The sequence below is a fragment of the Xanthomonas sp. JL1 genome (assembly GCF_038405005.1).
In genome coordinates this window covers 1-46,943 of record NZ_JBBYGR010000013.1, presented here as the reverse complement: position 1 = coordinate 46,943, position 46,943 = coordinate 1, and the positions used below count along the sequence as shown (strand labels likewise).

The window sequence follows — 46,943 nt, the reverse complement described above, 5'->3', positions numbered from 1 at the left end:
GCCATCGGCGCGTAGTCGGCGAATACCGCTTCCACGATCTGCACCAGCGTGCGTTCCTGGAATACCCGGCTGTGCCGGCCCTGCGACAACCACCACGTCCACGGCACCAAGCCTACCCGGTAGCGCGCCAGCCCGCCGTCGCTGCCCAGTGCGTACGCGTCGTGGATCAGCCCCGTGCGCGGGCTTTCATCGCCATCGGCCAGCCGGCTGTACAGCGTCGCGCGCCGCCCCAGCCACGCCTCCAGCGGCAAGCCCGCCTGCGTGCTCAGCACGTCCACCCACCACTCAAAACCGCCGCTCAGCCGTTCCGACCCGCTCCAGCGCTCCACCACCTGGACATCCCCGCCAGGCAGCTGCAAGCGGTATAGGCGACCGCTGTCGGACAGCAAGGCCCCCTGAAACATCAATGCATTCAGTGCTTCCATCACACTACCTCTGTCCTCGGGCCATCGCGCCCCGGGCAACATCGTTTCCTGGCCCTGGACGGCGAATTTAACAGACGAATACTGCGGCGGGCATGACGGTCCCCCGTCTGCGGCACACCCTCAGTTCGGTGCTGCTTGGGCAATCCTGGCGGCTCGGCCGACGTACCGGCATTGCTGCGCCTGTTCTTTCGCGCAGACGCCTTTTGCGCGCAGAGACGGCGTCGCGTTGCACAAACCGACGGTCAGCAGCGACAGCGCGGCGGCGACTGAACACCCGGCCTCTCCATGGTGGATCGCCGTCACGCCGATGCCGTCGACGCGATCGCGCACGCTCTTCATGTACCGATACCGCCGCGAATACGCCGAACAGCAGCAGCGCCACCCACAACGCGCCGACGAAGGCCACGGACGAATAGTTGGCAATACGCGTTCGCATGATCACTCTCCTTGGAAAAATGAAGAAGTCCGCTTCCTTGACACACTTGCGCCGTCTGCATTGTCAGCATTTGCAATTCGAAAACGCCCCGTGGCATCCGTCGGGTCGCGCTGTGGGAATTCCCCCCGGTATACGGCAGCGCAAAGTCGCCGGACGGCACGAACAATAGACCAGGATGGCAGCGTGGTCCACGCGTGCTTGCCGGCCCGGGGATCTTCGATGACAGGGTCAGCGCTGGCACCGGCGCGTCGCTCCTTGCGCAAAGGCAATATAGACCAAGGGTTTGCGCCCACGCCGCCGGCAAGCGGACTCGCCCCCCTCCCCCCCTAGGGACGACGACGTGGCGGCGCCAACCGCATGTGTCACGCCGGAACCGACGGCAGGCCGCTGCACAGCGCGCGCCGCAGGTAGCGCGACAGCTCCATCGCCGCCAGGTTTTTCAGGGAAATCTGACCCGCCGCCCCAATCAAGGCACGCTAGAATCTCCAACGCCCCTTACCGACGAGAACTGCCATGCTGGATCTGGATGCCCTGCTGGCGCCGATTTCCGACCATCAGCCGGCCGGCGAAGACCTGTCTTTCTCCATCGAGTTCGATCGCATCCAGGAAGCCAGACGCTCGGACGATCCGACCCTGGACCAGGGCGAGTGGCAGACCGATATCAAGTATGCGGACTGGTCCAGCGTCGCCCGCCAGTGCGGCGATCTGCTGCAGACGCGTACCAAGGACCTACGCCTGGCCGGCTGGATGACCGAGGCGACCACCCAGATCGACGGCTTCGCCGGGCTGGCGCTGGGTTACCGGCTGATCGCCGGGCTATGCGACCGGTACTGGGACGAGGTGCACCCGCTGGTCGTCGATGGCGACCACGAAGAGCGCATCGGCAACCTGAGCTGGCTGCTGACCAATTCGCTGCATTGGTTGCGCGCGGTGCCGATCGCCTCGGGACCGCAGGGCCGTTTCGGTCTCAACGCTTTCGAGGCCGCGCATACCCGCAGCGCCAATGCCGGATCCGGCGACGACGAAGGCCAGCCCAGCCTGGACCTGCTCGAGGCCGTACGGCGCGATACGCCTCACGATTTCTACCGGCAGTTGGTCGATGCGCTACTCAATTGCGCCGAAGCGCTGCAGTCGCTACAGGCGGCGGTGGACGATCGCCTAGGCATCGACGGACCCAGCTTCAGCGCGGTGCGCGAGCAGGTGGAACACCTGCAGCGCACCGTGGCGCGGTTCGCCCGCGATGCTGGGCTACTGCTGGATGGCGAGGCCGAAGCCGGCCCGCACGACATGCCGGGCATCGGGTTCGGCCCGGCCGCGAACAAGGACGCGCCGTCGGCGCCGCCGCCGGCGCCACGCGAGCCGGGCGGCGCACCGACCACCCGCAAGGAAGCGTTGGCGCAGCTGCGTCAGGTCGCCGAATTCTTCCGGCGTACCGAACCGCACAGCCCCGTCGCCTACTTGGCCGAAAAAGCCGCGCGCTGGGGCGAGATGCCGCTGCACGTGTGGTTGAAGCGGGTTATCAAAGACGGCAGCGTCCTCAACCAGATGGAAGAGATGCTGGACGTCAACCAGAACCTGGAGCAGTAGGTTACGAACCCGCCCCGTCCCCGCGCGTCGCGCGGGACGGCCTCACAGGCGCCTACTGGATCTTGAACTGGATACGCCGGTTGCGCGCACGCCCGTCCGGGCTGGCGTTATCGGCCACCGGTTGGTCGGGGCCCTTGCCCTGCACGTTCATGCGCGCACCGTCGATGCCCTTCTGCACTATGTAGTCCTTCACCGCCTGCGCGCGCGCCTGGCTCAGCGCGAGGTTGCTCTCGCGTTGGCCGACATTGTCGGTGTGGCCGATGATCAGGAAGCGCGCGTCCTTCATCTGCGACATCTTTTCCACCATCTCGTCGAGGATGCGCATGCCCAGCGGCGTCAGCCGCGAGCTGCCACTCTGGAACTCGATGATGCGGTTGCCCAGCGTCTGGTCCAGCACGCCCTGTTCCGAGCCGCCGAGCTTGAGGCTGTTGGTCACCGTGTAGGAGGTGTTGCTGGCCAGGCTAAGGTCACTGGCGACCTGTTGCCGCTGCGCTTCGTTGACTACCTGCCCGCTGATCCGCACCGCCTGGCCGTTGACCTCGAGCTTGCCTGCAGCCACGCGCTTGAGTCCTGGCGACACCATCTTGGCGACGTACTCGCCCCAGTTCGGCGGCGAGGGAATCGACTCGACCTGCACCCGATCGACGATGCGGGCACTGCCGTAGGTGTCACGCAGGTTATTCAGGATGCGGGCCTTGGTGGCCTGATCCGGCACCACGCCCTCCACGATCACCGGGCGTTCGCCGACACCGCCCGTGGCAGGCGTGGCGGCAGGCGCGGCGACCTGGGCGGAGGCGGCGAACGCGGTTATCAGGCCACTCAGGGCGAGGGTTTTGGCACTCAGGTGTCGCATATTCATGTCCCCAGGAAAGTCTCGCCGAACAACTTGCGGGCCGTCTTCAACGCCAGGTCGTCCCGATCCAGATAGCTGGCTAGCTTGTTGAGGTTGTAATCGCTGTGCATGTAGTCCTCGACCCAATCGGCGTCCTGGACGCGGATCAGGAAATCACCGGCCTCGCGTGGGTCCAGCGCTGCGCGCAGCGCCTGGTGGTCGGCACCGTTGAAGCCGATCAGCATGCGCGGTGCAGCATCGTTGCGGATCAGCACCGCCAGTTCGAAATCGCCGCGCGCAACGAAGCAGGCGACGATGTCCAGCCAGAACGCGGCCAGCAGCGGCCGGTACAGCGCGTCCTGCACCAGCGGAAGCTCCAGCGCCTTGTCCACCGACACGTTGCCGCCGGCGAGGATCGGCTGCAGCAGCAGGCCCAGTGCCGGCAGCAGTTTCTTCAACGACACGTCGGGATGGCCGGCCGTGCGCAGCAAAGCCTCGATCGAGCCGACCGTCTGGATATCGAGGAAGTCGTTGAAGGTGGCGTTGTACGCCGACGCGTCGGTGCTCAGCGTGTAGCGGGTGTCGGCGAGCGCGGTGAGCGCCGGGCCGGCATCGTCCGCGACCATCGCCTGCTTGGCCATCCGCGACAGCCCGGACCAGACCTTGGACATCGCAAGCGGACTGCGGGCGATGAACGACAGCGGCTCGCTGGCCTCCAGACGGACCGCCGACAGCAACGGGAAGCGGCGCTGCGACGCATCGCGACTGGGCTGGAAATGCCCGCACAGCACCATCTTGCTGCGCGAGCCCAGGAACGCGTAGTGGATGTCGGGCGCTTCGTCGTAGAGCCGCTTCCAGTCCGGGTTCTGGCTCAGCAGATCCACGCTCAGACCCGCCCAGCGGTCGAGCCAGCCGAGCAGTTGATGGTTGTCGGCCGCGCGCACGAAATCGCCGCGGGAAGGTACCTTGCCGAAGTAGGAGACGCCTACACTGACTTCGCGACTCATTGGCCACCTTCTTGTGCGGACGCACCCGCCGGAACCGAACCGGGCGGCGCAGCGGCCGCTGGCGCATCGGCACCGACGGTTGTCGGGCTACCGGCCACCGTCGCCGGAAGTTGCAGGCCACGCTGCCAGTCCCCCCCCCCGGTAGCCTTGCCGGCACTCTGCACGATGCGCATCTGCACGCTGATGGACACGCCTTGGTCGCTCCAGGTGAAGCGACGGGTGGCATCGTCCACGGGTTCCTGGGCGGCTGCCTTGATCAAGCGGCCAAGGCCATTGTCGCCAGGCGCATTGAACATCTCGACGCTGCGCCCGTCGCTGGTGACCGCGGTGATCTTGGCACCGGGCACCGCACCGGCGTTCGGCCACTGCATGGTCATCCACTGCGGCGGGGTGTTGCGGTAGCGCAGCGTCTGGCCAGAGATGTCGATGGTGTATTCGATCGCGCCTACCGCCGGCGTCGGCAGGAGCTCGAAGATGCTGACGTCCTTGGCCACCGCGCCGGACTGGCCGCTGACCCAGTTGCCGTAGTTGGCCACCAGTTCGCTGGACAAGGTGATGCCGATGCCCGCCCAACGCCGCGATTCGAGCAGGTTGCCGCGCTGGATCACCAAGGTGCCGAGTGCGTCCTTGTTGAACGCGGCGATCGCGCCGCTGGCGCCGAAGATCGCAGCCACGTCGCCGGGGGCGGCATCCACGTCCGTGTTGAGGTTGAACGGATAGCGCTGGCCGATGCCGTTACGGAACGGTTCGTAGACCTGCGCCGCCCACACCCGGTTGATCTCGTTCTCAGTCGGCGGCACCAGCGCGGCGAAGGTCTGGGTCAACGGACGCAGCAACAGCGGACGCATCGCGTCGCGCTGGGTTTCATCCAGCCCGGTCAGCATCTGCTCGTCCACCAGGGTCAGCGCGGCGCTGAGTTCGGAGCCTTCGTTGCTGAAGGTGTCCTGCATCAGCTTGCGCGCGCCGACGCCGATCTGGCCCTGGTTCTTGATCGCGTTCATGCGCGTGCGCAACTTGGCCAACTTGTCGAAGTAGGCATCAATGACCGCCGGCTGGTCCGTGCGCTTGGTCATCAGCCGCGCCAGGCCCTCGAAGGTCTTGCCGATCGGGCCGACCGGCTGCTGCTCAGCTTTGCCGGCTTCGGCCGGATCGCGGCGCAGGATCACCCGCTGGAACCAGGCGACGACCCCGCCGGACGCCTTCTTCGATAAGGCGTCGGCCATCGGGTTGTCCCAGATGGTCTGCTCGTCGATCTTTTCCAGCAGCTTGCGCAACGGCGAGTTGGCCGGATCGCCGATGCGATTCATCCGCGACAGCGCCTGGTCGAAGCCATGGAACGGCGCCACGCTGATCCCCTGGATGAACTTGCGCCACTCCTTGGCGTATTCCTGCTTGTACGCCGTCACCAGTTCGCGCGCGACGTGCTCAGGGCTGCCGGCCAGCGACAGGTCGCTCTGCTCGCTCGTGTCCAGGACCCAGTCGGTGGTGCTGAGCTGCGTATTGGCCGCTTCCTTGATCGCGTCCTTGACGTATTCTTCCCACGCCTCGCGCGAGAACGCCCCGGAAATGGCATAGCTGCCGGTGATCGCGCCGCTGTTGGCTTCCTCGCCGATCAGCGCGTTGACCGTCACCGTGGGGAAGCGCGCCGCCGCGCGCGCCTTGATCTGCGCGAACACGCGTTGCATCGCCGGCTGGCCCTTCATCACCCGGGTCAGCGCCTCGCGGCTGTCGTTGACCAGGGTGACCTTGGTCTGCACCTGCGGCCACTGCGGATCTTCGGCCTGGGCGACGTAGAACGTCATCAGCTTCTCGGCCGCGCGGGTCATCTCCTCGCGGGTCATCTGGCCGCGATTGGCGTCCAGCCAGCCGCGCCAGAACAGGGTCAGCTGCTGCGTCAGGTGCGCGCTCTCCACGTGCTTGCGGTTGCCCAGCATCAGGTAGGTCTTCAGCGCGTTGTAGGCGTCGTTGGTATCGGTCGGCGACGCGTCCTGATACAGCACGCTGTCTTGCTGCGCGGCCTGCTGCGGGCCGGCCGCCTTGCCGAGCCTGTCGCGCTCGCTGACCACTTGCCCCAGGAACGACTCCAGATTGGCGGTGGTCGGCTCAAGCATCACCTGGCGCATGCCGTTGTAGTACTCGGCCAGCAGCTTCTTGCGGATGTTGCCGCCCTGGTACAGGCCCAGCCCGGAGGTGATGCCGCCCTTTTGCTTGTAGCGGTCCAGCTGCTCGAGCCGATCCTGCAACAGCAGCAGCGCGTCGATGCGCGATTGCAAGTCGACCCGGTTGGCCTGCACGCGCACGGCCTGATCCAGATCCTTGGTGGCGTTGTTCACCAGTTGCACGTTGGTGGTGTACGACCAGGTCCACAGACCCAGCGCCAACGCCAGCACGGCGACGCCACCGAGGAAGACGCCGTAGCGCAGGCGGTTCTGGTGCGGGCTGGAGTACTGCCGGACGAGCTGTTTGTCGGTGAAGATGACCTTGCGGAACAGGTCTTTCAGGAAGTAAGCGGTCTGTCCCGACGGCACCGCTTCGCCGGATTGCGCACGCGCCTGCAGCGCGAACTGGCGGCTCACCCGCTCGGAGGCGTGGTGCACGGAATGGCCTTCCTGCAACGCGCTGCTGAAGTAGAAACCGCGGAACACCGGCTTGAACTGATAGGGGTTTTCTTCGAACAGCGTGGCGATGAAGGTGCGCAGCGCCGGTTTGATGCCGACGAACTCCAGCGGCAGTGTCAGCAGGCCCGGCGACACCTGACGCCCACGCTGCATCGCCATGTGCGCCAGGCTCATTTCCTTGAGGCCTTCGGCCAGTTCGTCGAAATGAGTGTCGAAGGCGGCCAGCGCATCGGTATTGGCGGTCGGATCGTAGGGCAGGGTCGCACCCCACACGTTCTCGCGCTCGGACGGATCCAGATTGTGGAAGAATTCGGAGAAGCCGGCGATCAGGTCGGCCTTGGTAAACACCACGTACACCGGCGCGAACACTTCCAGGCGCTGGGTGATTTCCTGCACGCGCTGGCGCAGGTTCTTGGCCAGCTCGATCGCGAACTCGGGCTTGCTACCGGACAGTTCGGCGATGCTGGCGGCGATGATGATGCCGTTGATCGGCGCGCGCGGCCGGTGCTTTTTCAGCAGCGCGAGAAAGGTGAGCCATTCCAGGCGGTCTTCGACACTGACCGAATACCGACCGGCGGTATCAAGCACGATACCGGTCATGGTGAAGTACCAATCGCAATTGCGCGTGCCACCGATGCCCTGGATCACGTTGCCGCGATTGTCCTCGAACGGGAACTGCAACCCGGAATTGAGGATCGCGGTGCTCTTGCCAGCCGCAGGATTGCCAATGATCACGTACCACGGCAGTTCGTACAGCGCCGCCTTGCCCTTGAGCACGCCCAGGCGCGAGGACTTGATCGCCTTGACCGCCTCTAACATGCGCGAGCGCAGCGCTTCGGTGTCGGCGCGGTTGGCCGGCTGCGCGGCGGCGACCGCGCGATCGGCTTCGCCTTGCACCATCGCATCCAGGCTGCGCGCAGCGCGGCGCGCGATGATCCGGCGCACGATCCACACCAGCAGCCATATCGTCAGACAGACCACCAGCACCGCCGCCGCCCACAGGCCAATTTCGCGCAAGCCCTCGGTGCCGAAGTAGGCGACTGCGGCGGCGGCGAGCAAGCCGAGAATCATCCAGAGACGGTAATCGCGAAGGTAATACCTGAGATTGCTGAACATCGGGTGCTGTTCCGGTTAGGCGGCGGACGCAGGCAAGGCGCCGACGTCGGTATCTGGCTGGGGGGAAACACGGGGACTGATGAGTGTAGCGATGCGCAGACCTGCCTGATCCACACTCAGCATCAGTGCCGCATGTTGCTCGGCGGCGACATGGGCATGGGCAAGCGCGAGCATCGCCAGCGGTTGCACCGCGGCCAGATCGCCGGTGGCGGTGGCCAGCGGCAGGCACTGCAAGGCGGTATCCAGATCGGGGCAGACCAGCGCGGCAGCGGCGGCGACCTCGGCCGCCAGGACGGCGCGGTGGTCGGCGTCGCTGAGCACCAAGTCCACGTGGGTGGGCGCGAGCGCGGCGCGCTGCAGGGTCTGCGCCGCCAGTTCGCCGCTCAGCCGCGCACTGGCCTTGACGCTGCCGTCCAGCGGCACCCGGGCGCGCTGCAGCGGATGCAGCACCACGTCGCCGGAAGCGCCCGGTCCGCTGGCCAGCAAGACCCCACTGGCGCCCTCGCCAGGTACGCGTCCATCAGGCGAACGGCGCGTCATCAGCCGCCCGCTTTCGAGCATGTGCTCGAGCTGTGTCTGGTCGATCGCCGAATGGCAGGCCATGACCAGCTGCCAGCCATCCACCGGCGACTGCGCGCCGCGCGCCAGGTGTTGCAGCCGCGACCATGCATCGTCGGCACCCGCCATCGGGATCACCTCCACGGCGAAACGTCGCGGATCCAGGCCATGTTCGCTGGCGGACGCCAGCACCCAGTCGCCCACTGCCTTGTGCAGCGAAGCGGGCCAGTCCGCGGGCAACCACAGCTCGATGCGCAGCACGTTCTGCACCTGCGCCTCGACCCGGTGACGCAGCCCGGCCACCACGCGGTCCTGGGGCTCGGACAGCGGCGGCAGCGCCTGCGCAGCCTCCAGCAACAGCGCCTCGGCGACCGGTTCGAGCAGAGCGATGGCACGCTTGTGATGCTCCAACGGGCCTTCGTTGGCGTCGGCGCCCGCTGCGACCGAGGCGAGCATCGCCGCGGTCGCAGCGGGCGCATCCAGTTCCGGCACCTGCACGACGAAGACCGGCAGCCCGTCCCGGTCGCGGAACTGCTTGTGCAACCCAGGCCACGGCAGATTGCCGCGCAGCGCGAGGATGGCTTGCGGTTGCTGGCCCAAGGCCAGGTTCAGCGCACCGGCAAGCACTGCCGGCGCGGCGCCGGCAGTCGGCGCCAGCGCCTCAGGCGCCGAAGACGAACTCACCGCGGCCGCCTTGGAATCGTTGGGTTCGGTGGCCTTGGCCGCAGCGCTGTCGCCGGCGCGCGCCAGCGCGCGCCACCCCATATCGCGCAGCAGCCAGCTGCCGCCCAGCAGGCCGGCTGGCAGGATGCCCAGATACATCAGCATCTGCATGCCGTTGGGCGCGGTGCCGCTGCTGCGCCAATAGAAGATCGAACCGCCCCACGCCACACCGAAAAACGCGGCGGCCGACAACAGGTTCCGAAAAATTCCGGACATTAGCATCCTCGTTCCATGAGTGGATTAGGCATCGACGGGAGCCGAATTACCTCGCGTCGTCATCCGATGCCAGTCGTTCCCTGAGTGGAGATAAGTATACCCCCGCAGGCGGTCTTGTCGCCGTGCCGAGCCACCGGCTTGCCGTCGATCATCACCGTGGCGTCCCCGCTGGCGATCTCGGTCTGACCGTGCACGTTGCACACCACCTTGTCGCCGATACGCGCCACCGGCTTGCCGTCCACATCGGTTTCGGCCGAACCTGTGACCACGCGCCCGCCATGATCGAGCTGATCGCCTACAACAATAAAAGGTCGTGACATAAGTATTGCCTCCATGGTCTTTGTGCCGGGGCCGGTCCGTCGCCGCCATCCCCCCCGTGGGACGCGATCGCCGCCACGCAGGAGAAGATAGCAGGAGTTCAGCCACGGCTCACCCTTGGGCCAATTCAGCGCGCTTGGCGGCGCGGGCGCTGCGGCAGGCGTCCAGCTTCTCCAGATGCACGTAGTCCTTGATACTGCGCCAGCTGCCGCCCCACTCCAGCCCGGCCTGCTGCGCAAGCTCGCCGTAGAGGAAGTAGGCGCGTCTGGTCCACGGATCGCCCATGTCCCACTGCAGCTTGCCGTCGCGCAGCGGCGCGCTGTCCACCGCCAGGCCATACTGGTGGCAGCTCTGCCAAGAGCCGGCGCGGGTGGCACGGCCGCCGCCCATCAACTCGGCCTGGCGCTCCGGGCTGCGATAGCCCTCCACTAGCACCATTTCGTAGCCGTACTGGCGACGCATGACCTCGTAGATCGCGAGCACGCGCTGTTGCAGGTCGGCGTCGATGCTTTCCCAGCGCCGGTCCGCGGTGACGATCTCCGGGCGGGTGCGGCGGATCTCCTCGGTGGTGAATACCTCCGGCGGCGGCGCCAGCGGCGGCACCAAGCGTTCGCCGCGCAGCAGTTGCGCCACCATGCTGCTGGATTCATTCATGTCGTCGGCACGGAAATCCTCCAGCACCACGTTCTGCCGGACCAGCAGGATCACGCTCGGCGGCAACAGCAAGAGCAGCGTCGCGCACAGGATGACCCAGCGATGGCGCCGAAAGAAATCCGTCACCCCGCCGATCCCGCCGCGCACCCCCTCGCCGACTCCGCCAGCGCTGCGGCCCACGCGCTGGCCGACCCGCCCGGCGCCTTGCCGAAGGCCGCGCAGGCGCTCGCCTAACCAGGCCTGCACCCGCTCCAGCGCCTCCGGAAACAACAGCAGCCAGCAGGCGATAGACACCACCAGCAGGAAGATCACCACGCCCGCAACGACGACTGCCACTACATCCTCCTGATTATGCTGATGATTCCTGTGCGGTTGACGGGCCGGCGCCAAGCACTAGAATGAAGATAGACAAATCCCCGGCGCTCGCCGAACAAGGGCTGGATTGCACTTGAATAATGGCCGATTAAATCGACCGAGTCTTCTTTCGGGCCGGGGACAGACCCAGCCACTCGGCTCCGGGCGCATTTTGGCCGATATGGAAGGCCGCGCAACCAGCGCGCCATCCAGCGTCCGTGTCAACAAGGCGCCGCGGACCCACCGCACCCGCTTGGTGCTGATCGCCGTCCTCGGAGTGGCGCTGCTGGGCGCGGCGTTCACGGCGCTGCGCTGGAATGCCGGACGTGCCGAGGCCGACGCCGAGTTCGACGCCTACACCACCGTACCGGCAACCGACACCGTCTCTCCGGCCAATCCCGCAACGGCCGCCGGCACCGGCACCACCGCCACAACACCGGCGCCGGGCGGCGCAATGATCGTAGACGACAACGCCGTCAGCGATCCGACCCACGCCGTCGACGGATTGCCCCGCGCCGCATCCGCCAGCACCACCAGCGCCGCGACTGCGCCAGCCAAGCCGGCTGCGGCCGCCTCGCAGCGCAAACCACGCGCTGCGCCGGCCAGCGGCAAGCACGTACAGGACGACAGCAGCGACCTGCTGGCCACACTGATGGGCATCATCAAGCGCGACGAAAAGCCGACGGCAAAACAAGACTCGATTGATTCGCTGATCGCGAAGATCCAGGCCAATGACAGTAAGAACGCGACCGAGACCGACGCGGCATTCGACGCAATCGGCTCGCGCTCGGCGTCGACCAGCTCCAACGTGCAGAGCCAACTGCGTCAATGTCCCGACGCCAACACGATGGCTGGCCTGGAGTGCCGCAAAAATATCTGCGCAGCGCTCACCGGCAAAGATCCGGCCTGCCCGGCGCACTGACGCGGCGCATCGCAAGCGATTCCTCGCCATTGCGGCCATGGGCGCCACGTCGCTGCACTATCTGGCGCCGCCACGCGAAGTAGTATGGGTCGGGTTGCGCTTGAACACGCGCCGGCCCAGCGCGTCGCGCTCGATGGCGATGGGCGCGTCGTCGTTGATCGTCACCTCGACCACCTGGTCGCGCAGGTCTTAGCGGTACTCCACCGTGTGCCCGACGTCCGCCCGAGTTTGAGTAGCACCTCAGTTTGGAGTCCAATTCCCTATCCCGAGGAGATTGGACGTGAAGAAGCGTTTTTCCGAAGAGCAGATCATCGGCTTCCTGCGCGAAGCCGAGGCCGGCATGCCGATCAAGGATCTCTGCCATCGGCATGGCTTCAGTGAGGCCTCGTACTCCCTGTGGCGCAGCAAGTTCGGCGGCATGCGCGTACACGATGTCAGCGGCGCGATCGTGCATGACAGGCGGCACTTCGAGCGGTTGCTGGATGCGGGTAATACCGCCCGCACGATTCGTGTCGATGGCGCTTATGCCGATCGAGACCCTAAAGCTCGCTTGAAGGAAGAGGGATATCGCGTGGATATCCAGCACAACGGTACACGCGGCAACCCATTGAGCCGGGCGCAGCAGCGTCGCAATCAGCGCATCGCCAAAGATCGGGTGTTTGTCGAGCACGCGTTCGCGCGACTGATGCACCAAGGTGGCAAGTGCCTACGCACGCTCGGCTTGGCACGTGCGAAGGGGGTGATCGGGTTGAAGGTTGCCGGCCATCACCTGCTGCGTCTGGCGCGATTGCAGCAGGCCGGGATGCGGCCGGGATGAATGCCGCAAACCGGAAGAGCGCATCGCGCGTTGCATCGGCAAGCTGAGAGCATGGCCGAACATGGCAGATTGCTGATATTTCGAAAGCTATAGTCAGCGCCATGCATGCGCTGCATCGGCTCCGACCTGGTTCTTCGAGGTGCCCTAAATGGTCAATGCAGCAATCCTGCCGCTGCACCAGTGCGAGTCGGCCGCAAGCTCAGGCAGTCAGTTGTATCCCCAGCGCAGCCGCCGCCACACGCGCCTTCTCGCGCGCAGCATCGATGCTGTCCGCGCGCGCCAGGGTGACACCGACGCGGCGATGACCATCCACGCGGGGTTTACCGAACAGGCGCAATGCGGTGTTCGGATCGCGTAGCGCGTCGGCCACGTTGTCGAACACCGGCACGCCATTGCCGTGCGCCAGCAACGCGCAGGATGCGGAGGGGCCGCTCTGACCGATCACGCCGCCGTCTTCTGCGCCCACCGGCAGGCCAAGAATGGCGCGGGCGTGCAGCGCGAATTCGCTCAGTTCCTGCGAGACCAGCGTGACCAGACCGGTGTCGTGCGGGCGCGGCGACACTTCGCTGAACCACACTTCGTCGCCCTTGACGAACAATTCCACGCCGAACAGGCCCCAGCCGCCGAGATCGTCGGTGATGGCCTTGGCGATCTCCTGCGAGCGGCGCAATGCAGCGGCCGACATCGGCTGCGGCTGCCAGCTTTCGCGATAGTCGCCGTCCTGCTGCCAATGTCCGATGGGATCGCAGTACGAGGTGCCACCGGCATGGCGCACGGTGAGCAAGGTGATTTCGTAATCGAAATCGATAAAGCCTTCGACGATGCAGCGGCCGGCGCCGGCACGCCCTCCGGTCTGCGCGTACTCCCACGCCGCATCGATATCGGCTTCGCTGCGCAAGGTGCTCTGGCCCTTGCCCGAGGACGACATCACCGGCTTGACCACGCATGGCAGGCCCACTGCCGCAATCGCCTCGCGGTAGTCGGCAGCGGTGTCGACGAAGCGATACGGCGAGGTCGGCAGGCCCAGCGTTTCGGCAGCCAGCCGACGGATGCCTTCGCGGTCCATGGTCAGGCGTGCGGCACGCGCAGCGGGGATGACTTTCTGGCCCTGCTCGCGTTCCAGTGCCACCAGTGTTTCGGTATGGATCGCTTCGATCTCCGGCACGATCACATGCGGCCGCTCGCTGGCGATCAGCACGCGCAGCGCTGCGGGGTCGAGCATATCCAGCACGTGCGAGCGATGCGCCACCTGCATCGCCGGCGCATTGGCGTAGCGGTCGGCCGCGATCACTTCCACGCCGAAACGCTGCAGTTCAATCGCCACTTCCTTGCCCAGCTCACCAGAGCCCAGCAGCAGCACGCGGGTGGCGGAAGGCGACAGCGGGGTGCCAAGGGTGGTCATGGGCGCAGTCCAGAACGAAGGGGGGCGCCATTCTAACGGCTGCCAAGGCCGACGCCGGACGAACGACTGCTGCTTGCCTGATATCATATTGATATGGTTTTCCAACTCCACAAGGACTCGCCCTCACGAATAGAGAAGACGATCGGTTCGTTACCCGGCATTCCCGTCGTTCTCGTCGCAGGCGCCGGCCTTGGCGACGCTGCGCGCGATGGCGGCCAGCTATCCGTACGACCAGCACGAGGACGACCAGATCTCGCTGCGCAGTCATCCGGCCGAGATCAGCGAGCAGCTCAAACGCCATCTGGACGAGCGCCTCACTCAGGCAGGCGTGGACGTGATCGAAGCGCGCATCAGCCACCTTGCCTACGCACCGGAAATCGCCCAGGCCATGCTGCAGCGTCAGCAAGCCAATGCCGTGATTGCCGCACGCTCGCGCATCGTTGCTGGCGCCGTGGGCATGGTCGAAATGGCGCTATCGGAACTGCAGAAGAACGGCGTGGTGCAGTTGGACCAAGAGCGCAAGGCGCATATGGTCAGCAACCTGCTCACCGTGTTGTGTTCTGATCGTGGGACCCAACCGGTGGTCAACGCCGGCTCGCTGTATTGAGGCAAATCGATGAATGTCATGGTGCCCCTGGTGGTTGCGCTTTCCGGCGTGCCCGCGCTGGTGATCGCCGCGTCTATCGGCGCGGACGATGACGACCGCGCACGCGGCCTGGGCCTGCGCTGGGCGCTGATCAGCCTAGTGATCCTGGTCGGCGCCGCGTGCCTGTATTGGGCTGGCGACAATCGCGCCGGCATCTATGCGGTGGTGATCGGCATGATCATCGGCGTCAACGTGCTGATCGTGTCGATGGTGATGCACCTGCGCCGGCACGGCAGCGGCAGAGACGGCGAATGAGCGAAAAAAAGGCCTACCCGCTGCGTATCAACGCCGATGTGTTGGCCGCCGTGCAGCGCTGGGCCGACGATGAATTGCGCAGCCTCAATGCACAGATCGCGTACGTGCTGCGGGATGCACTGCGCAAGGCCGGGCGACTGCCGAAGCCGCAGGCTGAGAAAGACTCCGGCCCTTGAATGCGTTCAAGCGTGATTGATGGCGAAAGGGCGACTGCTCCAGTCTCGGTCGAACTCTCCGTGGACGCATGCAAGCGCTCACCGCACTGCGCACTGGCAGCCCTCACCCAGCACCGGCTAAGCTGGGCGGATGCGCAATTGCCCACGTCTGCTCCTCAATACCAGCACGATCGAACTGTGGCCGGCCGATCTGTTGCGCGCGCGCGGCAACGCGGATGCGCGCGTGCTGGCGCAGGCCGATTGGCTATTGCGACGTAAGCGCGATGGGCGCTATCTGGCGGCGCATCTGCCACAAGGCATGATGCCGTTGATCCCGCGGCTGGCACGCGAGCCGGGCCTGGATGACGCGTTGGACCGTCTGCAGACCGCCAGTGGCCGCGCCGGCCAAGTCCTCGACGACGTGCTTGCGATCGACGGATTGCAGCGCCGACTGAGCCAACTGGGACTCGCTGCAAACGACTATGCTGAGCAGACCGGTCTGCAACTGATCGCCGAACCGGTTGCCCTGCAGTTTGGCGGGCGCGATCGCTTCGGTCGTCCGCTGTGGCTCAGTGCCGGCGCTGCGCGTGCATGGCGACAGCTGCGCGCGGCTGCGCTGCGCGCGGACATCGTGCTCGATGCGATCTCCGGCTACCGCAGCCACGACTACCAACTGGGCATCTTCGAGCGCAAGCGCGCGCGCGGGCTCACCCTTGAGCAGATTCTGGCGGTCAACGCCGCGCCAGGTTTCAGCGAACATCACAGCGGCGACGCCCTGGACATCGGCACACCGGGCGAACCGCCGGCCGAGGAATCCTTCGCAACCACGCCTGCATTCGCCTGGTTGCGCAACAACGCGAACGCGTTCGGCTACCGCCTGAGTTATCCACGCGACAACCCGCATGGCATCGTCTACGAGCCGTGGCACTGGCGTTGGTCGGCAGCGTAAGTCGGCGGCACCTCATGCGACGCGACACAACCGACCGTCGCGTCGGCCCCGCGTGCGAGCGCGCTACTCCTGCGAACGCGGTGTCGGCACGTTCGTCGCCACGCTGAAGTCGGCGATTTTCCACAGATAGAACGCGGCGTAGGTGCGGTATGGGCCCCAGCGTTCGCCACGAACGGCCAGCTCCTTGGGGGTGGGCATATGCTCCTGCTTGTCCACGCGCTGCGCACCTTTGCGCACGCCCAGGTCGTCGATGGGCAGCAGATCCGGGCGGCCCAGGCGGAACATCAGCATCATCTCCACCGTCCAGCGGCCGATGCCGCGCACCGGCACCAGCGCGTCGACGATGGCGTTGTCCTCCATGAAAGCGAGCCTGCGTAGCGACGGTATCTCACCTGCGCTTTCGCGCCGCACCAGATCGCGCAGGGCCAGCGCCTTGTTACCGGAAACGCCGCAGGCACGCAGTGCTGCATCGTCGATGCGACCGAGCGTATCGGCATGCAGCCGCTGCGCGCCGATCGCCACTTTCACCCGCGCCACGATGGTCGAAGCCGCCTTGCCGCTGAGCTGCTGAAACAGAATCGCGCGCGCCAGCGCATCCACCGGATCAAACGGTTTGCGCCACCCCGGCTGCGGGGCGATCGCGCCGATGCGCTTCATCCACGCGCCCAACGCGCGGTCACGCCGAGCAAGATGCGCGAACGCAGCCTCCACATCGAATCCGCGGGCGTGGCGCGGCATGCTCAGTGTCTCAAGGCGCCGATGGCCAGCACCACCCAGCCCAGCATCAGGCCACTCCCGCCAATCGGCGCCAGGCTGGTCGGCCAATGCAGCAACGCACCGCCAACCAGGCTACCGGCGAACAGCAAGGTGCCGAGCAATAGCAAGTACAAGCCTACCTGGCCAAGCGCGCGCGTTTCGGTAGCACCCAGCACGGTGAGCACCGCGCCATGGCCAAATGCATACAGCGCCGCCAGTTGCAGTCGCGACTGCACCAGTGCATCAGCCACGCCGTGCGAGGCGTAGGCCGACAGACCGACGGCAGTCGCAGCCAACAGGCCGCCGCAGAACGCCAGCAGCGAAGCGTGTTTCTTACGACGATCGAGCAACGACATGCAGGCAACTTCCATGGCAGCGCCGTAGCGCAAAAAAAACGCGCCGCAGGGCTGCGGCGCGTTTTCGGTCTGGATCAGGTCATCGTGCTGAGACGATTACTTGATGGCCCAATAGACGTCGTACGTGCCGTCCTGTGTGAACGACTTGTCCACACCACCCTTCCAGGCTTCGTACGGACGATCGGTCACATCCATGCCGCTGGTGACAGCCCATGCACGCAGCGAGTTACGCACTGCATCCAGACCGGCCATGTGACCTGCATAGGTCGCAAATGCCGAACGGTGCGCCGGAACGCGCTGGTACTTCACCGGTGCTTCAGAGGGGATGTTGAGCTTCAGCTCGTCGCCCGTTGCAGCCACTGGCGTTGCATCGACCGGTGCAGCGGCAGCAGCGCCGTCCTTCTTGGCGTCGGCCTTGGCGGTGTCTGCCTTGGCGTCGGTCTTCGGAGCGCCACCAGCGCGCTTGCGCACCGGCTGCACGACGTCGAACGCGTACTTGTCGGAGGCAAAGTCAGTGGTCACGATGCGCACCGGACCAGCCGCCTCAAGGCCGTTGGAATCCATGACGCGCTTGATCCACTCCTGGTTGTCCTTGATCGACTTCTTGATCGTCTCATTGTCACGATCGATGTTGCCCGCGGTGACGACCAACAGGTCCTCGGTTGGCACATCGACGATCTTGAGGTCGCTCAACACCGGCTTGCCGTCGAGCTCAGCGCGGTAGTCGAAGTTCGGAACAGTGGCCAGTACGGTCGCAAGCCGCGACAGACCCAGCTTCAGGTCGTCGCCCACGTGGCGACTGACGTACAGGCCGGCATAACGCCCGAACAGGTTCCAGCCGTACTTGACGCTGTAGTCCTGGGTGATCTTGACGTTCTTGTTGTTCTTGCCGGTCGGCACCAGGGTGAAATTGGTGACCTTGTCGTAGCCCTTGGTGGGATCTTCGATCGCGATCTCAACACGCTCGTTCTTGACGCTGTTGGTGATCTCCCAGCTGCCGTTACCGATATAGCCCTCGGTGGAGCTGTATTCGACGCGTGCACCCTTGCCCTCTTCCGGGCCGGCCAGCTTCAGCTGGATCTTCGGGTCACGCAGCACGAGCGGGTTCCAATCCTTGAAACGACGGAAGCTGTTCACTGTGTCGTAAACAATCGTCATTCTGCGGTTGGTCTCAACACTCTCGGACATCTGCCGCTCCGAGGGCAACACCAAGCCCACCACGACAAACAAGCCAGCCACGATCCCCAAGGCGATCAGGAACTCGATAATACGGGTCATTCAGGAGGTCTCCGGGGCCGATCCCACGGCCGGGTTGAGTGAAGCGAAGCCACCATCCTAGCAGGCTTCGAGAAAGATGTTCAGTTGTGCGACGGGTAGCGCGGTCTTACGGTGTCATTCATCGCGCAACACGACGCGTGGGGGATGCGCAATCCCAACCTGCACAAGGGTTTGAGCGATTGCGCGCCGCTATCATGCACATCGCGCGCTGCGGGTGTGTGATGTCGCATTTGCCGTGCGGCATTGCACGGCCCCATAGCGCGGCTTGAACGGGGCGGCGGCGCCCTGAATGCGATTCCCCGCCCTGCCGCCGGCACGCGCACATCGAGGTCAGCGGCGGCGCGCCAACCTCACACCAACTGCAACTCGAACGCCTTCAGCACCGCGCGAGTGCGGTCGCGTACGCCGAGCTTGGAGAGAATGTTGGAGACGTGGTTCTTGATGGTGCCCTCGGCCACGCCCAGCGAGTTGGCGATTTCCTTGTTGGAAAATCCGCTCGCCATCAACCGCAGGATCTCGGTCTCGCGGTCGGTGAGCGGATCGGGCCGATCCAGGCTGACGAACTCGTTGCGCATATGTTCCAGGCCCGACAGCAGGCGCTGGGTCACCGCCGGCTGCACCAGCGAGCCGCCGTCGGCCACGGTACGAATGGCGCCAACCAGCTGTTCCAGCGAGACGTCCTTGAGCAGATAGCCCTTGGCGCCGGCCTTGAGCCCGGCCAGCACCAGCTGGTCGTCGTCGAAGGTGGTCAGGATGATCGTCGGCGGCAGCGTGCCGTTACGCGAGAGCATCTGCAGCGCTTCCAGGCCGGACATCACCGGCATGCGCATGTCCATCAGCACCACGTCCGGCTGGATCTGCGGAATCTGCTCCACCGCCTGCTTGCCGTCGGAGGCCTCGGCCACCACTTCGATCCCGTCGTCCAGCGCCAACAGCGAGCGGATCCCCTGGCGCACCAGGGTTTGATCGTCGACCAGGCACACACGGATCATCACAACACTCCTTGGGTCACGGCCGCAGGCATCAGGGCCGGCGCGCCTGGAACAGCGATGCGCAGGCCGAAGCCGTCACCCCGCCGGGTTTGGATCTCAAGCTTCCCACCATACTGGTTCAGCCGCTCGTGCATGCCGCGCAGCCCGTTGCCGGGGGCGACCGCATCGGCGCCGTGGCCGTCGTCGCGCGCGTCGATCAGCACCGTATCGGCGTCGCGGCGCACCTGAATCCACAAGTTGCGCGCGCCGGCATGGCGCACCGCATTGGTGATGATTTCCTGGGTACAGCGCAGCAACACGTGGGCGCGCTCGGGGTCGTCCAGGGTCAGCGGCTGGGCGATATCCAGATGGATATCCAGCGACGGCACCTGGGTGACCAGCGGGCGCAGCGCCGCTTCCAGGTCGATCGCGCCGCTGTCGCGCAGATGGCTGACCGCCTCGCGCACATCGGTGAGCAACAATTTGGCCAGCGTATGCGCCTGGCGCACATGTTCCTGCGCCTGGCCCTCGGTGATATGGCCGGCCACTTCCAGATTGAGACTGAGCGCGGTGAGGTGATGGCCGAGCAGGTCGTGCAGTTCGCGCGAGATGCGGGTGCGCTCGTTGATGCGTGCGCTTTCGGCCAGCAGCGCGCGGGTGGCGCGCAGCTCGGCGTTGAGCCGGCGCTGTTCTTCGCGCGCATCGGTCTGCTGACGCGCCACCAGGCTGGTGACGAAGATGAACATCGAAAAGCCGCCGTACAGCAACGACTGCATCAGCGCGGCAAACAGGGTGAAGTCCGGGCGCAGGTAGTAGAACACCGGCAGCACCGCCAACTGACTCAGCACCAGCCACAGCACGCCCACGCGCAGCGGCAGCAGCCACGGGATCACCCCGGCCGCCACCATCATCAGGATGCTGCCAAGCCCGGTTCCACTGAGATAGCTCACCGCCAGCGCGCAGATGGTGAGCAGCAGCAGGATCAGCCGGTCGTACCAGTGCGCGTGACCGCCGCTGTTCAAACCGCGGGTCAGCCAGAAGTAGCTGGCACCGAAGCCAATGAAGAACGCCGACATCATCACCGCCTCGGCCACGCTGCGGTGGTCGCCCTCTTCGGCCGGCGGCCAGTACGTATACACCAACGGCATGACGATCATCGCCCAGGTGAACAGGCCGGCGAAGCGCAGGACGCGCGTATGACTGAGATATCCCAACATGTCCGCATCTTAGGCGTAAGCGACCGCGCTGCCCTCTTGCCGGAAGTCATGCATGCGGCAGGTGGACGCGGATGGGCTCAGCGGCTGTGGTAGCAGCAGAGGCGGGAGTGCTGCGCGGCGATGCATACGGATGCATGCCGCGCGCCGGACCGATCGCGTGCGCTGGGTCGCCGCTTCAGGCCCCGCATGTAATAATCCAACGCAGATCCGATTTCGGGTCGACGCGTTACCCCACGGAGCCCCAATGTCGATCGTCATCCGCGATGTGCGCGAGCACGAGCTCGATTCCGTCCTGGCCCTGAACAACAATGCCGGACTGGCGATCCTGCCGCTGGATTCAACCAAACTGCAACGTTTCTACGAGCAGGCCGAATATTTCCGCGTCGCCGAGCGCGACGGCAACCTGGCCGGGTTTCTGGTCGGATTCGGCAGCGGCAGTGCACACGACAGCAGCAATTTCGCCTGGTTCCGGGACCTTTACCCGGAATTCTTCTACATCGACCGCATTGTGGTCGCCAGCCGCCGCCGCGGCGGCGGTGTCGGTCGCGCGTTATATGCCGATGTGCAGAGCTATACCGAGCTGCGTTACCCGCAGCTGGCCTGCGAGGTGTTCCTGGACCACGGCGCCGATGCGGCCTTGCTGTTCCATGGCAGCTTCGGCTTCCGCGCGGTTGGCCAGAACACCATGGTCGATGTGGAAGTGCGCGCCAGCATGCTGATGAAGGACATGTGCAGCTATCCCTGGATCAAAGAGACCTATGGCGGCAAGTTGCCCGAAGACTTGCCTTGGGTGGGCCGGCCGCGTCATGCCGCCACCGCCAACCCATCGACGCGGAGCTGAAGTAGTGGCAAGTGTGAATGTGGATTTTGAACAGGCCGGCGAACTCAAGATCGGCCAGGTGGGCATCGCCAACCTGCGCGTGCGCACGCTGGACGTGCCGCGGCTGGTGCAGGAAATGCGTGAGCGCGTGACCCGCGCACCCAAGTTGTTCGGCCGTGCCGCGGTGATTCTGGATTTCGGCGGACTGTCGCAGGTGCCGGACCTGGCCACCGCCAAGGCGCTGCTGGACGGCCTGCACGAAGCCGGTGTGCTGCCGGTAGCGCTGGCCTACGGCACCAGCGAGATCGACCTGCTGTCCCAGCAGTTGGGTGTGCCGTTGCTGGCCAAATTCCGCGCCCAGTACGAGTCGGCGGCGGTGAGCCCGCCACCGCCGCCGCCCGCACGTGCCGAACCGGCACCGCCTGCCGCGCGACCGGCCCCGGGCCGGATGCAACGCACCGCGGTGCGTTCGGGCCAGCAGTTGTATGCGGAGAACTGCGACCTGACCGTACTCAGTACGGTCGGTGCCGGGGCCGAGGTCATCGCCGACGGCAGCATCCATATCTACGGTACCCTGCGTGGCCGCGCTCTGGCCGGCGCGCAGGGCAACCCCGACGCGCGCATCTTCTGCCGCGACTTCCACGCCGAACTGGTTGCCATCGCTGGCAACTACAAGGTGCTGGACGATGTTCCCATGGACCTGCGTGGCAAGGCCGTCCAGGTCTGGCTGGAGCAGGATCAGATCAAGATCGCTGCGCTTGATTGACGCGGCCCAACCACAGAAATATTCGGAGAAATCCTTTGGCTGAAATCATCGTAGTCACCTCCGGCAAGGGCGGCGTCGGCAAGACCACCACCAGCGCAAGCCTGGCCTGCGGGCTGGCAAAGCGCGGCAAGAAAGTTGCGGTCATCGACTTCGACGTCGGCCTGCGCAACCTGGACCTGATCATGGGCTGCGAGCGGCGCGTGGTGTACGACTTCGTCAATGTCGTGCACGGCGAAGCAACCCTCAAGCAGTCGCTGATCAAGGACAAGCGGTTCGACAACCTGTACGTGCTGGCGGCCTCGCAGACCCGCGACAAGGACGCGCTGACCCAGGAAGGCGTGGGAAAGGTGCTCAAGGACCTGGCTGCCGACGGCTTCGACTACATCGTCTGCGATTCGCCGGCCGGTATCGAAAAAGGCGCGTTCCTGGCGATGTATTTCGCCGACCGCGCGGTGGTGGTGGTGAACCCGGAAGTGTCGTCGGTGCGCGACTCCGATCGCATCATCGGCCTGCTCGATTCCAAGACCCGCAAGGCCGAGGAAGGCAAGGCCGTGCCGGCGTTCCTGCTACTGACCCGCTACAGCCCGGGCCGCGTGGAAGGCGGCGAGATGCTCAGCATCACCGACGTGGAAGAAGTGCTGGGCCTGAAGGCGATCGGCGTCATTCCCGAATCCGGCGACGTGCTCAACGCCTCCAACAAGGGCGAGCCGGTGATCCTGGATGCCGAATCCCCGGCCGGCCAGGCGTATGACGACGCAGTCGCCCGCATCATGGGCGAGGAGCGCCCGATGCGATTCACATCCGTGGAGAAGAAAGGCTTCTTCAGCAAGCTGTTCGGAGGCTAAGCATGGGCCTGCTCGATTTTCTCAAGAGCAAGAAGAACACCGCCGAGACTGCCAAGAACCGCCTGCAGATCATCATTGCGCAGGAGCGCAACCACCGCGGCGGGCCGGACTATCTGCCGCTGATGCAGCGCGAATTGCTGGAAGTGATCAAGAAGTACGTCAACATCGATGCAGATGCGGTCCGTGTGGATCTGGTCAAGGATGGCGAACACGACGTGCTGGATATCTCGGTCGCCTTGCCGGAAGACGGCGACAAGTAAGCGCCAACAACGGCACCGCGTTCGCACGGTGCCGTTGTTGCCTGTGACCCGACCGCGAGCGATTGCGTGTGACCACCGCCCCTAGTGCTACACCCACTTCTAGCGATGTTCTGTGCGTGGCCGATATCGGCCTGGACGCACCTGCTGCCCTGCTCGCGCGCTATGGCTTGCGCCTGCGTCGTGTGGACGCTGGCGCAGCGATTCCCGGCAGTTTCTGGGGCGAACCGGAAGCCGGCATCATCGGCTGCGATGTGTATGTGCGCGACGACACGCCGGTGCATTCGCTCCTGCACGAAGCAGGACATCTGATCGTGCTGCCCCCGGAAAAACGCGCCGCGGTGCATACGGACGCCACCGATTCGGTGGATGAAGAAGACGCGACCTGTTACCTGCAGATCCTGCTGGCCCAGCAGTTGCCCGGCGTGGGCAGCGCGCGCCTGATGGCCGACATGGACAGCTGGGGCTATACGTATCGACTGGGCTCCACGCGCGCCTGGTTCGAGCAGGACGCGGAGAATGCGCGCAGCTGGCTGGACGCACGCGGCTTGTTGCCTGCGTGATCCTGCGCTGAGCGTTTGAGCGGCAACCGAACCGTGGCGGGCAGTCGTCAGGCATGCGTGGATGAAGCGCGCAAGAATCCTGGTGGACGCGTGCTACATGCAGCACCAAGCCCGCGGCCAGGCAGCGAGCGCAGTTGGTTCATCGACGCTTTTAGCGAGCCGTGGCAGTAGCGCCGGACAGATCCAGCGTCGCCACCGTGCCCTGCCCTGCGTTGGAATCCAGTTGCAGATGCCAGCCCAGGTGTTCGCATAACCGCCCGATCAATTCCAGCCCGATGCCACTGCCCTGGCGTGCGTTGCCGCGTGCCAGACGCATGTAGATGGCGCTGATCTCTTCCGGCGTCATGCCGTGGCCCGGGTCAGCGATGCGGACGACACCGGGCGCCGATAGCGAGATGCGGATGATGCCGCGATCACTGTTTTCGATGGCGTTGCGCAGCAGGTTACCGATGGCGGTCTGCACGATGGCGACCGGCGCGACCAAGCTGCACGGCGGCAGCGGCTCCTCCAGGACCAGTTGCAGATCCTTGTCGGCGCACAGATGCGTGTGGTCGGCCACGATATCCGGCAGCAGTTTGTCCAGCCGCAACGAATCGCCGCTGCGCACGAGCCGGCCCGGGTCCTTGGCCAGCACCAGCAGCAAGGTGATCAACTGTTCGACCGAGGCACTGGTCTGCGCGATGCGCTGCAGTTGATGGCGTACCGCCGGCGGCGTGCCGGGTTGATCCAGCGCCAACTCCACCGCATTGCCGATCACTGCGATGGGCGTGCGCAATTCGTGGCTGGCGCTGTCGATGAAGGCGCGTTCGCGGTCCACGAACTGGCTGTTGCGCTCAAGATAATCGTTGAGCGCATCGGCAATCACGTACAGCTCGGCACTGCCTTGCGCCCCGACCGCAATCTGCTGCGCGCGCTGCTCCGGACGCAAGCCGCCGATATCGCGCGCCAGTTCAACCAGCGGGCGCACCAGCCGAGCCATCGCATAAGTGCCCATCAGCAAGGTGATGCCGATCAACGCGATGCCCGCGGCCAGCATCCAGCGGGTCAGGAATTTTTCCAGCGCTTCGAAATCGGTGATGTCCAGCACCAGCGCCAGGCGGCCGGCATGCGCGGTGTCGCGCACCATCACTGCACTCTGGCGGCCGGCGATTTCCAGGCCGTCGTGCAAGCCCGGAGGCAGGGTGCGCAAGACCGGTGGTGCGCGCGCGACGTCGTCGATGTGATACAGCCGCAAGGTGTCCGAGTCCTGCCAGTGGTAATCCGGGTTCTGCACGCTGCGCTCGAGAATGCTGTCGAGCTCGGAATTCAGCAACGAGCGCCACACGCCGTGTTCGGCGCGTTCGTGCAGGTACTGCGCAGTGCCGAACACCGCCAGCGTCATCAACAGCGTGTAGCCGAACAACCACACCAGCACGCGGAGACCCAAGGGGCGCTGTTTAGACATCGCTGCTGTCGCCCGCGCCAGGCGCCTCGGCCGCATACAGCTGCGCCAGCCGGTAGCCGAGTCGCGGCAAGGTGTGGATCAGTTTTTCTGCGAACGGGCCGTCCACGCTGCGGCGTAGCTCGTAGATATGCGAGCGCAGCATGTCGCCGTCGGGCGGGTCGTCGTCCCACAGCGACTGCTCCAGGCGTTGCCGCGTCACCGCCGCCGGGCTGGCCTGCATCAGCACTTCGAGCAACTTGCGGCACGCCGGATACAGATGCAGCACCTGGCCGGCGCGGGTGGCCTCCAGGGTGGCCAGGTCCAGCCGCAGGTCGGCCACTTGCAGCAGCTTGCCGCGACGACGGCCATGCGCGCGGGCCAGCAAGGCTTCGATACGCACTTCCAGCTCGGGCAGTGCAAAGGGTTTGGTCAGGTAGTCGTCGGCGCCGGCGCGGAAGCCGGCGATCTTGTCCGGCAGTTCGTCGCGCGCGGTGAGCATGATCACCGGCAGCTCGGATTGGTGCTGTTCGCGCAGCCGGCGCAGCACTTCCGGCCCATCCATGCGCGGCATCATCCAGTCAAGGATCAGGGCGTCGTAGTGGTGGGTGGTGGCCAGGTGCAGGCCGGTGATGCCGTCGGGCGCAGCGTCCAGGGTATACCCGCGCGCTTCGAAGTAGTCGAACAGGTTGGCAACCATATTGCGGTTGTCTTCAATGACCAGCAGCCGCATGAGCGGGGTTCCGGGGCGGCCCAGCAGGCACGGTGTGCGCATCCTAACCGAGGCCAACCAAACACGGCCGGTATCGCCGGTACGGCCTTCCCATCGGTTGCGCTCGAATCCCCCGCGCAACTGCGATGCCTGCGCTGCCACCCTGCATGCGGCGCGCTCTGCTTCGACAAATTTCCGACCCACTTGCAAGATAGTGTGTTCCCGCATTTACTCAGGGCGTGCGCGTGTCGCCTGCCATCGCTGCCTTGCCATCCCGCCAGCGCGCGCTGCTGGCGGCAGTGCTGTTGATCGTTGTCAGCCTGCTGGCCGGTCTGGGCATGCGCCAGCCCAACCCGCCGGACGAACCGCGCTTCGTGCTGGCTGCACGCGCCATGGTCCAGACCGGTCAGTGGCTGTTGCCGCACCGTGGCAGCGAGTTGTACGCCGAAAAACCACCGGTGTTCATGTGGTTGCAGGCAGCGACCTACGCGGCGATACCGCACTGGCCGGTGGCCTTCCTGCTGCCGTCGCTGCTGGCCGCGCTGGCCACGTTGTGGCTGACCTGGGATATCGCGCGCCGGCTGTGGAATCGGCGCGTGGCGGCCTATGCAGTACTGGCCTTGTTCACCGTGCTGCAGTTCGGCCTGATGGCCAAGCGTGCGCAGATCGACATGGTGCTGGTGGCACTGACCACCCTGTCGTTGTGGGGAATGTTGCGCCACCTGCTGCGCGGGCCGGACTGGCGCGCATGGACGCTGGGCCTGTTTGCCGCCGGTGTCGGCACGGTGACCAAGGGCGTCGGCTTTCTGCCGCTGCTGCTGTTGCTGCCCTGGATGGCGCTGCGACGCACACATGTGAGCGTGTTGCCGGCGCGTGCGCAGGCAGGACGTAGCTGGTTGCTGGTGCTGCCGGCCTTCGTGGCGGGCACTGCAGTGTGGTTGGGTCCGCTGTGCATTGCGCTGCTGCACAGCGACGACCCGCAGTTGCACGCCTATGCACACGAACTGTTGTTCAAGCAGACCGGTACGCGCTACGCGCATGCCTGGCATCACGTCAAACCGTTCTGGTACTACCTGCAGGTGATCGCCACGTTGTGGCTGCCAGGCTGCCTGTTGTTGCCGTGGTTGCTGCCAGCCTGGTGGCGGCGACTACGGCGCGGCGACCCACGCTATGTGCTGCTGCTGGCCTGGAGCGTGTTGGTGCTGCTGTTCTTCAGCGCCAGCCCGGGCAAGCGCGAGGTTTACATCTTCCCGATGCTGCCGGCGCTGTGCATTGCCGCGGCGCCCTTGCTGGCCGGGCTGTTGCGCCAGCGCGGCGTGCGGATGCTGCTGACCGGGTATGTGCTGCTGCTTGCCGTCGCTGGCCTGGTGCTGGGCGGCGGCATTGCGCTGCATCTGCACTGGGCCGAAAACACCGCAGTCAAGCGCGGCATGGAGCTCGCCTCGCTGCAGTGGGTTGGCTTCTGGTTGATCGGCCTGGGCGTGGTCGGCGTGGCCGCGACGACATGGTCGCGTGGCAGACGCGCGGGGATCGCGTTGGTGGTGATGACCACCGCGCTGTGGACGGTGTACGGCCTGGGTCTAATGCCGGCGCTGGATCCGTATAGCTCGTCCGCACGGTTGATGCAGCGCGTGGGCCAGCGCATCGGCCCGGACGCAGAGCTGGGCATGCTGGCCTGGCGCGAACAGAACCTGCTGCAGGCCGATCGCCCGGTGACCGACTTCGGCTTTAAGGCGAGCTGGGAGGAGCAATGGACCAAGGCCGGCCCATGGCTCGCGCAATCGCCGCACACCCGCTGGCTGTTCGTGCTCAAGCAGGCGGTACCGGCATGCATCGATCCGGCGCAACGCATCGCGATCGGCGAGTCCAATCGCAATCAATGGGAATTGCTGCCGGGCACGGCATGGCATGCCGGTTGCATCTCCACTGCGTCCGACGCCGAACCAACCGGTAGCGAAGGCGATGCTGACTGAACGCTTGTTGTAAGATTAACGGCCGAGCAACTCCGGTCCGACCGCTTTCCGACATCCGGGTTTCGAAGATGTCGTACATTGACACAGGCCGACATCTCGATGACAACGCTTCCCAGCCACGTGCCAACCGTGGCGCATACCGCCAGCGGTCTGGAGGCGCACTTCTTTGTGCGCCATCTGTGGCTGCCGCTGGCCTGCGTGCTGCTGGCGAGTGCACTGTTGATGGGCGCCGGTGGCGACCAATGGATTGCCGATGTGCTGTATCGGGTGGAAGGCGGCCACTGGCTGCTCAAGGACCATTGGTTCACCAGTGGCGTGATCCACCGCGTTGGTAAATGGTTGAGCACGGCTGCCGGCGTCGGCGTGCTGGTCCTGGCCATTGTCGCCTGGTGCAGGCCACGCCTGAAGGTGCTGCGCTGGCCGCTGACCTACCTGGCCGCATCGGTCGCACTGTCGACCTCGCTGGTGTCGATGCTCAAGTCGTGGACGGCGATGGATTGCCCGTGGGACCTGAGCCGCTACGGCGGTACGCAAGCGATGATCGGTCTGTTTGAATCGCGTCACGGTATTGCCGCCTCCGGTTGCTTTCCCGCCGGTCATGCCAGTGCCGGCTATGCGTGGGTGGCGCTGTATTTTTGCGCGCTCGCGCTCCGTCCTGCATGGCGGTTTGCAGGTTTGTTCATAGGGTTGGCCGCAGGTCTCATTTTCGGTGTTGCACAACAACTGCGCGGCGCGCATTTTCTCTCGCACGACCTGTGGTCGTTGGCAGTGTGTTGGGTGAGCGCACTTGCACTGTACTGCGTGATGCTGCAACGGCCGCGTCGCGTACTTGGCTTGATGTTGCTAACGGGGAACGCAGCATGAGTACCTGGTTACCGGAACCGCGCAGGCGCAGTGGCCTGCGGGCGCTGACGTGGAGTACGCGGCCGACAGTGTCGACCGAAGCGCTGGTACTGCTGTCGAGTTTATTTTTTGCATTCGTCTGCAATCAGCTCTTCTGGCGCACGGCCATGGCCACGCATCCGGGCAGCATTGGATTTGGCATCTCGTTGATGGCGTTGCTGGTGGCCGTGCATGCGCTGCTGTTGGGCATCGTGGTGTGGCGCTGGAATGCAAAGCCGCTGCTGACGCTGTTGCTGTTTACCACCGCCCTGGCCGCGCACTACATGGACAGCTACAACGTCTATCTGGATGCGGACATGCTGCGCAACGTGCTGCATACCGATCACAAGGAATCGCGTGAGCTGCTCACGCCGGGCCTGATCCTGCCGCTGCTGTGCTACTTCCTGATCCCGAGCGCGCTGCTATGGCGCACGCGTCTGCGCGCGCGCAGCGTGGGCAAGGCGTTCCTAGTGCGGGCAGGTTTTCTGCTGGTCGTGGCGCTGGTAGGTGCTGCGGGCACCATGCTGTCATCGCAGGATATTTCCGCATTGATGCGCAACCATCGCGAAGTGCGCTACCTGGCCACGCCGATCAATTACATCGTGGCACTGCGGCAGAATCTCAAATCCGATTCGCCGATGAAGCGCGCGCCCAAGCAGCCGATCGAACACGACGCCACGGCCACTCCGCGTGCGCCGGGCAGCCGCCCGCGTCTGTTGCTGGTGGTGCTGGGTGAAACCGCACGCGCGCAGAACTGGGGCCTCAACGGCTATGCCCGCCAGACCACGCCGGAGCTGGCGCAGACCGGGGTGATCAACTTCCCGGACATGCATTCGTGCGGCACCAGCACCGAGGTCTCGGTGCCCTGCATGTTCTCGCCGTACGGGCGTCGCGATTACAACGAGGACATGATTCGCGGCCATCAGTCGTTCCTGCACGTGCTGGAACACGCCGGTATTTCGACGCTATGGCGCGACAACCAGTCCGGCTGCAAGGGCGTGTGCGACGGGTTGGAGCTCCAGACGCTGGACGATGCGACCACACCGGGTCTGTGCGCCGATGGCCGCTGCATGGACGAGATTTTGCTGAGCGACCTGGCCGCGCAGGTGCGCGCCAAGCCTGGCGACCGCGTGGTGGTGCTGCATCAACTGGGTAGCCACGGGCCGAGTTACTTCGAACGTTACCCGGCGCAGTTCGAACGCTTCAAGCCCGTCTGCAAGACCGCAGATCTGGGCAGCTGCAGCCGCCAGGACATCGTCAACGCCTACGACAATTCGCTCCTGTACACCGACCATTTCCTCAATCAGGCCATCTACACCCTGCGCGGTCTGCAGGACTACGACACAGCGATGATCTATCTCTCCGATCACGGCGAATCGCTCGGCGAAAAAGGCCTGTATCTGCATGGCGTGCCGTATGCCATTGCGCCCAAGGAGCAGACCCATGTGCCGATGGTGATGTGGTTCTCGCCGGAGTTCGCGCGCGATCGCGGCCTGGATGAAGCCTGCCTGCGCCATCGTGCAGGGCAATACACCGATCAGGACGCGCTGTTCTCGTCGGTACTGGGGTTGATGCAGGTCAAGACCAGCGTCTACGCGTCCGAGCGCGATCTGTTCGCCAAGTGCACAGGCACGACGACGCTGCGCTGATCGGCAGCGCCTGCAGCTAGACCGCCACAGTGGATGCGTGGCGGGTGCTGCCCCTTGCCCTGAAACCCGGTGCGCTCTAGCCTTCGCCGGACTTCACTGCAAGGACCACCCGTGAATCCTCGTTTGCTGTTGCTGGCGTTGGCTGTGGCTGTCGGCACCCTGAGCTTGTCGGCCTGCCGCCGGGATGCGGCACCGCCGGCCAAACCCGTCGCGACCAAGACCGCGCCGGCGGAGAGCGCCGACCAGTTCGTTGCGCGCATCAGCGCCCAATACAAGGCGGCCTATCCGGAAACCACCGCCGCGCAGTGGCTGTCGTCGACCTATATCAACGGCGATTCGCAATTGCTCGCGGCCAAGGCCAACGAGCGCTCGCTGGCGCAGCTGGATCGCTGGATCGAACAATCCAAGCAGTACGCCGGCACACCGATGTCAGCCGACAGCGCGCGCGCGCTGCAGTTGCTGAAATTGATGAGCGCCCTGCCCGCACCGCGCGATGCGGCCAAACTCGCCGAACTCACCCGCATCGCCGCCAAGATGGAAGGCGACTACGGCGCCGGCAGTTACTGCGTGGGCGAAGGCGAACAGCGCCGCTGCCGCCAGCTCGGCGAACTGGAACAAGTATTGGCCAGCAGCCGCGACTACAACGAACAACTCGACGCCTGGCAGGGCTGGCACAGCACCGCACGGCCGATGCGCAAGGATTACCAACGCTTCGTCGAGCTCGCCAACGAAGGCGCGCGCGGATTCGGCTTCGCCGACGTCGGGGTGTTGTGGCGCAGTGGCTACGACATGCCGCCGGCGCAACTGGCCAGCGAAACCGACCGCCTGTGGGAACAGGTCAAAACGCTGTACGTGCAGTTGCAGTGCTATGCGCGCGGCAAACTCGATACGCAATACGGCAAGGACAAGGGCGAGGTGCCTGGCGGTCTGCTGCCTGCACATCTGATGGGCAATATGTGGCAGCAGGACTGGAGCAATCTGTGGGATCTGCTGCAGCCCTACCCCGGGGCCGGCGATCTGGACATTACCTCCGCGCTGGAAAAACAGTACCAGGGCAACCTCACCGCAGTGCTGGCACGCAACACCGGTGGCGTTGGTGGCGCGACCGCACGCTTCAACGCCGAGCACGAAGCGCAGCTGCGCACCGCCAAGCAGATGACCGAGCGCGCGCAGGAGTTCTACACATCGCTGGGCATGCCCAAGCTGCCGGACACCTATTGGCAGCGCTCGCAGTTCATCAAGCCGCTGGACCGCGATGTGGTGTGCCACGCCAGCGCCTGGGATATGAACATGGGTGGCGAGGCGAACCAGAACATCGGCGCGGACGTGCGCACCAAGATGTGCATCCAACCGACCGAAGAAGACTTCACCACCATCTACCACGAGCTCGGCCACCTCTATTACGACCTGGCCTACAAGCCCTTGCCGCCGCTGTTTCAGAACGGCGCCAACGATGGGTTTCACGAGGCGATCGGCGACACCATCGTGCTGGCGATGACGCCCAAGTACCTGCAGTCGATCGGCATGGTGGGCGAGCAACGGACCGGCCGCGAGGCGTTGATCAATTGGCAGATGCGCATGGCGCTGAGCAAGGTGGCGTTCCTGCCGTTCGGTTTGATGATCGACCGCTGGCGCTGGGGCGTGTTCGATGGCTCCATCACGCCCGAGCATTACAACCAGGCCTGGTGGGAACTGAAAGCAAAGTACCAGGGCGTGGCGCCGGTGAGCGCGCGCGGCGAAGACTTCTTCGACCCTGGCGCCAAGTACCACGTGCCGGGCAACACGCCGTACACGCGCTATTTTCTGGCGCATATCCTGCAATTCCAGTTCTACAAAAGCCTGTGCCAGGCCGCTGGCCATCAGGGCCCGCTTTACGAATGCAGCTTCTACGGCAACAAGGATGCCGGGCAGAAGTTCTGGTCGATGCTGCAACGTGGTTCCAGCCAACCCTGGCAAACCACACTGAAGGAACTCACCGGCAACGACAAACTCGATGCCGGCCCGATGCTGGAATATTTCGCGCCAATGAGCGAATGGCTGAAGCAGCAGAATCAGGGGCAGATGTGTGGGTGGCAGGCAGCGGCTGCCGCTCCAGCTAGCACGACAACTGCGCCTGCTGCGCCGCGCTGACACACGGTGCTCACCGTTATGTCACTGCCGGCTCGCGCAACAACATAACCTGTTGTCGCTCAACGCACTTCTGCAACAAGCTCAATTGAGCTTGGCGCCCCCCTGCAACCGTTCGCTCAATTTGGTCTTGAATTGCTCGAACTCCATGCCGTCGGCACGGGCTTCGGCGTGGGCGGCGTCCTTGAGGGCGTCCGAGTAAGTCAGCCGCACCGGCGTGCCCTGGCGCTCGTGCAACTCGGCGGCGCGCATGATCAGCGCAAGCACCTGGGCGGCGCTGGTGCTTTCGCCGGCAATGCGGCCATCCATGCCCAGCACCCATTCGCCGTCGCGGCGGACGATGCCAGCCAATAGCGTACGTTGCTGGTCGCGGAGTTCGGCATGCGGTTCGATCGGAGAGACCGGCGCGGGATTGGCAGCGGCTTGGTTGCGCTGGCGCTCGGCGGCGCGCTTGCGGGCATCACGGCGCAACTTGGAATCGGTGGACATGCAGGCTCCTGTGAGGTCAGAGGTGGTCGGCCGGCTCCAAAGGCACTGCCTTGGTGGCCTGGCGGTGCCGTAACCGGCGGCCGCTGCGGCGTTCCCAACGCAAGAATAGCCAGCCAAGCAAGAAAAAACCGGTCATGCCGATCGCCAGGTCCCGTGGGTGTTCACTCAGCAGCGGCGACAGCACCCCGGCCACCACCGTATTGGTCATCAACTGGGTGAAGGCCTGCAGCAAGGAGGCCAGGCCGCGCTGCTGCGGGTACATGTCCGCCAGCGCCAGGATCGGGAAGATCAGCGCCATGCCGAGGCCCGTCAGGAAGATCGCCAGCACTGCCCACGGCAAGGCGATCTGCGCTACAGCAAAGGTGTAGGCCAGATCGACCAGCGCCGCCACCCCGCAGCAGATGGAGCCGATGCGGATCTGCCGCATCGGCTCCATGCACCCGGACAAGAACGCACCCAGGGTCATGCCGCCGATGGCAGGAATGCATCGCCAGGCGAAGTCGCCTTCGCCCAGCTTCAGATGCTGCATGAATGGTTGCGACCAGCAGCACCAGGCCGAACACCACCAGAAAACGGAAGATCAACGGCCAGCCGGCGCCACTGAGCAGGATCCAGCCGCCGATGATCGGCGCGATGGCTGGTGCAATGCCGAAAATCATCGACACATGGCGCATCAGCCGCTGCGCATCCGGTCCATTGAACAGGTCGCGGATCATCGCCCGCCCGACGATCATACCCACGCCAGCCGACAGGCCCTGCAGCGCGCGGAACGCCAGCAACCTGGGCAAGTCTTGCGACAGCGCACACCCGATCGAGCCAGCGATGAACAACGCCAGCCCGCCCAGGATCATCCGCTCGGCCCCACACATCGGAGAGCGGCCCATGCGCGATGCTCATCAGGCCGTAGGCCAGCAGATAGACGCTGATTGTCTGCTGGATCGCCACCTGGTCCACCGCCGGGCTGCGGCTGAGCTGCGAGAACGCCGGGAAGATGGGGTCGATCGAAAACGGGCCGAACATCGCCAGCCAGGCAAACAGCAGCGCCATGCGATGGGTGGAGGGAAGCAGCAGACGTCATGCGCAACGGCACCCGGAGGGCTGCCAACGCGCAGGCACCGACAGCGGCGCAGGCCAACGACCGCTGCGGCGCGCGCGGGCAGCGGAGGTGGACACTTCACGCCAATGGCCACCGGGTGCGCCCGCGATGTGGATCGGGTGCGCGGCATGCAGAACGCCAGCCGCTGTCGCGCCCGCTGCGTTTCAGTGCATCATCGTCCCGACCAGCCGAGCCCGCGCGCGTGCAGGCAGCGACGAGGCCCGCAGTGCCAAGCGCCACACCGATCAGTCGGCAGCGGCGGCGGAGTGCTCCTGCAGGCGCTGCCATGCGGCGATGGGCTGATCGCTCGTCACCCGTCCCCGTTCCAGGGTGATGACCCGCGCGGCCATGCTGACCGTTTCGCGCCGATGCGCCACGATGATCCGGGTCACCTGCATCGCCTGGATGGCGTGATTGACGCGGTGCTCATTGATGACGTCCAGATGGCTGGTCGCCTCGTCCAGCACCAGGATGCGCGGCGCCCTGTACAGGGCGCGCGCCAGCAAGACGCGTTGCCGCTGCCCGCCAGACAAGCCGGTGCCGGCCTCGCTCAACAACGACGCGTAGCCAAGCGGCATCTGCTCCACCTCCTGGTGTACGCCAGCGATGCGCGCGCAGCGTTCGATCTGCCCCTGGTCCGGCTCCGGGTCGAAAAAACTGATGTTCTCGCTCACAGAACCGGTGAACAGCAGATCGTCCTGCATCACCGTGCCGACGATGCCCCGATAGTGCGCCAGCGCTGCGCGGGTCAGCGGACGCCCGCCGATCTTCACTTGCCCGGTACTGGGTTGCAGCAGCCCGAGGATCACTTTCACCAGGGTGGTCTTGCCGCATCCTGACGGGCCGGTAATAGCCACGCATTCGCCGCTGCCAATCCGTATGTTGACCTCTTCGAGCACCGCAGGGGCATCGTCAGCGTAGCGAAAACCGATGCCACACACTTCGATGGTGGTGTCGCTCCAGTCTGGCGCATCAACCCGCTGATCGGCATCTTCGCGCGGCTGATGGACGATGTCGGCCACCCGCTCCAGATGGACGCGCAGCAGGCGGAACTCCACCAGCCGGTCAATCAGCGCGGACAAGCGCATGGCGAATTGCTCGCGATAGGCCATGAACGCCAGCAGCATGCCCAGCGATAGCTCCGCGCGCAGGATCGCGAACGCGGCAAGCCAGATCACCAGCACGCGCTCGCCCCCAAACAGCAAGAGCTTGATCGCCGACTGCCAGACCTCACCCTGCGCCAGGCGCAGTTGCGCATTGGTCTGTTCGGCCAGCAGATGGGTCCAATCCATGCGCCGCACCTGCTGGCGACCGAACAGCCGCACGCCCTGGATGCAGCGCACGCTTTCCAGCAAGTGGGTGTGCTGGCGCGCGTCCCACAGCAGCTGCTCGGCTGTCGCCTCGCGCATCCGGCTCAGCCACAGCAGACGCGTCGCCGCATACAGCGCCACCGCCACCAGCGTGATCGCGCTGAGGCCAGCGCTGTACACCAGCATCAGGCCCAGGGTGCCGACCACCAGCACACCATCGACCAACGTCTGGGTGAATCCGGTCGTCAAGGTGCGCTGTACCTGCGTGATCGAGGCGAAACGCGACTGGATGCCGCCGAGGTGACGCTTCTCGAAATACGCCAACGGCAGCGCGAGCAGGTGCGCGAAGACCTGCCCCATCCATTGAAAGCCCAACTGCGCCGAAACGCTGGCGATCAACCATCCACGCAGCAGACCGATGCAGGACTGCAGCACCACCACCAGCAGGAACCAGGCACCGAGGACATGGATCAGCCCGATGTCGGCCGACGGCACCGCCTGATCGACGATCCACTGCAGTTGGAACGGCATGCCCAGGCTGAGCACCTCCAGCGCGAATGCCAACGCCAGCACCTGCCAGACCGCCCGTCCAAGCCCGTGGACGCGACCGATCAACGAGGACAATGCCACTGGCGGTGCCGCAGCTTGCGCACGGAAATCGGCGGTCGGGCTGAGTTCCAGCGCGATCCCGGAAAAATGCCGAGCGAATTCACCCGGCGTGAGCACACGTGGCCCGCTGGCCGGATCGTGGATCTGCAGACGGCGGGCACCCGCCCGCTTGAGCACCACGAAATGATTCAGATCCCAATGCACGATGCAGGGCAGTTGCAGATCCGGCACCCCGTCCATCTCCAGCCTTAGCGCGCGCGCCTGCAAACCGAGCGCCTGCGCGATCGCGACCAGATTGGCCAGGTTGGTTCCCTGGCGCGACAGCAGGAAACGACGACGCAGTTCGGCCAGACCAATCTGGCAACCGTGGTAGTGGGCGATCATGGCCATGGCCGCCAATCCGCATTCGCCGACCTGCCCCTGCAAGATCATCGGCAGCGCGCGTTCGCCGGACGCTCTGCGCAGCTGCGCCAACCAGCGGCTCATCGCAGCGTGCCGTGCAGGCTGGACAGCGGCTCGAAGGCCCACTGCGAGAAGCGCCGCCATTCCAATGCCAGCGTGCCCTGCACGCGCATGCCCGGTCGCAGCACCGCAGCATGTCCTGCACGCAGGGCGGCATCCCCGGCCAGGCGCACCCGCATGCGGTACAACGGTTCGCTCGCCAACGGCGCGTCGGCACGCGGCGGTTCGGGCACGGCGGCGATCTCGACCACACGCCCGGCAAATTGGCCATAGTGCTGGTAGGGCAAGGCATCGAAGCGCAGTTGCACCGGGATGCCGGGGCCGATCAGCCCTGCCGCCCGGGAGGGTGCGTACAACACCACTTCGGTCGCCGTCGAGGTCGGCAGCAGATCGGCCAGCCGCTGCCCCTGCCCGACCGCCTGCCCACGCTGCAGCGGTCGCAACGCCACACGCCCTGCACGCGGAGCGCGCACTTCCCAACGCGAGGCGGCTGCCTGCTCGATCGCCGTACGCCGGTCCGCCTGCAGGCTGGCACCGGCCAGCGCCAATTGTTGGCGCAAGCTCACCGGCAGTTGCTGCAACTCGGCCTGGGCCTGCGCCAGGGCATCGGCCAAGGTCAAGCGCTCGCGCTGCAGTTCCAATGCATGCGCGCGTTGGTCGAGCACGTCGGCCTGCTTCTCATCGACGAATTGCTGACTGACCAGGCCACGCGTCAAGGCGGTGCGGTAACGCTGCTCGATGGATTGGGTCAGCTGCTGCCGATGGCGCAGCACGCCAAGCTCGGCGTCGACCTGCTCCAGGCGGTTGCGCAGGCCGGCCAGCGCCCGCGCGGCCGCTTGCTGCTGCAAGCGGCCCTGGGCGCGCAGTTGGACCATCGCTTCGGCAGTCAGGCGCTGCTGCTCGGCGAGCACGGCAGCGGCCTGCTGGCTTGGCCGCCCGCGATCATCCCGATGCTCGGCCGCCAACACGAACAGCACCTGACCAGCGGCAACCCTCTGGCCCTGCACGACGCCGACGTTTGCCACCACGCCCGATTGCGGGGTGGTGATGGCGATCATTCCGTCAGCCGGGACGACAGCGCCATACAAGGTCTGGCGACGCGCGAACCCCAGGCAGAAAAATCCCACCAGCAGCAGGATCACCGTTGCCATCAGCACGCCCACGCACCAACCCAGCGCGCCACGCTGGCGAAGCACCACTGGCCCCAGCCGACTGCGCTGCTGCGCATCCATCACCTCGCGCCGAAACAAGCGCGTCATCGGCCGGCGGCCGCCGACGCCCCGGCGTGCTGTCCACCGGTGCTGTACTGCGCGCGCCTGCTCATACCAGCAGCGCTCCATGCGAAGGCGCGCTTTCCCAGAAGGCCAGCTCCTGCAGCTGATCGAACAGCGCCGGCGGCAACACGCTGCGACGTGGTACGTAATGCACCCCGCGACGCACGCGATGCAGGCCTGGCATCTGCAGCGCGGCATCGAAACGTTCTGCCTCGGCCTGGACACCGGCATAGTCGTGCGCGAACGCCGGCAATTGCAGGAAGGCGTAGACCTGCTCCATCGCCTGCGCCGGCCGCTGCGCCAAGGTGTCGTAGCGCAGCAGCAACAGGCGATCAGCATGGTCGCCGTAGAACGCCTGGCGCAGCCCGTCCAGCGCATAGCCCACCACGCCCCGCGGCGCGGTCAGCAGATCCGCGTGCATCGACACTGAATCCTCCGGGTCGTAGCCGAACAGCGCCGACAAACGGAACGGCTGGCTCTGCGCCAGGCGCTCGAAGCTATCGACGATCCAACCAACATCGCGTACGCAACAAATCATGCGGCTGCGCGGAAACAGCCTCGCCAGTCCCGTCAGGCGACTGCACCAGGCACGGTTGGTGTCGAACACCGTGCCCAGCTCCTGGCGATTCTGGTAGTAGGCGTCGAATACCGCACGCAGCAGCCGCACGCGCTGTGCGTCGTCGATCTGCACGTTGGAGGGATGTTCCTCGCTCATGCCCATCAGCATCGCCGCGTAGAGTCGCGCAACCGGCGAGGTGACATCGGCGTGCAGCTGCGGATTCTGCCGCAGCAACGCGGCCAGCAGGGACGAGCCCGCACGCGGCAGCCCGGAAATGAAATGGTAGTCCACGTCGCGCCTCCCCTGTCCGATGCTGGTCGGCGGCGGCATGCCGGCGGGACGCATCGCCAGCCAAGCGTGCATCGTGCGCCACAGCACACGCGGACACACTGCGCAAAAGCGCTGCGCTTTGCGAATGCCGGCGATCCGGCTGAGCGGTCGGCAGCGCTTGCAGTGACCGGCATCACATCGCCGTGCACCGGCACGGACCTGGCGGATGCGACGTTCGTTCCCGCGCACACACCGTCGTGCGCCGGCCTGGGGTCGCAAAGGCAGCCGCGCAGGCTGGAGCCCATGGTCCTGCCACCGGCTCTGCGCTCCAGCGGCCACTGTCGTCTCATCGGCCACCCGCCACCGGGCAGATGGACCAGACGATCACGCCGCCGTCCCTTCAGGCGCTGTGACGGTGCGTAAGAAGGGCACAACCTGCGAGGACGTCAGAATGAACCACTCGAAAAAATCGCCCACCAAGGGTGCGGCATCGCTGCAGCGGCCCGCCGGGGCCAAGGGCCGACCGGAGCCGCTCGACCAGCGTCTGTGGAAGCATGTCGGCGGTGGGGACTATCCCCCGCCGGGCGCGAATCCCAAGCACGATCCGCCGCCGCGCAACCCCGGGCACCATTGATCCGCCTGCGCTAGCAGGAGCGAGCGAGCGGGCGTTGCCGTTGCCGGACCACCCGGTAACGGGGAGAACAGCGAGCGCTGAAACCCTGGAGGCCGGACCAGGCGACTGGTTCGGCCTCCAGCGGCTCATGACCCCGCGACGCGTTTCGCCAAGCGGCCGGGCGCTGGCTATACTAGCCGGGCAACACGGTGGGAGAAGCGGCATTGCCGCTGCCGAAGGCGCAACAGCCCGTAATCGCTCAGGCCCGATACCATCCGCAGGACAACTCTGGAGAGACCGGCCGATGCCGGCGCCGAAGGGGCACGAAACGCAGGCGGGCCACGCGCCTTGACGCGTTTTTAAACTCTCAGGCAAAAGGACAGAGGGGCGCGAGGAAGACCGTCGCTGCGGCAGGTCGTGGGGCGCACGCGCGCGTCATGCCAGTTGCGGTGCGGGTCGACCATTCGTCTGCCCCTGCCCCGGATGCCCGCCATGTCCCAGACCCCCTCTTCCCTGCGCGACCTCGAACACCACAGCGCGTTCGTCGAACGCCATATCGGCCCCAACGACGCGGAAATCGCGCAGATGCTGGAGGTGGTCGGCCACGCCTCGCTGGATGCGCTGACCGATGCCATCGTGCCGGGCAACATCAAGTCGCCCGCACCACTGGCGCTGCCCGAGGCGCTCACCGAAGAAGAAGCACTGGTCAAGATCCGCGCCATCGCCGACAAGAACACCGTGTACCGCAACTTCATCGGCCAGGGCTACTACGGCACCCACACGCCGAAGGTCATCCTGCGCAACATCCTGGAAAACCCCGCCTGGTACACCGCCTACACGCCGTACCAGGCGGAAATCTCGCAAGGCCGCATGGAGGCGCTGATCAACTTCCAGACCCTGTGCGCCGACCTCACCGGCATGCAGATCGCCAACGCCTCGCTGCTGGACGAAGCCACCGCCGCGGCCGAAGCGATGACGCTGGCCAAGCGTTCGGCCAAGTCCAGGTCCGACATCTTCTTCGTGCACGACGCGGTGCATCCGCAGACGCTGGAACTGCTGCGCACGCGCGCCGAGCCGCTGGACATCATGCTGCGCGTCGGCACCCCGGAAGAAGCGCTGCAGGCCGAGTGCTTCGGCGTGTTGCTGCAGTACCCAGACAGCTTCGGTCACATCGGCGATCACGCTGCACTGGCAGAAGCCGTGCACGCACAAGGCGGACTGGTCGCAGTGGCCACCGATCTGCTGGCGCTGACCTTGATCGCCGCCCCGGGCCAATGGGGTGCGGACATCGTGGTCGGCAACTCGCAGCGCTTCGGCGTGCCGTTCGGTTTCGGTGGCCCGCATGCCGCCTTCATGGCCTGCCGCGACGCCTACAAGCGCTCGATGCCCGGCCGTTTGATCGGCGTGTCGATCGATGCCGCCGGCAACCCGGCGTATCGCTTGACCCTGCAGACCCGCGAGCAACATATCCGCCGCGAAAAGGCCACGTCCAACATCTGCACTGCGCAGGTGCTGCTGGCGGTGATGGCGTCGATGTATGCGGTGTATCACGGCCCCGATGGGCTGACCCGCATCGCGCGTCGCACCCATCGCCTGGCCGCCATTCTGGCTGCCGCATTGCGTGGCGCTGGCGTTACCGTGGGCGAGCATTTCTTCGATACGCTGCACGTCAAGGCGATCGATGCCGATGCCATCCACGCCCGTGCGCGTGCGGCCGGTATCAATCTACGCGCCATCGACAGCGAAGCGGTCGGCATCAGCCTGGATGAAACCACTACGCGCGCCGACGTGGTTGCGCTGGCCCAGCTGTTCGGTGCCATGGCCGATGTGGACGCACTCGATGCGGCCACCGCCGATGCCCTGCCCCAAGGCCTGCTGCGCAGCAGTGCCTTCCTGACGCACCCGGTGTTCAACACCCACCACAGCGAACACGAACTGCTGCGTTACATGCGCTCGCTGGCCGACAAGGATCTGGCGATGGATCGCACCATGATCCCGCTGGGCAGCTGCACCATGAAGCTCAATGCCACCGCTGAAATGATTCCGGTGACCTGGCCCGAGTTCGGCGCCATCCATCCGCTCGCACCGGCAGAACAATCGGCCGGCTACGCGCAGCTGATCGACGAACTGGAAGCGATGCTGGTCGAGTGCACCGGCTACGACGCGGTGAGCCTGCAACCCAATTCCGGTGCGCAGGGCGAATATGCCGGCCTGCTGGCGATCCGCGCGTATCACCGTTCGCGCGGTGAAGCGCATCGCGATATCTGCCTGATTCCCGAATCCGCGCACGGCACCAACCCGGCCTCGGCGCAGATGTGCGGCATGACCGTGGTGGTGACCAAGTGCGACGCCAACGGCAACGTGGACGTGGATGACATCCGCGCCAAGGCGGAGAAATATTCCGACCGTCTCGCGGCGTTGATGATCACCTACCCCTCCACGCACGGCGTGTTCGAAGAAGACGTGGTGGCCATCTGCGAAGCGGTGCATGCCCATGGCGGCCAGGTCTACACCGACGGCGCCAACATGAACGCGCTGGTTGGCGTGGCCAAGCCCGGCAAGTGGGGCTCGGACGTATCGCACCTCAATCTGCACAAGACCTTCTGCATCCCGCACGGCGGCGGCGGCCCGGGCGTAGGCCCGTGTGCGGTGAAGTCGCATTTGGCGCCGTTCCTGCCGCGTGCCGGCCTCCATGCCGGCGAAGGTCAAACTGCCGCCATCCATGGCGGCGGATTCAACTCCGGAAGCGGGAGTGGACACTCCTCGCGCATCGGCGGCATGGTCAGCGCGGCCGCCTACGGCTCCGCCTCGATCCTGCCGATCAGCTGGATGTACGTGACCATGATGGGCAGCGCCGGTCTGCGCAAGGCCACGCAGGTGGCACTGCTCAACGCCAACTACATCGCCAAGCGTCTGGCACCGCATTACAAGACGCTCTACACCGGCCGCAACGGGCTGGTGGCGCATGAGTGCATTCTCGATGTGCGCCCTCTGGAAAAGACCAGCGGCATCGGCGCCGAAGACATCGCCAAGCGGCTCATCGACTTCGGCTTCCACGCACCGACGTTGAGCTTCCCGGTCGCCGGCACGCTGATGGTGGAACCGACCGAAAGCGAATCGCAGCACGAACTGGACCGCTTCATCGACGCGATGATCCAGATCCGCGAAGAGATCCGCGCCATCGAAGACGGCCGTCTGGACCGCGAGGACAACCCGCTCAAGCACGCACCGCATACCGCAACGCAGGTGTCGGCCAGCGAGTGGACCCACGCTTACCCGCGCGAACTGGCCGCCTTCCCGCTGCCCAGCCTCAAGCAGCAGAAGTACTGGCCGCCGGTGGCGCGCGTGGACAACGTGTATGGCGACAAGAACGTGATGTGCGCGTGCATCCCGGTGGATGCGTATAAGATCCCGGTGGATGCGTATAAGGAAGATGCCGAAGCCTGAGCGTCGGACGTACGCAGTAGAACTAAAGAAACCCCAGCCGGGGACGGCTGGGGTTTTTCGTGCCGCACGGTGCGCGATGTCAGGCTGGACGCACCCGCTGGCTGCGTCCGTCCAAAGGCGGCGTGATCGCATCGCCACCACCGCCAGCGTTGGCCTGCGCGGCAAACCATCTGCAGGCCAGGCGCCGCATGCAGTCGCTGGCGCACACGACGGCGCACCTGGGGGAAATGCCCAGCGGTTAGCACTGCCTGATCAGGCATATCGCTCGCAGCGCTGGGAGCCTGCCGGCGCGACACGCGGTTGTCGGTGGGCGACGCCCTGGGCTACTGTTGCGCGCACACCACTTTGTCGAAGCCGACGACAGCAGCACCTTCAACGACCTGGGCATCGTGCTGCAGGGGCACCGGCTGGCCTGCGGCTGCCATGCCCTGAGCACGCTGGGCGCCAGCTTCGATGTCACCCCCACCGCACCACACGCCGGAGGCGCGGCCGCGGCGGCCTCCGGCCTGCAGCAGGCCGGCAGCGCGATCGGCGCCGGCCTGCTCGCCAACGCGCTGCAACGCCATGACAGCGCCCCGCCGTTCTCCGGCCGCTTCGAACTGCTGGACCAAGCCAGCCGGCAACCGGTCGCCGGCCGGCGCGTGCGCCTGAGCACGCCCAGCGGCAAGCAGCTGGACTGCGTGACCGACGCACACGGCATGACCGACTGGCTGGCCAGCGACATCGACGAGCCACTGATGTTCCAGTTGCTGGATGCCGACGAGGACATCGCGCCATGAGCAACGAGCCCGCACTACCGCAGGACCAGGGCAGCCTGGCCGTCGATGGCCGCACCAACCAAGCCGGCGTCGGCCGCGCCAAGCCGCAGGACATGACCGTGCTGTGCCCGATCATCTGCAGCTGCCTGCACGACCCGCTGACCGGCGTGGCCGGGCAGAAGCTCTATCAACTGTGCGTCTCCAGCAAACTGCGCAGCCTGGACTGGAACCACCTGTCCCGCTACAAGCCCGAGGTCAACTACGACATGACCCAGCAGCCGCCCGCGCCGATCATGGACAGCGGCCTGGCCACCAAGGCGCACGACTGGCTCAAGGGCTGGATCGACAAGTATTGGGACGAGCCGGGCAAGGACCGTCCACCGTTCCGCCCGCGCGCCGGGCTGATCCGCCGCCCGGACGTGGTGACCGTCGTCGACCCCACCCGGCCACCGACCCAGGACAATCTGGAGGACGTGATCGAGATAAAGTTTCCGGGGGATGAGATGAGTGACGCTCAGCGAGAAGACTACAGGCGCATCGCGGGTAAGGATCCGATACTGCTTGAGTCATCGGAGTGCAAATGCAGCAAGCAAGAGCAGCCGCAAAAGCACGTTGCTCCGGTAGAGATCGAGCAATTGGCGCCAGTGGCAACTCTAGCTGCCTGGCTAGCCTTCCTGGCTTCCGGCGGCCGCAGCCCAATCCCCGCAAGGTAAGCAATTCATGAGCAATGACGAATGGACAAAACTTCTAGCCGAACACGAAGGCAAACTATCGCTGCCGGGCGGCCTGTTGATGCGTTCTGGCCCCAGGGATTACGTGGGCACGGTGCTGGCGATCACTGGCACGCTTTACTACAAGGGCGGCTATACCACCCCGGTGCGTGAGGCGATCTGCGCCTGCTTCGATCAGTACGTGGCGACCATCGGCGACGAGTTACGCTGGCTGATCAAGGACGAAACCAAGCCGGTGCAGTTCAAGCGCGCAAAGCCCTTGCGCGACTGGCTACTGAAACTCGACCCGGACGACTCGGCGATCTTTGGCTACACCGCTGGCGACAAGCCAGAGGACGCAAGCGCGTACCAGTTCTACGACGCCAACCTTCGTCAATGGCAGGAAATGCGTAGCTGGGGACTTAACGCCTTACGCTTCTCTGTGCCGCTGAAATTTGCCCTAGATCACCCGTCTGCATTCCAGCGACTCTTCGTGGATTTCGCGGGCAGGCTAAAGGCCGAACACGGACACGGAGGACATGGCTTCGTGCTTTCACTGTTGAATAATCATTTGGATGCACCTACCGAAGCATATATGTCCCAAAAGTTACGTGGCGCCGACGTTGGCCGACCCAGCGGCGTTGCCCGACAGATCCTAGACGGCATCAAAACCGTCTCCTGGCTCACCGCCATCAACCACGCCATGTTGCAGCAACTCGACGGCGGTACCGGCCTGGACGCGCTGCGCAACGAACTGCCCGGCAACTGGTTCGCCTACTACGACTATGGCGCCGGCACCGTCATCCAGGCCGGCCCCGTGCCGGAGATCGCCAGCGTCGACGACGACCCCATGCCCGCCACCTACTTGCTGGTCAATCACCTGCTCAAGCGCTTCCGCAGCACCACCCTCAAGGACTTCCACGGCGCCACCCTGGGCGGGGAACCCTTCCTGGGCGTGGTCGGCACCGCGCAATGGCTGCGACGCTTCGACATCCCCGACGAAGAGCTCATGACCTACCAGGCCAAGCTGCTGAACATGCCCAAGTTGAAGCCCGACACGGTGCTGCCCGAGCGGCTATGACGCACGGGCGCTCCCTGATCGATGCCGCCTGGGCCAACCTCCTCACCGAGCACGAAGGCAAGCTGGAGCTGCCGGGCGGCCTGTTGATGCGTTCTGGCCCAAGGGATTACGTGGGCACGGTGCTGGCGATCACTGGCACGCTTTACTACAAGGGCGGCTATACCACCCAGGTGCGTGAGGCGATCTGCGCCTGCTTCGATCAGTATGTGGCGACCATTGGCGACCAGTTACGCTGGTTGATCAAGGATGAGACAAAGCCGGTGCAATTCAATCGCTCCAAGCCCTTGCGCGATTGGTTGCTTAAACTGGACCCAGACGACTCACCGCTCTTCGCCTATACCGGCGGCAATAAGCCTGAGGACGCGAGCGCATTCGAGTTTTACACTGGAAACTTACGGCAGTGGCAAGAACAGCGCAGCTGGGGGCTCAATGCCCTGCGTTTTTCAGTGCCGCTGAAATTTATAGCGCAGCATCCTTCGACTTTCCAACATCTTTTCGTCGACTTTGCCCGTCGCCTCAGGGCCGAGCATGGGCATGGCGGCTACGGGTTTGTACTCTCACTTATGGGAGACGCGGATGCGCCGACCGAGGCGTACATGTCGCAGAAACTACACGGCGCAGACGTCGGCGACCCGACGAGTATTGCGCGCAAAGTCCTAGACGGCATCAAAACCGTCTCTTGGCTCACCGCCATCAATCATTCGATGTTGCAGCAACTCGACGGCGGTACCGGCCTGGACGCGCTGCGCAACGAGCTGCCCGGCGACTGGTTCGCCTACTACGACTATGGCGCCGGCACCGTCATCCAGGCCGGCCCCGTGCCGCAGATCGCCAGCGTCGACGACGACCCCATGCCCGCCACCTACGTGCTGGTCAATCACCTGCTCAAGCGCTTCCGCAGCACCACCCTCAAGGACTTCCACGGCGCCACCCTGGGCGGGGAGCCCTTCCTGGGCGTGGTCGGCACCGCGCAATGGCTGCGACGCTTCGACATCCCCGACGAAGACCTCGTGACCTACCAGGCCAAGCTGCTGAACATGCCCAAGTTGAAGCCCGACACGGTGCTGCCCGAGCCGCTATGACACACGGGCGCTCCCCGATCGATGCCGCCTGGGCCAACCTCCTGGCTGGGCACGCAGACAAGCTGGAGTTGCCGGGCGGCCTGTTGATGCGTTCTGGCCCTGAGAACCTGTTCACGATCTTATTCAACCCGTGCAAACTCCACGAATGCGCGAGAAGAACGATCCAAGTGACGTGAGCCGTGAGCGGTTCGAGCAAATTCGCCCGATTCTGGAGCAAGCCCGCAAGCGCGACGTCCCCCCATCCTGAGTAGCAGTCGGGTTTAGAGTCCGGGGTTGATGATCTCGCTATTGGCCAACTGCTGGGCATAGGCCGCCGGCGTCATTCCGCCGATTGTTTTTTGGGGCGGTGTTCGTTGTATTCGCGGCGCCAGCGTTCGATCTCGGTGCGCGCATGCAGCAGCGTTGGGAACCAGTGTTCGTTGAGGCATTCGTCGCGTAGCCGGCCGTTGAAGGATTCGACGTAGGCATTCTGGTTCGGCTTGCCAGGCTGGATCTGGCGTAGCTGCACACCATTGGCATGCGCCCAGGCGACCATGGCCTTGCCACAGAACTCCTTACCATTGTCGGTGCGGATCACCTTCGGCAGGCCACGACTGTGTGC

Annotated in this window: 41 protein-coding genes, 5 pseudogenes and 1 riboswitch; of the genes and pseudogenes, 24 read left to right on the top strand and 22 right to left on the bottom strand. The window is 65.3% G+C overall.

Annotation, left to right across the window (positions count from 1 at the left end; translation table 11 throughout):
- The coding region (locus WJW29_RS03495; RefSeq protein ID WP_258523073.1) for a contractile injection system protein, VgrG/Pvc8 family at positions 1–425 on the bottom strand (425 nt) is incomplete at its 3' end.
- A 120-nt stretch (positions 426–545) separates the two neighbouring features.
- Complete coding sequence (locus tag WJW29_RS03490; RefSeq protein WP_011409223.1) at positions 546–764, bottom strand: hypothetical protein; 219 nt, start codon at positions 762–764, stop codon at positions 546–548.
- Between the two features lie 610 nt (positions 765–1,374).
- Here WJW29_RS03490 and tssA point away from each other — a divergent pair.
- Positions 1,375–2,448, top strand: a complete 1,074-nt coding sequence (gene tssA, locus WJW29_RS03485; protein ID WP_011409224.1) for a type VI secretion system protein TssA — start codon at positions 1,375–1,377, stop codon at positions 2,446–2,448.
- Between the two features lie 52 nt (positions 2,449–2,500).
- On the opposite strand, the gene WJW29_RS03480 is transcribed toward tssA, so the two are convergent.
- The 6 genes from WJW29_RS03480 to WJW29_RS03455 all read right to left on the bottom strand — a co-directional run bounded on the left by WJW29_RS03480 (position 2,501) and on the right by WJW29_RS03455 (position 10,826).
- Positions 2,501–3,307 carry an OmpA family protein gene (locus tag WJW29_RS03480; RefSeq protein WP_012444331.1) on the bottom strand — a complete coding sequence of 269 codons (807 nt, stop codon included), beginning with the start codon at positions 3,305–3,307 and terminating at the stop codon, positions 2,501–2,503.
- A complete protein-coding gene (tagF, locus tag WJW29_RS03475; protein WP_011259979.1) occupies positions 3,304–4,287 on the bottom strand; it encodes a type VI secretion system-associated protein TagF in 984 nt (327 codons plus the stop codon). Before tagF ends, WJW29_RS03480 begins: the two co-directional genes overlap by 4 nt.
- Complete coding sequence (tssM, locus tag WJW29_RS03470) at positions 4,284–8,021, bottom strand: type VI secretion system membrane subunit TssM (RefSeq protein WP_042465176.1); 3,738 nt, start codon at positions 8,019–8,021, stop codon at positions 4,284–4,286. The genes tagF and tssM overlap by 4 nt, the downstream gene beginning before the upstream one ends.
- 15 nt (positions 8,022–8,036) lie before the next feature.
- Positions 8,037–9,518: a hypothetical protein gene (locus WJW29_RS03465; RefSeq protein WP_011259981.1), complete on the bottom strand. Its 1,482-nt coding sequence runs from the start codon at positions 9,516–9,518 to the stop codon at positions 8,037–8,039.
- A gap of 59 nt (positions 9,519–9,577) precedes the next feature.
- Complete coding sequence (locus WJW29_RS03460; protein ID WP_011409228.1) at positions 9,578–9,838, bottom strand: PAAR domain-containing protein; 261 nt, start codon at positions 9,836–9,838, stop codon at positions 9,578–9,580.
- 109 nt (positions 9,839–9,947) lie between these two features.
- On the bottom strand, positions 9,948–10,826 hold the full coding sequence (locus tag WJW29_RS03455) for a M15 family metallopeptidase (RefSeq protein WP_011259982.1): 879 nt from the start codon (positions 10,824–10,826) through the stop codon (positions 9,948–9,950).
- A gap of 274 nt (positions 10,827–11,100) precedes the next feature.
- Here WJW29_RS03455 and WJW29_RS03450 point away from each other — a divergent pair, with 274 nt between their 5' ends.
- From WJW29_RS03450 to WJW29_RS03440, 3 genes and pseudogenes are all read left to right on the top strand, one after another.
- Complete coding sequence (locus WJW29_RS03450; RefSeq protein ID WP_228329761.1) at positions 11,101–11,766, top strand: hypothetical protein; 666 nt, start codon at positions 11,101–11,103, stop codon at positions 11,764–11,766.
- Between the two features lie 262 nt (positions 11,767–12,028).
- Positions 12,029–12,199: pseudogene (locus tag WJW29_RS03445) on the top strand (transposase); the annotation flags it as partial.
- Positions 12,185–12,583 (top strand): transposase, encoded by a 399-nt coding sequence (locus WJW29_RS03440; RefSeq protein ID WP_143704877.1) that lies wholly within the window; start codon positions 12,185–12,187, stop codon positions 12,581–12,583. The pseudogene WJW29_RS03445 and the gene WJW29_RS03440, both read left to right, overlap by 15 nt.
- A gap of 199 nt (positions 12,584–12,782) precedes the next feature.
- Here the strand turns inward: WJW29_RS03440 and purT are convergent, their stop codons facing one another.
- Entirely contained in the window at positions 12,783–13,985 is a 1,203-nt protein-coding gene (purT, locus tag WJW29_RS03435; protein WP_011409230.1) for a formate-dependent phosphoribosylglycinamide formyltransferase, read from the bottom strand.
- Between the two features lie 199 nt (positions 13,986–14,184).
- Between purT and WJW29_RS03430 the strand changes: the two are divergent.
- The 4 genes and pseudogenes from WJW29_RS03430 to WJW29_RS03415 all read left to right on the top strand — a co-directional run.
- A pseudogene (locus WJW29_RS03430) lies at positions 14,185–14,592 on the top strand (SPFH domain-containing protein); the annotation flags it as partial.
- Between the two features lie 9 nt (positions 14,593–14,601).
- A complete protein-coding gene (locus WJW29_RS03425) occupies positions 14,602–14,886 on the top strand; it encodes a hypothetical protein (protein ID WP_011409232.1) in 285 nt (94 codons plus the stop codon).
- A complete protein-coding gene (locus WJW29_RS03420; RefSeq protein WP_011259988.1) occupies positions 14,883–15,062 on the top strand; it encodes an Arc family DNA-binding protein in 180 nt (59 codons plus the stop codon). The genes WJW29_RS03425 and WJW29_RS03420 overlap by 4 nt, the downstream gene beginning before the upstream one ends.
- Before the next feature lie 130 nt (positions 15,063–15,192).
- Positions 15,193–15,990, top strand: a complete 798-nt coding sequence (locus WJW29_RS03415) for a M15 family metallopeptidase (RefSeq protein WP_011259989.1) — start codon at positions 15,193–15,195, stop codon at positions 15,988–15,990.
- Positions 15,991–16,053: 63 nt separating this feature from the next.
- On the opposite strand, the gene WJW29_RS03410 is transcribed toward WJW29_RS03415, so the two are convergent.
- From WJW29_RS03410 to WJW29_RS03390, 5 genes are all read right to left on the bottom strand, one after another.
- Positions 16,054–16,728: a DNA-3-methyladenine glycosylase gene (locus WJW29_RS03410; RefSeq protein WP_011259990.1), complete on the bottom strand. Its 675-nt coding sequence runs from the start codon at positions 16,726–16,728 to the stop codon at positions 16,054–16,056.
- A gap of 2 nt (positions 16,729–16,730) precedes the next feature.
- On the bottom strand, positions 16,731–17,117 hold the full coding sequence (locus tag WJW29_RS03405) for a DUF423 domain-containing protein (protein WP_027703302.1): 387 nt from the start codon (positions 17,115–17,117) through the stop codon (positions 16,731–16,733).
- 81 nt (positions 17,118–17,198) lie between these two features.
- Positions 17,199–18,380 (bottom strand): SRPBCC family protein, encoded by a 1,182-nt coding sequence (locus WJW29_RS03400; protein WP_011259992.1) that lies wholly within the window; start codon positions 18,378–18,380, stop codon positions 17,199–17,201.
- A gap of 350 nt (positions 18,381–18,730) precedes the next feature.
- Positions 18,731–19,372 carry a response regulator transcription factor gene (locus tag WJW29_RS03395; protein WP_010371538.1) on the bottom strand — a complete coding sequence of 214 codons (642 nt, stop codon included), beginning with the start codon at positions 19,370–19,372 and terminating at the stop codon, positions 18,731–18,733.
- Positions 19,372–20,568, bottom strand: a complete 1,197-nt coding sequence (locus WJW29_RS03390) for a sensor histidine kinase (RefSeq protein WP_011259994.1) — start codon at positions 20,566–20,568, stop codon at positions 19,372–19,374. Before WJW29_RS03390 ends, WJW29_RS03395 begins: the two co-directional genes overlap by 1 nt.
- Before the next feature lie 244 nt (positions 20,569–20,812).
- Between WJW29_RS03390 and WJW29_RS03385 the strand changes: the two genes are divergently transcribed.
- From WJW29_RS03385 to WJW29_RS03365, 5 genes are all read left to right on the top strand, one after another.
- Positions 20,813–21,409: a GNAT family N-acetyltransferase gene (locus tag WJW29_RS03385; protein ID WP_011259995.1), complete on the top strand. Its 597-nt coding sequence runs from the start codon at positions 20,813–20,815 to the stop codon at positions 21,407–21,409.
- 4 nt (positions 21,410–21,413) lie between these two features.
- Complete coding sequence (gene minC, locus WJW29_RS03380; RefSeq protein WP_011409235.1) at positions 21,414–22,154, top strand: septum site-determining protein MinC; 741 nt, start codon at positions 21,414–21,416, stop codon at positions 22,152–22,154.
- A 35-nt stretch (positions 22,155–22,189) separates the two neighbouring features.
- Positions 22,190–22,999 (top strand): septum site-determining protein MinD, encoded by an 810-nt coding sequence (gene minD / locus WJW29_RS03375; RefSeq protein ID WP_011409236.1) that lies wholly within the window; start codon positions 22,190–22,192, stop codon positions 22,997–22,999.
- Between the two features lie 2 nt (positions 23,000–23,001).
- Positions 23,002–23,259: a cell division topological specificity factor MinE gene (gene minE, locus WJW29_RS03370; RefSeq protein WP_003484370.1), complete on the top strand. Its 258-nt coding sequence runs from the start codon at positions 23,002–23,004 to the stop codon at positions 23,257–23,259.
- 68 nt (positions 23,260–23,327) lie between these two features.
- Positions 23,328–23,819: a hypothetical protein gene (locus WJW29_RS03365; RefSeq protein WP_027703304.1), complete on the top strand. Its 492-nt coding sequence runs from the start codon at positions 23,328–23,330 to the stop codon at positions 23,817–23,819.
- A 151-nt stretch (positions 23,820–23,970) separates the two neighbouring features.
- On the opposite strand, the gene WJW29_RS03360 is transcribed toward WJW29_RS03365, so the two are convergent.
- Positions 23,971–25,263: a HAMP domain-containing sensor histidine kinase gene (locus WJW29_RS03360; RefSeq protein ID WP_011409238.1), complete on the bottom strand. Its 1,293-nt coding sequence runs from the start codon at positions 25,261–25,263 to the stop codon at positions 23,971–23,973.
- Entirely contained in the window at positions 25,256–25,972 is a 717-nt protein-coding gene (locus tag WJW29_RS03355; protein ID WP_011409239.1) for a response regulator transcription factor, read from the bottom strand. Before WJW29_RS03355 ends, WJW29_RS03360 begins: the two co-directional genes overlap by 8 nt.
- Positions 25,973–26,190: 218 nt before the next feature.
- Between WJW29_RS03355 and WJW29_RS03350 the strand changes: the two genes are divergently transcribed.
- The 4 genes from WJW29_RS03350 (at position 26,191) to WJW29_RS03335 (ending at position 32,585) form a co-directional block, all read left to right on the top strand.
- A complete protein-coding gene (locus WJW29_RS03350) occupies positions 26,191–27,924 on the top strand; it encodes a glycosyltransferase family 39 protein (protein WP_027703306.1) in 1,734 nt (577 codons plus the stop codon).
- Positions 27,925–28,023: 99 nt separating this feature from the next.
- Positions 28,024–28,788, top strand: coding sequence for a phosphatase PAP2 family protein (locus WJW29_RS03345; protein WP_011409241.1), 765 nt, complete (start codon positions 28,024–28,026; stop codon positions 28,786–28,788).
- The gene (locus WJW29_RS03340; RefSeq protein ID WP_011409242.1) at positions 28,785–30,455 is read left to right on the top strand and encodes a phosphoethanolamine--lipid A transferase; all 1,671 of its coding nucleotides are present in this window, start codon (positions 28,785–28,787) and stop codon (positions 30,453–30,455) included. Before WJW29_RS03345 ends, WJW29_RS03340 begins: the two co-directional genes overlap by 4 nt.
- A gap of 111 nt (positions 30,456–30,566) precedes the next feature.
- The gene (locus WJW29_RS03335; protein ID WP_011409243.1) at positions 30,567–32,585 is read left to right on the top strand and encodes a M2 family metallopeptidase; all 2,019 of its coding nucleotides are present in this window, start codon (positions 30,567–30,569) and stop codon (positions 32,583–32,585) included.
- 81 nt (positions 32,586–32,666) lie between these two features.
- Here the strand turns inward: WJW29_RS03335 and WJW29_RS03330 are convergent, their stop codons facing one another.
- The 5 genes and pseudogenes from WJW29_RS03330 to raxST form a co-directional block, all read right to left on the bottom strand.
- Positions 32,667–33,071 carry a hypothetical protein gene (locus tag WJW29_RS03330; protein WP_011260005.1) on the bottom strand — a complete coding sequence of 135 codons (405 nt, stop codon included), beginning with the start codon at positions 33,069–33,071 and terminating at the stop codon, positions 32,667–32,669.
- A 16-nt stretch (positions 33,072–33,087) separates the two neighbouring features.
- A pseudogene (locus WJW29_RS03325) lies at positions 33,088–34,118 on the bottom strand (MFS transporter).
- 294 nt (positions 34,119–34,412) lie between these two features.
- On the bottom strand, positions 34,413–36,572 hold the full coding sequence (raxB, locus tag WJW29_RS03320) for a peptidase domain-containing ABC transporter RaxB (protein WP_041182251.1): 2,160 nt from the start codon (positions 36,570–36,572) through the stop codon (positions 34,413–34,415).
- Positions 36,569–37,807, bottom strand: a complete 1,239-nt coding sequence (locus WJW29_RS03315; RefSeq protein ID WP_011409246.1) for an HlyD family efflux transporter periplasmic adaptor subunit — start codon at positions 37,805–37,807, stop codon at positions 36,569–36,571. Before WJW29_RS03315 ends, raxB begins: the two co-directional genes overlap by 4 nt.
- Before the next feature lie 61 nt (positions 37,808–37,868).
- Entirely contained in the window at positions 37,869–38,672 is an 804-nt protein-coding gene (gene raxST, locus WJW29_RS03310) for a RiPP modification sulfotransferase RaxST (RefSeq protein ID WP_042465718.1), read from the bottom strand.
- A gap of 430 nt (positions 38,673–39,102) precedes the next feature.
- On the opposite strand from raxST, the gene raxX reads away from it, so the two are divergent.
- The 7 genes and pseudogenes from raxX to WJW29_RS03275 form a co-directional block, all read left to right on the top strand.
- Entirely contained in the window at positions 39,103–39,285 is a 183-nt protein-coding gene (raxX, locus tag WJW29_RS03305; protein ID WP_027703308.1) for a RaxX family RiPP, read from the top strand.
- 257 nt (positions 39,286–39,542) lie between these two features.
- Positions 39,543–39,657, top strand: a riboswitch (glycine riboswitch).
- A gap of 90 nt (positions 39,658–39,747) precedes the next feature.
- Positions 39,748–42,711 carry an aminomethyl-transferring glycine dehydrogenase gene (gcvP, locus tag WJW29_RS03300; protein WP_178383675.1) on the top strand — a complete coding sequence of 988 codons (2,964 nt, stop codon included), beginning with the start codon at positions 39,748–39,750 and terminating at the stop codon, positions 42,709–42,711.
- 329 nt (positions 42,712–43,040) lie between these two features.
- Positions 43,041–43,490, top strand: coding sequence for a hypothetical protein (locus WJW29_RS03295; RefSeq protein WP_011260010.1), 450 nt, complete (start codon positions 43,041–43,043; stop codon positions 43,488–43,490).
- On the top strand, positions 43,487–44,182 hold the full coding sequence (locus WJW29_RS03290; protein WP_113079227.1) for a VRR-NUC domain-containing protein: 696 nt from the start codon (positions 43,487–43,489) through the stop codon (positions 44,180–44,182). The genes WJW29_RS03295 and WJW29_RS03290 overlap by 4 nt, the downstream gene beginning before the upstream one ends.
- A 7-nt stretch (positions 44,183–44,189) precedes the next feature.
- A complete protein-coding gene (locus tag WJW29_RS03285) occupies positions 44,190–45,260 on the top strand; it encodes a type VI immunity family protein (RefSeq protein WP_011409251.1) in 1,071 nt (356 codons plus the stop codon).
- Positions 45,257–46,342 (top strand): type VI immunity family protein, encoded by a 1,086-nt coding sequence (locus WJW29_RS03280; RefSeq protein WP_011409252.1) that lies wholly within the window; start codon positions 45,257–45,259, stop codon positions 46,340–46,342. Before WJW29_RS03285 ends, WJW29_RS03280 begins: the two co-directional genes overlap by 4 nt.
- 145 nt (positions 46,343–46,487) lie before the next feature.
- Positions 46,488–46,571, top strand: a pseudogene (locus tag WJW29_RS03275) (IS5/IS1182 family transposase); the annotation flags it as partial.
- Positions 46,572–46,602: 31 nt separating this feature from the next.
- Here WJW29_RS03275 and WJW29_RS03270 read toward each other — a convergent pair.
- Positions 46,603–46,943: pseudogene (locus tag WJW29_RS03270) on the bottom strand (integrase core domain-containing protein); the annotation flags it as partial.

Coding starts and splice junctions, on each gene's coding strand:
- raxB (WP_041182251.1), bottom strand. CDS start 36,572: ATGAGCCGCTGGTTGGCGCAGCTGCGCAGAGCGTCCGGCGAACGCGCG.
- WJW29_RS03420 (WP_011259988.1), top strand. CDS start 14,883: ATGAGCGAAAAAAAGGCCTACCCGCTGCGTATCAACGCCGATGTGTTG.
- WJW29_RS03360 (WP_011409238.1), bottom strand. CDS start 25,263: ATGTCTAAACAGCGCCCCTTGGGTCTCCGCGTGCTGGTGTGGTTGTTC.
- tssA (WP_011409224.1), top strand. CDS start 1,375: ATGCTGGATCTGGATGCCCTGCTGGCGCCGATTTCCGACCATCAGCCG.
- purT (WP_011409230.1), bottom strand. CDS start 13,985: ATGACCACCCTTGGCACCCCGCTGTCGCCTTCCGCCACCCGCGTGCTG.
- WJW29_RS03385 (WP_011259995.1), top strand. CDS start 20,813: ATGTCGATCGTCATCCGCGATGTGCGCGAGCACGAGCTCGATTCCGTC.
- WJW29_RS03330 (WP_011260005.1), bottom strand. CDS start 33,071: ATGTCCACCGATTCCAAGTTGCGCCGTGATGCCCGCAAGCGCGCCGCC.
- minE (WP_003484370.1), top strand. CDS start 23,002: ATGGGCCTGCTCGATTTTCTCAAGAGCAAGAAGAACACCGCCGAGACT.
- WJW29_RS03285 (WP_011409251.1), top strand. CDS start 44,190: ATGAGCAATGACGAATGGACAAAACTTCTAGCCGAACACGAAGGCAAA.
- tssM (WP_042465176.1), bottom strand. CDS start 8,021: ATGTTCAGCAATCTCAGGTATTACCTTCGCGATTACCGTCTCTGGATG.
- WJW29_RS03490 (WP_011409223.1), bottom strand. CDS start 764: ATGAAGAGCGTGCGCGATCGCGTCGACGGCATCGGCGTGACGGCGATC.
- WJW29_RS03410 (WP_011259990.1), bottom strand. CDS start 16,728: ATGCCGCGCCACGCCCGCGGATTCGATGTGGAGGCTGCGTTCGCGCAT.
- WJW29_RS03440 (WP_143704877.1), top strand. CDS start 12,185: ATGCGCGTACACGATGTCAGCGGCGCGATCGTGCATGACAGGCGGCAC.
- WJW29_RS03390 (WP_011259994.1), bottom strand. CDS start 20,568: ATGTTGGGATATCTCAGTCATACGCGCGTCCTGCGCTTCGCCGGCCTG.
- WJW29_RS03355 (WP_011409239.1), bottom strand. CDS start 25,972: ATGCGGCTGCTGGTCATTGAAGACAACCGCAATATGGTTGCCAACCTG.
- gcvP (WP_178383675.1), top strand. CDS start 39,748: ATGCCCGCCATGTCCCAGACCCCCTCTTCCCTGCGCGACCTCGAACAC.
- WJW29_RS03340 (WP_011409242.1), top strand. CDS start 28,785: ATGAGTACCTGGTTACCGGAACCGCGCAGGCGCAGTGGCCTGCGGGCG.
- WJW29_RS03425 (WP_011409232.1), top strand. CDS start 14,602: ATGAATGTCATGGTGCCCCTGGTGGTTGCGCTTTCCGGCGTGCCCGCG.
- WJW29_RS03290 (WP_113079227.1), top strand. CDS start 43,487: ATGAGCAACGAGCCCGCACTACCGCAGGACCAGGGCAGCCTGGCCGTC.
- WJW29_RS03395 (WP_010371538.1), bottom strand. CDS start 19,372: ATGATCCGTGTGTGCCTGGTCGACGATCAAACCCTGGTGCGCCAGGGG.
- WJW29_RS03315 (WP_011409246.1), bottom strand. CDS start 37,807: ATGACGCGCTTGTTTCGGCGCGAGGTGATGGATGCGCAGCAGCGCAGT.
- raxX (WP_027703308.1), top strand. CDS start 39,103: ATGAACCACTCGAAAAAATCGCCCACCAAGGGTGCGGCATCGCTGCAG.
- WJW29_RS03465 (WP_011259981.1), bottom strand. CDS start 9,518: ATGTCCGGAATTTTTCGGAACCTGTTGTCGGCCGCCGCGTTTTTCGGT.
- WJW29_RS03405 (WP_027703302.1), bottom strand. CDS start 17,117: ATGGAAGTTGCCTGCATGTCGTTGCTCGATCGTCGTAAGAAACACGCT.
- WJW29_RS03345 (WP_011409241.1), top strand. CDS start 28,024: ATGACAACGCTTCCCAGCCACGTGCCAACCGTGGCGCATACCGCCAGC.
- WJW29_RS03460 (WP_011409228.1), bottom strand. CDS start 9,838: ATGTCACGACCTTTTATTGTTGTAGGCGATCAGCTCGATCATGGCGGG.
- WJW29_RS03480 (WP_012444331.1), bottom strand. CDS start 3,307: ATGAATATGCGACACCTGAGTGCCAAAACCCTCGCCCTGAGTGGCCTG.
- tagF (WP_011259979.1), bottom strand. CDS start 4,287: ATGAGTCGCGAAGTCAGTGTAGGCGTCTCCTACTTCGGCAAGGTACCT.
- WJW29_RS03280 (WP_011409252.1), top strand. CDS start 45,257: ATGACGCACGGGCGCTCCCTGATCGATGCCGCCTGGGCCAACCTCCTC.
- WJW29_RS03415 (WP_011259989.1), top strand. CDS start 15,193: ATGCGCAATTGCCCACGTCTGCTCCTCAATACCAGCACGATCGAACTG.
- WJW29_RS03400 (WP_011259992.1), bottom strand. CDS start 18,380: ATGACCCGTATTATCGAGTTCCTGATCGCCTTGGGGATCGTGGCTGGC.